The sequence below is a fragment of the Bartonella sp. TT29SHDZB genome (genome assembly GCF_042193395.1).
Classification (GTDB): domain Bacteria; phylum Pseudomonadota; class Alphaproteobacteria; order Rhizobiales; family Rhizobiaceae; genus Bartonella.
The window spans coordinates 107,270-152,405 of record NZ_JBHILQ010000004.1 but is presented as its reverse complement, the minus strand read 5'-3'; the positions used below and the strand labels follow the sequence as shown (position 1 = coordinate 152,405).

Sequence of the window (45,136 nt, the reverse complement as noted above, 5' to 3'; positions counted from 1 at the left end):
ACAAATTCGGAGAGAGGCATATCTATAGCGCCACGAATGATGAGCCAACCATAGATGATGAAAGCGATTGTGAGACCTATTGAAACAAAGGGTGTAATTGTAGCTATTGTTTTTGAGGAAAGATCCGTGACATATGTTTTTGTTATCTGATCAATTTTATTGAAAAGTTGCGTGAACACTGTAAAGTCCATGGAATTCCTCTTTAACGAATTTTCAACTTTTTATATGATTTTTAAGCATTTTTCGTTGATTTTTTTAGGATGGAATTAAATTTCGTAGACCTTTTCAGTTTATGAGAGATAACTGAATATTGTGCATTAACTTTTGCTTTTTACGAGCATACAAGAAAAATAATACAACGAAATATTGTTACAAAAAGCTTTATCTAATAAATCTTATGGTAGGCATTTTCGTGTTTTTACTATTTAAAATTTTTATGTTATGTTTGTCCTTCTGCTGTTTGATAAGTGCATGTTCAGCGTTGCGTAAATGTGCGACCATTTGTAGTTTTGCTGTTTCATTTTGTAGCTTAGCGAGCATTCCAATTATATATGCTTGTAACTCAGCAATACTTTTTAGATCTTTTGTTGTCTTGATTTCGTTTAATAGTTCTTCAATTTGCTGAAAACGATTGTTTGCTTCTTCGAAAGTCTTTAAACTTACGGCTTTATCAGTGACGGCTGCATATTGGCTACGCTTGTTGATAAAACTGCTAGATTCATGGACAGAGATAGGAATTTCTTCTTCTTTTAAAATATTTTCAAGTGATGTAGATAGAGCAGAAGTTTTATTTCTATTGTAGAGATTCTCTGGATTTTTGAGAAAAAAACTGCTGTGATCTGTTTGTGCACTTTTAAGGTTTTTAGTATCGAATTTTGGGCTTCCCGTTATAGATTCGCGTATCTTTTTTGTTTCCTCAAGTTGTTTTTTTAGTGTATCGAGAAATTGGGCATCAGATAGAGCTTTCTTTTGTTGTGGAGTTTTTTTAGTCTTTGATGTATTTGAAGATGAACCTCCAAAAAAATTGGGCCACGTCGTTGGAATTGATGCCGACAAATCCGCTGCTCCAGCGCCCCAAACCCAAGCCATTGCTGGGTTTGGAATCCCTAAAGTTACTACAACTACTATTGAAATGACCTTTTTTTTCATGTTTCCCTCCTGTCATTTTTTGCGTGCTGTAAGAAAATTGGTAACCATATTGCTGGATCATCACCAACTTCCGCGATAATACTTTCGGCTAACTCTGCATTATCAGGTGTACCTGATAACACCAAGAGCTCGTCACTAAAGTCGTGTTCGATGGTTCTTCCATCGCGAGTCAGATGGAATTTACCAAGATTCAGTTCTGCAAGCGCAGATTGATCACCCTGCTTAATGAGGAATTGGCGACTAAACTCACCAAGTCCTTTAACGAGTTCAAATTCGGTATCTGTTAGTTTAAAGCCTTTTGTATAATCTTCATAGTTTGCTTTGGGGTTGGCTAGAAAAATGTAAGTTGCACACTGTTGAATGAGTGTTTTAGCAATATTACTTTCCAAGGCATCGCTAGGCTCTTGTGTTGCATAAACAAAAATACCATTTTGTTTACGGATCGTCTTTTGTTTATTTTTCGCTAAATCCTCAAAGTACGGATCTTGCAAAGGTTTCCAAAACTCATCAAAGATATACATAAATCGCTGTCCGCTAATCATGCCTTCTGTGCGGTAAAGCAAATACATCATCACTGGAGTGCGAGTTTCAACATTATCTAAAAATTCTGTGATATCAAAGCCGTAAACTTGATGTGTTGAGAGATCAAGAGCATCATGAGGATTATCAAATAACCATCCATAATCACCACCTTCACACCATTTTAGTAAGCGAGCATGAACAGATGGATGAGCATTATAGTCACTTAAACGTGGATTTGGTAAAAATTGTATCAGAAAGGACAAACGACGAAGTGATTGGTCAATGTTACTGCTCATAACAGACATAACAGCTTTATTAATTTCTTCCTCGTCGTGATGCGTAACCTCACCACCAGCTTCTGCCAATTTTTTAACAAATTGTTTCAGAAAAATCAGATTTTCTTGTGTAGGTGGGAGTTGGAAAGGATTGAAACCACTTTTCCTGCCTGGCTTGAATGTTAAATATTTTCCACCCATCGCTCGAATGGCAATTTCCATGCCACGATCTTTATCAAAAACAACAGTTGTCGGCTTAAATTTTTGTGCTTGTGCTAACAAAAATCCGAGTAACACGGTTTTACCGGAACCAGATTGTCCGATAAGTGCGGTATTACCAAGTAAACGTTTATCTGTCGAGTCCTCTTCAAGTTTGGAGGCATGAAAATTGAAATAAAGTGGTGTTTTACTGGTTGTTTTAAGAATTGTGACAGCTGGTCCCCATGGGTTGCCAGTGGGTTTTCCTGACATGAAATTATGAAAAGATGAAAATGATAAAAAGTTCAATGATGTAATTGGAGCAGGACGTGGTCTCCATTTCCAATTGCCAGGAAGTTGTGCCCAATAGCCAGCCTCTATCGCCAAGTCTACAGGTTTGGGTAGTACCGCAACGTCTAGTAATGCTGCACTCGCTTTGGCCATATGGTCGCGAACTTGTTGAATTGTATCACCATAGATAGTCAATGTGCAGTGATGTTCTCCCATGACAAAATGCCCACTGATAAGCTGGTTTAGTGCTTCGTCAATTTGTTCAATTTGGCTCGTTGCCACATCTCTTGCATCAATAAGATTACGCTGATGCCGTTGTAAATAGTCTTTAGCAGCATGTCGGGAGAGCACCGAAAAGCTCTGCGTCAATACGAACTCGAAGTCACTTTCCAACAAAACATTTAATTGTCCTGGTTTGGTTGTTGCATCATATTCTTTAATTTCCAGCATTCCAAATCGACGCATTCCACTGGTTGTTCGCAGTTCACCAAGAGCACCCCATTTTGAGAAAAAAGGTCGATTGATAGACATGTAGTCAGAAAAACGGTCATGGCAAATTGGCATGGGGTGATATTCACCATTGACAAGCATTCCAAGGAACTCAAGTGCAGAAGAATAAACATGCCCATTTTTTTCATAAGCACCAAGAAGTTCTGCACCGTAACGGTTTAAAGACTGGCCTAAAGTACGATTGATGTCATTGAGTTCTTTTATACATGTATCTTGTCGCATCTTTTTTTGATCAAGCGTTTCACGTTCATGTTTAGAAAAGAACGACATAATTTTATCCGCTATCGGTTGAAAAATGACAGTCAGATATAAATCATTGACCATCAAATTATAACCAGTAAAGCTTTGCCTATATTTTTCATCAAGTTGATAGCAAAACATTTGATCAAATGTTGAATCAGGATATTCATAAACACGGCGGCGCACAATATGCGTCCAAAATGATAAATTGGCCGATGCAAGACCCCGTAGAGTATTGTTAAGCTCTTTTATCCATTGAAAAATATCTTCTTCTGAAGCGCTTTGATGCGAACGCCCGTCAATTTTCCAAATTGACAAATATTCCGCATTTTTAGTAGAAATAATCGTATCTGTAATATGATGTGAATAAGGCAGAAACAGGTTTACAGGTGTCTCTGATGCAAGGCGTTTGCTGCTTTCAACAGCTGTCATGTTTATCTCCTTTTACTATAATCAGAGGGACTATAACTTGATGCGCCCCAAAAACCTTTGTTGCGATTGCGAAACTTAGTATCGATCCATAACCACCAGATACGAAACGCCTTGTCATCGTTTTTAGTAATTTGCACCATAATGAACCATAATGGAGGTGCCATAATCCACAAAAAGATACTTACTGTCATAGCAATAACAGCGACCCCCATAACCATAACGATAAATGGCATCATGGGGACACCCCATATCGTTGGAACACGTGTTGCTCCCTTGAATAGGGGGAATTCTTTTTTTTCTTGCGATTTCATGGAATGTTCTCATCACTGGAGGTGAAATAATATGTGGCTAATATAGAAAGCTGCACCAGCAATAATGACACTGAATGCCCATCGCATAAATGTAGCTCTTGCGATGATGCGAAATATATAAATAAGCAAAAGTAATAAAAGAAGGATAACAGCAACGATAGGAATAATTATACTTAATCCATATTGCATCCCTATGAAAACATCTAAACTCTTTGTTTCCGTCTGAGCGTATGCAGATTGAGTTATTAATAACATAACTGAAGTGATAACAATAGCACTAATCTTACATATTTTTGATTGAAGCGTATTTAATTGTTTCATATCTTTTATCCCCTTTTAATTAAAGTTGCTATAAATAATATTCCTTTTTTCGTAGTATAAACGACATTATTACTGGTAAAAATCTATAATTGACGAATATTAAAAACATTACGTGTTATACTAATTTATGGATTACCTGTAAACAACAGTGTAGCAAGTTGGGTTGCTGATCCAGCGATGACAACGCCGATCGCCCACCGTACAAACGTATCCTTTCCTATGTAGCGTCCTGCGTAACCAATTGCTAAGCACAAAAGTATTACGGCAGCGGCGATAGGGATAATCGTTTTTAAATCTGTTTGAAGCAGGTCTAAAGCTTTTTTTGCAGGTTCTAATTTTACATTTGCATATACAGGATTCGTTATAAAAAAGGCATTTAGAGCTGCAGAAATTACGATAATTTTGTTATTATTTTTTATGAGATTAATTAATTTTTTCATATTTTACTCTTATCAATACTTTGTATATTCTTAATATAAACGAAATATCACATAATATGTTTAAATTTATCAAACATAAATTCTTACATTAGAAACATTATGTATTATACCAGCTCATTATTTACCTGTAAACAACAATGTAGCAAGTTGGGTTGCTGAACCAGCGATGACAACACCGATTGCCCACCGTACAAATGTGTCTTTTCCAATGTATCGCCCTGCATAGCCAATTGCTAAGCACAACAATATAACGGCAGCAGCAACAGGAATAATGTTATCAATAAGATCTGTTTTGAGTCCTTCTAAAGCTTTTTTTGCAGTATCTAAACCTTTTGCTTGGGCCCATACGGGATGTATCATAAAAAATACAGTTACAGCTGCAGAAAGTGTGATGATTTTGTTATTGTTCTTTGATTGGAAGCTAATTAGTTTTCGCATATTTCTCTCACTAAGATTATAAATAACATTTTGTATTATAGTTGTCATTTTTAAATTTGAACTAACTGTACCTTTAAACTGTACCTTTAAATAACAGGCTCGCAAGTTGGGTTGCTGAACCAGCGATGACAACACCGATTGCCCATCGTATAAATGTATCCCTTTCAATGTAGCGTCCTGCGTAACCAATTGCTAAACACAAAAGTATAACAGCAGCAGCAACAGGAATAATATGAGTAGTAAGATCTGTTTGTAAAGCTGTTAAAGCTTTTCCAGCATGCTCTATTTTTGCATATGCGGGATGCGTTATAAAAAACACAGTTATAGTTGCAGAAATTGCAATAATTCTGTTGTTATTTTTTGATTGGAGGTTAATTAATTTTTGCATATTTTACTCTTATTAAGTTCTTATGAGTGCTTTGTATTTCTATCATAAACGGGATAGAATTCTGTCATGTTAATAATTATTAGATGCATTTTTATATTAAAAACATTTTGTATTATACCAGCTTATTAATTACCTGTAAACAACAGTGTAGCAAGTTGGGTCGCTGAACCAGCGATAACGACCCCGATTGCCCACCGTACGAATGTATCTTTTCCGATGTAGCGCCCTGCATAAGCAATTGCTAAGCACAAAAGTATAACAGCAGCAGCAACAGGGATAAGCAGCTTTAAGTCATCACGGAGTTTATCTAAAGCATCTTTTGCAGTTGTTAATTTTTGAGCATACACAGGATTGGTCATAAAAAATACGGTTAAAGCTGCAGAAAATGCAGCAGTTTTATTACGAGCTGTTGTGTGAAGAATATTTAATTGTTTCATGTTCTTTATCCTGATTAAGATTAAAACTCCCACAAATGACCCCTCGTTCATGAAGAAACTTAAAAAGATATTTTGGATCAGCCCAAGTTCTTAGTTTTCCTCTTTGTGTAAGTAACGTATATTTATTTGGCTTTCCGGTGATTGGATCATCGGAAATAAACGTGAAATACCATTCCCTTTCTGAAAGCATCACGACTGTAATTTCACGCGCTGCTTTTTGACTAAATGCTATATCAACGCTGTTTTGTTCTATCATTTTCATTATCTTTGCCCTCAATTAGAAGAGATTTTGTTCAATCTTACTAATTAGAGCTTTAACATTTTCTTATCTACCTTTCATTATAATATCCTATCAAAATTCTGGGGTTTCGTGAAAATATCAGTCGTCACTCTAGCGATCTTCTCGATGAAGAAAAATCTTCAGCTGAAAAAGCATCGCGGGCGCTACTTTCTTTATGTGTAAATGCATCTTCTTCTCCTTTTGAAGAAAGAGGAAGAGAATCTACTTTAGTTGTCTGTTCTGGTTCTTCTTTTTTAAGCTTTACAGGCTCCTGCAAGTCTTCATTTCCTCGTACAGCAGCATTTACTCCAATATATGAAGTAACTTTTTGCATACGGGTGTGGTTTGAGTTTTCTGTATTGTAAAAATTCAGCACAGACTGCAAAGTCGCTTTTTCAAAGATGCACTTTGATGTTGTTTGTTCATAGCAGTAAGTTAAAGCACTTTGTACAGCTGTAAGATTTCTGCAAAAATCAAATGCATCAAAAAGAGAAAACAATTTCACATTTCCAACATCGATTTGCCCTAAAATTATGTTAAAATTATGTTCACTCTGTTCAGCTGTTGCAATTGTTTCCTTAAGCTGAGATGATTGATAGAAGAAGTTATCTTTATCATCTGTTACATAAACATTGTCCCGCGCTTCTTGTTCGGCAGTAACTGAAAATGTTATGGGGGGCGTATTGGATATGTATGCAGCAGCAAAAAATGTAAAATCTGGAACAATCATTAGCAATACACCTTATTATGAAGAATTTTATTAATACAAATGCTAATGCTTTGTGGTGCTTTTTCTCGTTGTCTTTTGATTTTATAAATTTGCAGAATGAGATTGTTTAGCTTAGAATATTCCTTGTGATTATTGCTTTGTTCTCTTTTAAGAATATTTCTAATATATGCGAATATCCAACCAACACGATAAAAGTGTGGAATAAAATAGAGCACATTACGCCAACCAATATTATTGGAATCACGAAAAAAGACGCTGCTTTTTAAAAATAATAATCTTTGATACTGTGTTGAAGCTGCTTGTTTTATATAATTCTCTCGTTGCAAAAATCTTTTCAAAAAAAATTTATACGAAGTAAAAAGCCGTTGTGTATGAGGGGAGATTTTATTGTCATAATGAACTACACTATCATTATACAGAGAGGGCTTGTTCTTTGTTGCGTATTGCCATAACTTATAGAGTGACGATTTATATTTACTTTTGACTACTGATTCATGAGAGTCAGAGAGGTGTGATGGTGTTTGAGCACTGCATTTAGTAGTTCCTGCAATTGAACTGAAAAAAGATGCAGTGGTGGTAATTGATATACCAATAAACAGTTCTTTGTGGCTCAAAGCACATCTCCGTCAAAGTGATATATGTATCGTAATTTTAATTTCGATAATAAATGGACAAAAATTGTCTATAATTGTGTTTAAAATATGGCAAAAAGAAATTCTTTTTTGCAAGGGGAGTAATTAAGGTGAATGATCTCAAGAATATGAATTTTGATGAGCTACAAGAGATGCGTACACAAATCGATGTGGAATTAAAAAAACGGCAAGCAAAGGAAAAGCAAAATGCGCGACGAAAAATTCTTGAAATTGCTAATGCCCATGGAATTGATATCGCTGATCTTGTGAGCAAAGAGCGCCATTATAGAAATCCCAATAACCAATGGGAATTATGGAATGGGCGTGGACGTAGACCTAAGTGGATTAAAGAGTGGTTGGAGAATGGGTATACACTTGATGAACTCGAAGTAACGTAACACGTGTGCGATATTTACAAGATAAGGGAATACTAAGGAATGTAAATGCAAGAAGTATGCTCTTTTGGGTAATTTGATTGTATAAACATACTGAACAAATATATTAAAGTATTGAATTACCAAATACAACAATAGGGAGCGTGAACAAATTTATTTAAATGCAAAAGGTCTTATTATTATAATCTGTAAGCATAATGATGATGCCAGATTGGAATATTGTAATTGCTTTTGGCATTTGAGAGAGGGGGGGTATTTTACTTCTTTTTATCGTTTCATTAACGTTGCTCTTTTTAGTCTATGTAAATAAAGAGTTTTATTGATTATTTACAAAAATGGTCGAAATGAGAATAATTTATTGCATAGGGATTTTAACTCAATATGTAAAATGATAATTTTATCAATTAATATGTTAATAAATTAGCATACTTATATTTTTGAAATACTGTTCTGTAGAACAAGCCTGATGTTATAGATTTTGTTTGGTCTTTTTTCTGTAAGATTATATATGAGGCATTTGCTTTATTTATCGTTCATTGGGATGAGTGAGTGTGTAGAAAAATGGAAAATTTCTATGGCTGTCATGGGTTTTAAATTTATGACATATTTCTGAGCGTTTGTGATTAAAATTCATTATATGAGCGTTTATGAATAATGAATAAAGAGTGTATTTGAAAATAAAAGGATTGGATCATTTCTATTGCGGTTTATCTTCTTTTATGGTGTGAAATAGGGGGGGTATGCAGGTTTACAATTGTGTGTGATGGTATAGAGTGCGGAACACTTTGTTATATATCGGAATATTTTTTCTAAAATTGTGTGGTATTCCACAATAAATTAAAGGGTTTGTCTGAGAAACAGAATGCCCCAAACGGAATGCATTTGTGTTTCCAATTTACGCGCTTTTTTAAAAGAAAAATTTTTCAATGCAACTAAGCTTATTTTATGGCGCTTCTCGTGAATAGTATAACGTAAAAGCCCCTATGATCATATAAAATTCATTGTACACCACCATTTTTACTTCAATAAAAAGTATAAGCCGGCGTCCTTATACACTTTACTCGCCTCCAATATTGCTAAAGTCCTTAGTTCTTGAGAGAGGGAGGCTTTTGTCGCTTTGTTTAATTGTTTTTATTTATACGACACTTTCGCTTGTGATGTGCAAGCGAATGATTTTGATTGCTTCAACATGTAGAGAGATTTGAAATAAGGGTATTTTATGATCTTTAGATTTCTCACTCAGTATGAGAACAAGGAATTTATTATTTATAAAGAAAAGTGTTGTGTGCTAAAATGTCTTGTTTATTTTATTATGCTGTGAAATGGCTCCTTTAAAGGTGTGGTGATATAAGGCAACCTCTTTGAGACATTAAATGTTTTTTTCAGTGTATGGTGAGTATTCTTAAAATGTAGCTTGCTTGTCGAGTCTTATGTGGAGTGAAATGTGAGGGGAGGAAGGCAAGAGAAAATTACTCGACAGGAATCCGGTTTGCAAACAGATTAGATGAGATAGGAATTTTTTGTTCTTTGAAGGAGGGAGGCAAAGGTTATAAAATAGTATGAATTTTTGTTTAAAGTGGGAAGCCGTGTAGAAGACGTGGGGCATTTGGAGTGAGTCCGGCAGCTTCTTGAATGAAGTATTTTTTTATTTTTGGTGCTTGATTAATGATTCCAAGGCCGGTATCGCGGAGCATCCTTAAAAGAAGGTTATCATTAGAAAAGAGTTTATTAAGCCAATCATTGCTTAAAGCCATACGGACAATTTCAAAACGTCTCCAGCTTTGATAGCGCTCTAAAGCTATGAGGGAGCCAATATCAAGACCTAGTCGTGCTGTTTCAATAATCACTTCAGCCAGCGCAGCGCTATCGCGTAATCCTAAATTGAGTCCTTGTCCTGCAATGGGGTGGATGGTATGGGCGGCATCGCCAACAAGAGCAAAACGTGGTTTAATGCATTGACGTGTTAAAGAAAGGCTCAAAGGAAAAGCTTGACGTTCGCCATCCCAAGAGAGTTTACCTAATCGATGGCCAATGCGTCTTTCGAGTTCTGTTTCAAAAATAAGTGCATCAGCTTTGAGATAATATTGCGCAGTTCTATGATCTTCATTCCACACAATAGCGGATCGGTTGCCTTTGAGAGGGAGAAGAGCAAAAGGACCAGCAGGTAAAAAATGTTGAATTGCTTGACCATTATGGGGTTTTTCATGTTCAACTGTGCAGATGATTGCTGTTTGTTTATAGGGATGAGAAAAGTTTTTAAGACCTGCTTTTTGGCGTAATTTCGAATGGGCTCCGTCAGCTGCAATCAGCAATTTTGTTTGCCAAACCTCTTCATTATTTAAAGTGACGGTTGTATGTTGGTCTTCTTGATGAAAATCAATGACACGCGTGTTTGCAATAACAGGGATATTGAGATCTTTGACACGTTTTTTTAAAGTGTTGATGAGTTCTCTATGCTCTACCATAGCAGCAAAGGGTTCACCCGGGTTAATGTCGCCTTCAAAGGTTAAAAGAGTGGGTTTGACAGGATCACTTGTGTTTGTATCTGTGATGATCATTGAATGAATGGGTTGCGCATAGGGTTTTATAGGTTCCCAACATTGTAATTGTTTTAACATACGAATAGAAGCAGCAGCAAGGGCAATGGTTCGTATGTTAGAAGCAGGGGGATCTCCTTGTGGAGCAGCATCAACGATTTTTATTTTCAGATTAGGAGCTGTTTGCTTGAGTGCTATCGCTAAGGTTAAACCGACAGCTGCCCCTCCGGCAATGAGCAGATCACATTGTTTAGTTTTATGAGATTTAATTTTTTTATTGGGTTGTACGTCTTTATTGCGATTAGAACACACAATACTTCTTCCATTGTTTACAGTTTGCTTTCTTTTAAAAAGAATATCTTTTTACATTGCCTAAAATAACTTAACTTTTACTTTTCTCTCTCTCTTTTTATAAAAATGAGGTTCCTTTTTAGTGCCAATCTTATGGTAGATTAATTTTTCAGAGTTTTTCTGCTTAATCATTTATGTGATTCATTTTACAGATTTATCGGATAAGCTTTTTTTTGAATATCATCTTCAATTCTTTTTACACTTGGTTGATAAAAAAGAAAACTAAAAATAAACAAAGATGTCGTGTATTTTTTAAGTTGTGTGAGTTACTTCAGTATACCTGTCCTGAAGGGGGACATTTCGTTAGTATGGTAGATAAAAATAGATAAAAAATTGTGGTCATTCGTGATGGTTAAAACAGTATTCATATTTTGCTGTTATCATGATGTAGCATAAAAAAACATCATCTGTTTAGGAAGGTGCCTATAGGACCCATGTGACATTTTAATACATGAGGTATTTTTTGGTTGATCGTGTGATAAATATTCAGGGAGAGCTTTTTGTGCGCCTTATGAAGGATTTTTTCTTAGGGTGATGGTATATGAATGATATGAAGTGGTTAGAAGGTAGAACGCGCTAGATAAGAAGTCGGATTGTTTACAGGCTATTTGTTTACAAATCGGCACAGAGTTTAAGCCTTATCCTTTTTTAAGAGAGAGAGGGAGTTATAACTCTTTAAAATATGAAAGTTTTGTATTTGGAATTGATAGATGCACCGAAGTTCTTCTCCTTATGATTCATTAGAAGTGCGAAATTCTCAAGGTTCGCGTCTTATTGAGATGTTTTTACGTCAGATAGGGGTATTTATTGGGCTCGGGCTTTTGGGCTTTATTATTTTTTGTGTGTTTGCTTTGGCGACGTGGAATGTTGCGGACCCATCTTTAACCCATGCAAGTACAAATGAGGTTACAAACCTTATGGGGTGGATGGGGGCAGTTTTTTCAGATTTTATTATGCAGTTTTTTGGCTTGGCAAGTCTTTCTGTTTTGTTGCCACCGTTATTTTGGTCTTTTCTCTTGTTGGCGCAAAAGAATATCTACAATTTGACTTTGCGCTTTTTTTTATGGGTGCTATCAACGATTTGGTTTTTAATTGCTTTTGCCCTTATGTCTCCTGTTGCTTCTTTTACTTATTGGCCATTGCCAATGGGATTGGGAGGGGTTTTAGGAGATAAAGTTTTAAGTGTTGTTTCTTCAGTCTTTCCTCTTTTTCTTTCTCCTCCTTACACGGTGTTTTTCAGTGTTGTTTTTATTCTTTTAGGTTTTTTCACCGCTGCTTTTGCTGGCAATGTGATATGGCGGCGTCGAACAAAGAAAAGAAAAGAAAAAAGCATTCCAAAAGACGAAATCATTAATCCAGTCTTTGAGTTGGAAGAAGATACGGAATATGCCGCAGAGGAGGATCGTAAAAATCATGGTTTTTTTGCGACAACTTGTGGCGCTCTTTTGCATCTTTTTTATTTTTTACAAGCGCGTTTTTTTCGTTTATTCAGTTTCAAAAGGCGTTTTCAGAGTAAAGGGCAAGGAAAGCCATTTGATCGGATTGAGCCAACTTTTTTGGGTGAAAAAGTAAAGTATAAGGAAAATCAAAATCAAAATAAAACCTATGTTTCTCCTAGTAAAAATCGAAAGTCTTTAACAGCTTCTTCAAAGGGTGGTTTTGTTCTTCCTCTTGTAGATTATCTTTCGGTTCCACCACCGTCTGTTAGGGATGCAAAACTTTCTCCTGCTGTTTTAAGAGCAAATTCTCAGGAACTTGAAGGGGTTTTGTTAGATTTTGGGGTCAAAGGAAAAATTATAGATGCTTGTCCTGGACCGGTAGTAACTTTGTATGAATTTGAACCGGCTGCAGGCATTAAGTCTTCCCGTATCATTGGTTTGGCAGATGATATTGCACGCTCGATGCGTGCTATTTCAGCGCGTGTTGCGGTGGTTCCAGGACGTAATGTTATTGGAATAGAATTGCCTAATGCAAATCGTGAGATGGTTTATTTACGAGAAATGTTGCAGGCGCAAGAATTTATTGACAGTAAAGCCAAGCTAGGACTTGCTTTGGGTAAGACAATCGGGGGGGAAGCTGTTGTTGCAGATTTAGCAAAAATGCCCCATCTTTTGGTTGCTGGTACAACAGGATCGGGAAAGTCTGTTGCTATCAATACAATGATTTTATCATTGCTTTATCGTATGACACCTGAACAATGTCGTCTCATTATGGTGGACCCGAAAATGCTTGAGCTTTCGGTTTATGATGGCATTCCCCATTTACTAACACCCGTGGTGACAGATCCTAAAAAAGCCGTGATTGCTTTAAAGTGGGCTGTTCGTGAAATGGAAGAGCGCTATAGTAAAATGTCAAAACTAGGCGTTCGTAATATTGATGGGTTTAATGCACGTCTTAGGGAAGCTGCAAGTCAGGGAGAGACAATGGTGCGGACAATTCAAGTTGGATTTGATCATGAGACTGGTGAGCCTCTTTATGAAACGGAAACACTTGATTTTAGTCCTATGCCATATATTGTTGTTATTATTGATGAAATGGCTGATTTGATGATGGTTGCTGGTAAAGATATTGAAGGTGCGGTTCAACGTTTAGCACAAATGGCACGTGCTGCCGGTATCCATGTAATTATGGCGACACAGCGTCCTTCCGTCGATGTTATTACTGGGACGATTAAAGCCAATTTTCCTACACGTATTTCTTTTTCTGTGAGTTCAAAAATCGATAGTCGAACAATTTTAGGCGAACAGGGGGCCGAGCAATTATTGGGACAAGGAGATATGCTCTTTATGATGGGAGGAGGACGTATTCAGCGTGTGCATGGGCCTTTTGTTGCGGATGATGAAGTGGAGCAGGTTGTTGCGCATCTCAAAGCGCAAGCACGACCTGATTATTTAGAAACAATTACGCAAGAAGTTGAAGAGGATGGTGCTGATGTTTCTTTATCTTCTCCTTCAGAAGATGATCCCTATAGTCAAGCTGTTGCTATTGTGCTTCGTGATCGTAAGGCCTCGACCTCTTATATTCAACGCCGTTTAGGCATTGGTTATAACCGTGCTGCGACATTGATTGAGAGGATGGAAGAAGAAGGTATCATTAGTCCAGCAAATCACGCAGGGAAACGAGAAATTTTAGTGCCGGCTGAAGAAGAACGCTTTTGAAAATCTTGATAGTTGTTTTTTATAATACCTTGTAAAACAAGTGTTTATCCTATTGTATCGTAGAAAGTCTGCATTTTCATATACCAGCTCTCAATTTGCGATAGCTCTTTGGTACTTGAGACTTCTTGTAAGGGATTCTTTATCTTATATAACTTTTATCCATACACCAACCTTGCTTGTAACGTGCAAGCAAATGATTTGAATTGATTCAATATGAGAGAGTATGTGATGAGAGAATCTTATTGTATTTGGCGTTATGATTTAAGTTAAAAAGATAAATTATTATAAATCAATATCTTGGTATAAAATAATGTCATTGCGAGTGTAGAGGGGGGTAAAAGCATGTAAGGTTTGGTATTTAAGTGTCTTTTTAAGTGCGCTCTCAATATTTAGGGCAAGGCTGATCTGTCGATTCTTAATATAAATGAATTATATTGGGTGGGAAGTTAAGTGAAATTTGCTAAACTCCAAACTGTTTACAGAGCGGTTCTGGTGAAAATTTTTATTCTTTTGGGTGAGAAGGAAGTCAAAAAAGTATTTTTGATACTTAAAAGAGCTTTCAGGTTTGCGAGTAATATGTTTAGTCCTTAATCCATTATGTCTTGACTATAATTTATGTTGCTTCATAGATTAGGGGTGGAAAAGAATATATTATGCGTTTAGAAAAGCAGGAAATTTGGATGCTTTCGGAAACTTAAACGCAGACTGATTATTTGGAAACGATACCGCAAGAAATAAAGAGGGATGTTTCTTTAGCAGATGATCTCTATTGTCAAGCTGTTGCTATTGTGCTTCGTGATCGTAAGGCTTCAACTTCTTATATTCAATGTCGTTTAGGCATTGGTTATAACCGTGCCGCAACATTGATTGAAAGGATGGAAGAAGAAGGCATCATTAGTCCAGCAAATGATATGGGTAAGTGAAAAGTTTTGGAGACTGTCGAAGAAGAATACTCTTAAAAATCTTTTGATAGTTTTTTCAAACAATATCTTTATCTTATAAAGAAAGGTATTTATTCATCGTTGATTACTTAAGTTATGAATTATAAAGTCAATTAAGTATTGCTTGGGAGCATTTTTTATGAAAACGTCTTTTTTACTGCAAAGAAGAGTCTTTGGGTTGGTGGGAATTATTATCTTTTGGTGTTTTACTTTTCCTGTTTTTTCGCAAGCATCTAATAAAGTGATAAAGGCGCAAAATGTTGTGAATCACTTTGCGGCAATCAAAACAATGACAGGTGATTTTATTCAGTTTAGTCCAAAGGGAAAAATGTCTCAGGGGACATTTTATTTAGAGCGCCCAGGGAAAATTCGTTTCATTTACAAAAAAATACCTTTACAAATTATTGCAGATGGCCAATTTGTGGGTATTAACAATCGGGCTTTGAATACTTGGAACTTTTCACAACTTTCGCAAACGCCAATGAAGTTTTTGTTGGATGATAAAATTGATGTATCTTCTGGGCGCTTGTTGGCATTTCGTGAAGATCCAGGGGCTGTAACGATTGTTCTGCGTGATAAAACGATTGGGGCAGGGCAAATAAGGATGGTTTTTGATTCTAAAGGCTCTGCTTTGCGGCAGTGGACAATTGTTGACCAACAAAATTTGGAAACTACTGTGCAGGTTATGAATGTTCGGACAGACGTCCGGTTCGCTAATGGGATGTTCACGCTTCCTTCGAAAAAATGAAGAAAGAGTGTTACGTTATTTGGATTAAAACAAATGTTCTTTCGTATTGCGACTTGGAATATTAATTCTATTCGTTTGCGTCTTGCACAAGTTTTTCAGTATTTGGAACTCTTTTCCGCAGATATTTTGTGTCTACAGGAAACAAAATGTCCAGATGCTTTATTTCCAGTGGAGGCTTTTGAAGCAGCGGGTTATAAGCATATCGCATTGAGTGGACAAAAATCTTATAACGGGGTGGCTATTGTTTCTCGTTTGCCTTTTAAAAAGGTAGAAAAGCGTTTTTTTTGCCAAAATCAAGATTGCCGTTATATCTCAGTTATTGTGGAAGCCCATGGGAGAAGTTTGCGGATTCATAATTTTTATGTTCCTGCTGGGGGAGATATTCCTGATGCTGATGTGAATGAAAAATTTCGTCATAAGCTTGATTTTTTAGAAGAAATGTCCTCCATTCGTGCGGATCAAGGCGATGGTCTTTCTTCTCTTTTGGTGGGAGATTTAAATATTGCTCCTTTGGCAGAGGATGTTTGGTCTCATCAGCAATTGTTGAAGGTTGTAAGCCATACTCCCATTGAAACCGAGCGTTTACAGGATTTGTGTTGTCAAGGTGGATGGGTTGATCTGATGCGGTTGCATATTCCTGTTCCTACCAAGCTTTATACATGGTGGAGTTATCGTGCTCGCGATTGGGCCTTTACCGATTATGGGCGGCGGCTTGATCATGTTTGGTCTTCTCAAGATTTAGCCCCTTTTGTTGTAGATCTTTCGATTTTTCGTGATGCGCGCGGATGGGACCGTCCTTCAGATCATATTCCTGTGCAAACTGTATTTGATTTTTCACGTCAAGTTTGAAATAAGAGGTAAATAAAGTATTAATATTAAATAATGATTCTGAAAGAATGCGGAAGACTGGATGTATATCAGAAATCTTAAATGGGGCGCTTCTCGTGGATTATTTTCTAGTGTCTTGTTGTGTTTGCTTTTGTCAGGATGTATGGTTGGTCCTAATTACCAGAAAACATCTTTTCGTGTTCCAGCAGTTTGGGGAGAAAAATCTGCACAGACTGCAGGGCAGCCGGTTGCGCTTGCCGGTTGGTGGCGGCGTTTGAATGATCCTGTTCTAGATGCATTAATGGATTACGCGATTTCTGGAAATAATAATGTCGCTGTTGCCAAAGCTCGGGTACGTGAGGCGCGTGCGGGGTTAGGGCAGGTTGTGGGAACTCTTTTACCAAATGTATCCAATTCAATTTCAGGAACCCGTAGTCGTTCTGGACAGTCTGATGCATTGTTAAACCAGTATAGTAGTGGTTTTGATGCAAGCTGGGAGCTGGATTTTTTTGGTGGGCATAAACGTGCGGTTGAAGCAGCGCGTTATGGCCTTGATGCGGCTGTGGAAGATATGCGCGCTACCATGGTGACATTACTTGGAGATGTGGCAACAAATTATGTGCAAATGCGTGGTTGGCAACAAAAGTTGTTGATTGTGCGGCAAATTGCTGTATCACAACGTAAAACTTATGAACTGATGCGCACTAGATTAAAAGCTGGTGATGTTTCAGAGCTTGATGTTTCAAATGCGCAAGCACAAATGGCAAATACAGAAGCAGATATATCACAGATGGAAGCAAATTTAGCAATGAGCGTTCATCGCCTTTCTGTCTTAACTGGTCGTGTGCCTACGGCATTGAAAGATCTTTTACAAAAAAATGCTAAGCATGCAAAGATTCCACAACCACACTGGCCGATACCAGCAGGAATTCCAGCCGATATTTTGTTAACACGTCCGGATTTACGACGGGCAGAGCGTCAATATGCGCAAGCGACAGCACGGATTGGTCAACGTGAAGCAGATCGTTATCCATCACTTACTTTAACAGGTAATATTTCGACAGCAGCAACGGCAATTGATCAATTATGGAAAAATTCAACGATTGGCTGGTCTTTTGGACCTGGTCTTCGTTTTCCTCTTTTTAATGGAGGTCAGGTCGAGGCTTCTATTGCGGTAGCGCGCGCGCAGCGTGATCAAGCTTTTATTACTTATCGAGCTGCTGTGTTGGAGGCTTTAGAAGATGTAGAAAATGCGCTTGTAAGATTAACGAAGGAACATCAACGCTTAGAAAAGCTAATCGTTGCGAATAAAGCTTCTCTTCATTCCTTAAAACTTTCACGGAGTCTTTTTGAGAATGGAAATACTAGTTTTCTTGAATTGTTAAATGCTGATCGCTCTTATTATTCTGCACAAATGGCGCTTAAAGATAGCCGTGTTTCTTTGGTTACGCAATATATCACGTTGATGAAAGCATTGGGGGGAGGCTGGGATGGCGTTGTTGATGTATCGCGTCCAGAAGTTGTTGATAATGCACCTCGTTCGCGTGCAAAGGTAGGGAAATGAAAAAAAACTTACTCAAAAATTTCATTACAAAACACAAAAAACTTTCCTTCTTTTTAACTGTTATATTTCTCATTTTCTCGTTGTTATGGTTACGTTCTGTTTTTTTTGGAACATCTACTCCAACTTATATAACAGCGGTGGTGAAGCGTGGGGATATTGAGGAAAGTGTTTTAGCTTCAGGTCTTGTACGTCCTTACCGGTTGGTGGCTGTTGGTGCGCGTGCAACAGGGCGTGTGGTGTCAATGCGTGTTTCCCCTGGGAGTGTGGTGAAAGAAGGCGATCTTTTGGCAGAAATTGATCCTACAGATCAGGAAAATGATTTAAAAAGAAAAAAAGCAGCATTATCACATTATTATGCGAGTTTGGTAGAACAAGAAGCCTATTTTTCTCTTGCTCAGAAAAATTTAGAACGTCAGAAAAAAATGATCGAAACACGTGCGGTTTCACGGGCGAATTTCGATGAAGTTGCGACACAGGTGAAAATACGTGAGGCGCAAATTGAACAACTTCGTCAGCAGATTGTGCAAGCACAAATTGATGTGGAGAGTGCAGAGGTTAATTTAGGTTATACACGCATCACTGCCCCTTTAGCGGGAACAGTTTTGGCAACAGTTGTGGAAGAAGGGCAGAATGTGAATGCGGTTCAGTCGGCGCCAACAATTGTTATTTTGGGTGATTTATCAAAGATGACGATCAAGGCGCAAATCTCAGAAGCTGATGTTCTTAAAGTCCGAGCTGGACAACCACTTTATTTTACAGTTTTAGGTAATTCACAGCGTCGTTATGAAGGCGTTTTAGAAAAAGTAGAGCCGGCTCCTGAAGAAATTCGTGCTGATGTGAGTATTAATCCTGGTATGGTGGGTGGTTCTAGTGCTTTAATATCATCGGCTATCTATTACAATGGAATTTTACATGTTGATAATGCGGACAATTTTTTGCGAACCTATATGACTGCTCAAGTTCATATTATCTTAGGGCGCGCGCAGAATGTCTTGTTGGTTCCAAGTGATGCTTTACGCGATGAGACAAGAGAGCGTAAAGCATGGGTTTCTGTTTTGGTGGGGGAAAATAAAGTGGTTACTAAACAGGTGAGCGTTGGGTTGAATAATAAGGTTATGGCAGAGATTATTTCAGGACTTAACGAGGGTGATGTCGTCATCACCAATTCATCTGATGGAGTGATGCCAGAGTCTTCTAACATGCATAGCGAAGACGAGAGTTAAAGTATGAACACAAATCAAGAAGATGCTGTCTTCGTCTTGGAAAATATTGTGCGAAAATTTCCTGCGGGAGAAACGTTTGTTACCGTTTTGCACAACATTAATCTTACCATTAAACGTGGTGAAATGGTAGCAATTGTAGGTTCTTCCGGTTCAGGTAAATCTACTTTGATGAATATTTTAGGCTGTCTTGATCGTCCAACTTCTGGCCGTTATTGGATCTCTGGTAAAGAAACAGCTTCTCTTTCTGCGGATGAGTTGTCCGCTTTGCGACGTAATCATTTTGGCTTTATTTTTCAGCGCTACCATTTGTTGAATGAATTAACAGCTCTTGGTAATGTTGAAATTCCGGCTATTTATGCGGGATGTGCCGTGGAAGCAAGAAAAAAGCGTGCACAGGATCTTTTAACGCGTTTGGGCATGGGTGATCGGATAAATCATCGTCCAAATCAGCTTTCCGGTGGTCAGCAACAACGTGTTTCTATTGCTCGGGCGCTCATGAATAATGCGGAGGTCATTCTTGCAGATGAACCAACTGGTGCATTGGACAAAAAGAGTGGGCAAGAAGTATTGCATATTTTGGATGAACTTCATCAAGAAGGGCGTACTATTATCATTGTAACCCATGATATGCAGGTGGCTGAAAGAGCAGAGCGTATTATCGAAATCAGTGATGGGGAAATTATTGCCGATAAGCGGTCAAGGGTTGCAAAAACAAAAGTTGGTAAAAAATCTCTTCAGGAACAACAAAATCTAAAAGGCCAACAAAAACTGGGCTTTTTTCGTTCTTTTGTTGAGCGATTCCGTGAGGCGTTTGTGATGGCTCTGTTGGCAATGAATGCACATCGCATGCGGACTTTTCTAACAATGCTTGGAGTGATTATCGGTATTGGGGCGATTATTGCTATGGTAGCTTTAGGGAATGGTACACGAGAGAAAATTCTGGAAAATTTTAAAAGTTTGGGCTCTAATACCTTGACAATCTTTCCTGGGAAAAGTTTTTCTGATCCACAAGCAGAAAAAATAACCAGTTTGGTTGAAGCTGATGCAGAAGCCTTGTCTGGATTACCTTATGTTTCTGGTGTAACACCACAGATTTCAGCAAGCTCGAAAGTGCGTTTTGGTGCAGTTGAAGTCAATGCCGTCATTGCGGGGGTGGGAGAACAATTTTTTCAGACACAGGGGCTCAAAGTTTTCAAAGGACAGTTTTTTGATCAAAAAAGTGTACGTGATCGGGCGGTTGATCTCGTGATCGAGAAAGAAGCATTGTCTGTTCTTTTCCCCCATAGCCATGAAAGCCCCCTTGGAAAGGTGGTACATGTGGGGAATGTTCCTGCGCGTATTATTGGTGTTGTTGATTCGCAAAATAATGCAAGTGGAGATATATCAAATACCTTACAGCTTTATTTGCCCTATACAACAGTGCAGACACGTTTTCTTGGCACAACAGAAGTTCGTGCAATTATTGTTAGGATTGCTGATGATATTGATTCACATTTAGCGGAGACCATGGTAAAACGTTTCCTCATTATGCGGCATGGCGGGGAGGATTTTTTTATTAGAAATTCTGAATTTTTCCGTGAACGTGTTATGGAGAGTACAAATATTTTAACACTTTTAATTTCTTCAATTGCAGCTATTTCCCTGATTGTGGGGGGGATTGGGGTGATGAATATTATGTTGGTCACTGTTTCTGAGCGGATCAATGAAATCGGCGTGCGTATGGCAGTGGGTGCACGGCAAAGTGATATTTTACAGCAATTTCTTATTGAAGCGATTTTGGTTTGTGTGATTGGTGGTGGTTTGGGGATCTTGCTTGGGCTTTCTATCGGTGGCTTATTTCTTCTGTTTAAGGCACCTATCCATTTGGTTTATACACTTGAATCGATCATTATGTCTCTTACTTTTTCAACCCTCATTGGGATATGTTTTGGCTTTTCTCCAGCTCGGCAAGCTTCACGGCTTGACCCTGTTGTCGCTCTTTCACGCGATTAGACGTTATCAATTGGGTCATGTTTGTTCGTGATGCTTTCCACTTGGATGAAGCGTTTATAAGCGAAACATGGATGAGAAAAGTTTAGCATTATTGGCTGCTCTATTTTAGAAAACGTTTTGTTTGTTAAGTGGAGCGTACCACTAGAGGTGAGCGTTTTATAGCGCACCACATCATGTGAGATATGGTAGGCATATAAGCCTTCTTGAGGCATTAAATGTTTTGAGAATGCATGATGAATATTTTAAATCTTTCTGTTCGAGTCTTGTGGAAGTAAATCCTATTAAGGAGAAATTAAATAGAACCTGTTAGAATGAGATTGCTTGCAGACTGAATTTTGTTAAAAATTCTCGTCTTTTGAGATGTGAAGAGGAGGACAAATGAAATATACTGCGCGACGATTTTTAAGATTTAACCTAAAAAGAGGCGGGGGAAGTGAATAGTATATCTGCTAATAAACAAAAGAACAAAAAAGAAGGTTGATGCCAAAAACAGCTTAAACCTCCATTCTTCCAAAAAAAATGAACTGGTATCGAGATAGCTGAGCAGTTTAAGAGGTTTCGTTTAGTCTTTTTAAGATTTTTGGAAAAGAGGTTATGAGGATTTCTCACTTTTAGTTTTGCAGAGGGTGGTGCAAATTATAGGTGTTTAGGTTTATGCAAATAAATAATGATCATGCTCAGGTTTTAAAATGTGACCTAAGATACAGCCGTTTTCTGTTCCTTTATGCGAGTAACTTAGCTTTCTTTAGAATATTTTGTTTAAGGCATTGCTTTTTTCTGCCTTATTTCATGATTTTGGAGCTGAAGGATAAACAAGCCATTTGAGTTTCTAGGGTAAGGATGCCGTCAGATACTCGGTAGGGGGGGCGCGATCTTAAGAATTAATTCCGTGAGATGCGGGTTTGATTTCATGAGTTTGGTGAGGACAACAAAAAGTTTGAGAGGCGGATAGCTTCTTATTTTGAATGATGTATGAATGAAGAGGGCTTTTATTTATTGAAAAAGAATAAGCTCATATTCAGCAGGTGTGAGATGAAGTAAGAGCATCGTAATACCAAGCTGCAGTTATGCTGCTAAAGAACATAATGGCGCTAGTGATGAGCAATGGTATGTCTAGTTGTATGGTGTTCTCCCTTCTGCTACAAGTTCGATACAGAGCGCCATTGTGTTGCACATTGACACTCTTGTTTTAAAGAAACCTTTCTCAAGGTATCCAAGCCTATTTTGCGACGCTGTTCATGGTAAATCTATTGAGCACCTCCATCTTTACGCTTATGAAGTAATAAGCCGGACACCATCATTATATTTGCCAGCTCGTGGGTGTTGCGATAGACCTTGCATTAAGACGGTTCATAAGAGCCATTTTTAGTCATTTCTTGTACAGTTTTTCTCCACACACTCATCCCGCTTGTGATGTGCAAGCGGGTGGTTTTGATTGATTCAAGATAAACAGATTTGAAATGAGAAAATCTTACGTTATTCAGAGTTCTAATTTAATATGAATGACGCTATATTATCATTATAATCAATATATTGTACATATAAAAAAGAATTCTAAAACCACCCGCTATAAAGTATAAGAAGCGAATAATTAGTCTACGGAAGAACAAAAGACAAAGAAATATTTCAAAAATCAAAAATTTGAATATCACGACTAATATTTTGCGTATTATAGTAAAATTATATGCATTATCGCTTGTAAAATGCGCTGTTTTGTGTGTGAAGTTTCTTCCTTGGTGTCTTGTGTGTTCGCAGGTGTCGTATCCATTTTCCCCCTCTCATTCTTAAGCTAAATCTTAAAATTATTGCGCACTTTATTTTGTATTCTTAACAAAAGGCAAAAAATATTTTCAAAATCATCTCGCCTTACCGTTTATTTCCATAGGGATATAGACATCAATAAATGCATCATATGATTTGGGGGATACTCAAAAGGATCAACAGATTCTCTCTTGTTGATTTAATTAAGCATAGAAGAAATGTCTTAAAATCAAGCAATTTTAAGCTTTTTTTAAGTTTTTTGGGTAGAACAAGAGGCATTAATGAATAGGTCTAGATTCGATAATTGAAGATGTTTTTAATAGGGAGAAAAGCATGACGACGCTACAATCGCTTTTACAGACCTATCGTGATAAAGCGCGTACTGAACGAGACAAAGGTACGTATTTTGAGCGTTTTGCTCTTGCTTATCTGACACATGATCCTCTTCAGTTTGATCAGTATGAAAGGGTTCAAACCTTTAAAGATTGGGCTCGTGAAAATGCTTGGGATGGTCGGGATACCGGTATTGATCTTGTGGCAAAGCTTCGTGATGAAGAGGGATTTGCAGCAATCCAATGTAAATTTTATGATGCAGCCTATCGGATTAGAAAAGCAGATATTGATAGTTTTATTTCGGCATCAGGGAAAGCTCCGTTCAAGCGGCGTGTGATTATAGATAGTACTGAAAGTGCTTGGAGTGATAACGCTGAAACAATGATACGGGGGCAGGATATTCCTGTTATACGGATTAATCTTTCCGATATACAACAAAGTCCGATCCGTTGGGAAACTTTTGCAGCTAAAGGCAAAGTTGTTTTGGAGGATAAAAAGAAGCTGCGTCCACATCAATTGGAAGCATTGCGTGATGTGCGTGCTGGGCTTGCTCAAGCAGATCGGGGGAAGCTTATTATGGCTTGTGGTACTGGTAAGACATTTACCAGTCTTAAAATTGCTGAGGATTTGGCGGGTGAAGGCAAGTTTGTTTTGTTTCTTGTTCCTTCTTTGGCGCTGATGTCACAGACGGTGCGTGAATGGACAACGGATGCAGGGATCGGATTGAGATCTTTTGCTGTTTGTTCCGATACACAAGTGGGAAAGCGTCGTAAAAATAGTGATGATGTTGCTGAAATTGATGTGTTTGATCTTGCTTTTCCGGCGACAACTAATGCTGCTAAACTTGCAGAACAGGTGGCGAAGAGTGTTGCAGATAAGATGACCGTAGTGTTTGCAACCTATCAATCTATTCAGGTGGTTGCGGAAGCTCAGAAAAACTATGGTTTGCCAACATTTGATCTTATCATTTGTGATGAAGCGCACCGTACAACAGGGGCAACGCTGGTGGGCGAGGATGAATCCAATTTTGTTAAGGTGCATTCCAATGATGTTATTTGTGCCAAGAAGCGCCTTTATATGACAGCGACACCACGTATTTTTGGTGATAACGCAAAAAGTCGCGCGAATGAAGCCAATGCCGTTCTTGCTTCGATGGATGATGAAAAGCTTTTTGGTAAAACACTTTTTTATCGGGGGTTTTCATGGGCAGTACAAAATGATCTTTTAACAGATTATAAGGTTATTGTCTTAGCAATGGACGAAAAATTGGTCAGTTCCGCTGTTCAGAAGCGCCTTAGTGATAGCGATTCTGAGCTTGTTCTTGATGATGCAACGAAGATTATTGGCTGTTATAAGGCGTTGACAAAACAAAATATGAAGGCTGATGTTGGTACGGATTTATATCCTATGCATCGTGCTTTAGCGTTTTGTAAAACTATTCAAAGTTCTAAATTGGTGTGTAATGAATTTTCTGCGGTTGTTAGAGAATATCTTGATTATACGAAAGAGGATACAGAAAATGAGCATTTTCTGAAGTGTGAAATTGAGCATGTTGATGGCACTTTCAATGCGAAGGATCGTGGTGCATTACTTGACTGGCTGAAAGCTGATAGTGGTGAGGATGTTTGTCGTATTTTGACCAATGCTCGGTGTTTGTCTGAGGGGGTGGATGTTCCGGCTCTTGATGCGATCATGTTTTTAAATCCACGCAAAAGCCAGATTGATGTTGTGCAAGCGGTTGGGCGGGTGATGCGTCGCTCTGAGGGCAAAAAGATGGGATATGTCATTTTGCCAATTGGTATTCCCTCTGGGATTCCAGTGGAACAGGCTTTGAACAATAATGATAAATATCGGGTTATCTGGCAAATTTTAAATGCTTTGCGTGCGCATGATGATCGTTTTGATGCGACGATTAATAAGGCATCTCTCGGGCAAGATATTAGCAATGTGATTGAGATTATTGGTGTCACACAGAGCACTGAGTTAAAGGCTGTTACTGCTGTTGTAGACAATTTTCCGGTTCGCTCACAACCCGCACGATTGGGCATTGGAAGTCTGGAGCATGATTGCTTTCTTACAGAGCAGGTAAACGAGGAGCTTTCTTTCCCAGTGGATGAACTTTCTCGTGCGATTTTGGCAAAGATCGTCAAGAAATGTGGGACACGTGATTATTGGGAAGATTGGGCGCGCAATATTGCTGAGATTGCTAAGAATCATATCATGCGCTTAACAGGTATTCTGGCAGAGCCAAATACTGAGGCACGTCAAGCCTTTGACAGGTTTGTGGCAGAACTGCGTGATGATTTAAATGATGCGATTACAGAGGCTGATGCGATTGAGATGTTGGCACAGCATATTATCACGCGTCCTGTCTTTCAGGTGTTGTTTGAAGGCTATCAGTTCACACGTGAGAACCCTGTCTCGCGTGCTATGCAGCGTATGCTTGATGTACTTGATGAGGCAAATCTTGATAAGGAATCCAAAGATCTCGAGAAATTTTATGCAAGTGTAAAATTACGAGCCAGTGGCATTACGGATCCAAAAGCAAAACAGAGGTTGATTGTAGAGCTTTATGATAAGTTTTTTCGTTATGCTTTTCCACGCACTGTAGAAAAACTAGGCATTGTTTATACCCCCGTCGAGGTTGTGGATTTTATTTTGCACTCTGTCAATGATGTCTTAGAGCAAGAATTTGGGCAAACGCTTGGTTCATCTGGTGTGCACATCATGGATCCCTTTACAGGAACGGGGACTTTTATCACACGGCTTTTACAATCGGGTTTGATAAAGCCAGAAGAAGTGAAGCACAAATTTTCTCGTGAAATTCATGCCAATGAAATTATGCTTTTAGCCTATTATATTGCAGCCATTAATATTGAGATGACCTATCATGGTCTGATGGGGGGCGATTATGTTCCGTTCGAGGGAATTTGTTTAACCGATACATTTCAGCTTTATGAGCAAGAAAAAGACCTGATCAGTGATTTGCTGGTGGATAACAGCACTCGTCGTTCACGCCAAAAGGAATTGGATATTCGTGTTATTGTTGGTAATCCCCCTTATTCTTCTGGGCAAAAAAGTGAAAACGACAATGCACAAAATATTGCCTATCCTAAATTGGATTGTCGCATTCGTGAAACCTATGCCGCTCAATCTAAAGCAAGCAATGTTAATGGACTTTATGACAGTTATATTCGTGCCATTCGCTGGGCAAGTGATCGCATCAAAGACTGTGGTGTTATTGGCTTTGTAACAAATGCAGGTTTTATCAATGGATGTTCTATGAGTGGTTTACGAAAAGAGTTGTGTGAGGAATTTTCCAGCATTTATATTTTCAATTTACGGGGAGATATTCGCAAAAATATGATGAGCAGAGGAGCTGCTCAAGAAGGACAAAATGTTTTCGGCAGTGGAAGCATGACAGGAATCGCTGTGACACTATTTGTTAAAAATCCAAATGTTACGGAACATTGTAAAATTCACTATTACGATATTGGTGATAATCTCACGACAAAAGAGAAACTATGTGCACTTCAGCGGTTGGGTAGTGTTGGCGGCATTAAGCGTGAACATGGCTGGCAGATAATTACACCAGATGAGCATGGTGATTGGCTGGATCAGCGCAACAATGATTTTGAAAAATTTCTAGCCTTAGGTGATAAGAAGGGCAGTGATAAAAGGCTTTTTGAAAATTTTTCTCGTGGTATACAAACTGGTCGTGATGCTTGGACATATAATTTCAGTTGTGAAGCTCTAGCCAATAATATGAATAATATGATTACTTTTTATAACAGTGAAGTAGAGCGTTTTAATAATGCCTACACTCACGCTGATCGCAAGGCGCGTGCGAATGCTGTGAACGGTTTTGTTAACACGGATGCCAAAAAGATTAGTTGGAGCCGTGCACTTAAACAACAATTAGCTAAAGGAAAGGTTTTTGAACTTAAAGAGACGTGCCTTATTCAGAGTTCATACCGTCCTTTTGCACGACAGTGGCTCTATTATAATCGTGCTTTTAATGAAATGATTTACCAAATGTCGCGTATTTTTCCTTTAGAAAAAACATTTGAAAACAAGGTGATGCAAATTACAGGGATAGGAGTAAGTGATTTTTCTATCCTAATGACTAAAGACATACCTGATCTTAATGTAATGACTGCTAGTCAATGTTTTCCAAGGTATGTTTATGAAGATATTGTATCCTTGAAAAATAAGGAGGGGGATCAGGTTCATTTGTTTGCAAATTTTGCAGAGGAAAGCAAAGAAACTGGTTTAGAGCGGCGTGATGCACTCACGGATGAAGGGTTGGCTTATTTTAAGGCAGCTTATCCTGGCGAAATGATAACAAAGGATGATTTGTTTTATTATGTTTATGGGATTTTGCATTCTGAAGATTATCGTGCGCGTTATGCGCATAATCTGTCTAAAGAATTGCCACGTATCCCAACAGTTAAAAAGGTAGAGGATTTTTGGGCTTTTGTTACAGCGGGGCGAAAGCTTGGTGATTTGCATATGAATTATGAAGAGGTTGAACCCTATCCCGTTACCTATAAACAGGGAGATCCAAGAACTTGGGTGATTTCTGATGAGAAGAGTTTTTATCGTGTTGAAGCAATGAAATTTGCTGGTAAGCGTGGTGCTATTGACAAAAGCACCGTGGTTTATAATGCGCATATCACGATGCAGAATATTCCTCTTGAGGCTTATGAGTATGTGGTGAGTGGCAGGTCTGCTCTTGAATGGGTTATGGAACGGCAGGTTGTCAAAACGGATAAAGCGAGCGGACTTGTTAATGATGCCAATCGCTATGCTGTTGAAACGGTGGGTAATCCAGCTTATCCATTGGAATTGTTTCAGCGGGTTATTACTGTAAGCTTGGAAACAATGAAAATTGTGCGCAACCTGCCAAAATTGGAAGTGAGAGAAACTGAAAAGGTTAAGTTATCCATTGTGCGGTAAAAAAGTGTTGAGTCGTCACAAATTGGCATTATCACACACCTTGCCAGCTCGTGGGTATTGTGACAGCCCTTGGCACTTGAAACGGTTCATAAGAGGCATGTCTTTCTTGTACAGTTTTACGCTGCGCAGGCTCTCTTCCTTTGTGATGTGCAAGTCCTATGTGATGTGCAAGAAAATGGTTTTGATTGATTCAATAGAGAACAGATTTGAAATGAGAGAGTCTGATGATATTGAGAGCTCTCATTCAAGTTGTAGCGTAATAAATTTCATTATAAATCAATATATTGTATGTGATAAAGCACCTTAGGCAGTGAGGTCGCTAAAATTATGACGCATGAGCTTTAGCGGCAGTGATGAATATTCTCAGGCAGGGTTTTCTTATCGAGCTTTATGTGAGTAAACCATATAAATGGGGAAGCTGAGAGGAACATGTCCAGAGAAAGTGGATTGTTTACAAATCGTTGCTAATAAGAATCGTCGCCTTTTGAGATGTTGAGAGGAAATCACAATTCTTATGAAATCTGTCTTTTGAGGTGTTCTGATATTGAAGTGAGCAGGGAGAACGCGTTAGACAAGAAGCTGAGTTATTATTGTTTACAGATCAATAGAGTTTAAAAATTTTCGTTCTTTTTTGGGGAGGAAACCAGACAAAAAGTGATCTTAGAGAGCGAAATGATTTCAAAAAAGATTGCGATAAAAAACGTGGGGTATTTGTAGCGGTGTGCGTTTTGAGCTTATTCCTGTCTGTGATCTAAAATGCTCTTAAGAAGATGCTTTTTAGAATAAGAGATTGTTACTAATATATTGACTTATAATGATAGCTTAACATTCTCTCTGTTGAATGAGAAATCTAAGTATTATAAATTTTCTTATTTTAAATCTATTAAAATTATTTTTTTGCATGTCATACGAGGTTGGTATGTTCGTGTTTAAGAAAGGCGTAATGCATGCCTCTTACCAATCATCCCAAGAGGTTTAAGAGCTATCGTAATACTTGGGGGGTGGCAAAATATAGGGTGAGGCGGTTTGCATTTTTTATGAAGGGTAAAGAGGGTGGTATCAATAAATTTTTATGACAAGTCTGGAGATCTTATGGCTGTCTGGGCACTCTATTTACAAGAGCTTATATATTGGGATGGCATGTACAGATCCGCGCTGTGAGATATGTTTGGGATGTAAGAGATGTTTTGGGTGAACGTGCAAATACAGTGACACGTGCATTGGGATGTTCTGCGTTGTATGAGGGTAAGCTCTGTCGAGATTTTATAGAGGCAACTCGTGTGGAAGGGTATGAAGCGGTTCGTGGGTGGCAAGGTTTTTAAAAAGTCAGAAGGATAAAGATTAGAATGCGGTTCTGATATAGACTTGGAGCGTTTTAATATATTGGAATATAAGAATGCGGATTTGATTGATCTGTTGTATTGCGCTTTCAGCATTGTTCTTTTTAACAGGATAGGCAATGAAATGGATATCAGGCATTAAATATTTAAGTTCTCGCATCGAGCGCCACACATGGTAATCATGGGTGACGATATAAAGGGTTTTATAATGGTGTTTTTTGATCCAATCGGCGCTTTCTTTAGCATTTCCTCTGGTGTTAGTCGCTTGATGCCCGATGTCAATACAACAGGAGATAAGCCGTGGGGTAATATGCATGTTATGCATAAAGCCCTTCAGATTGGTTGTGGTGTTTACACCACTGATGAGGAGACGTGAACCAAGCCCCTTTTGTAAGAGATAAAGTCCTGCCTCTATTCGGTTTTCTCCGCCTGTAAGCACAATGATTGCATCGGCTTTGGGAAGAGGGGTTGGGGGATAGAGACGTTCGGTTTTTTCAGAAAAAACAATGAAACCACCCCAGAAAATGAAAACAGTGATTGCAAGAGTAAGGGTTGTCGGTGGAAAATAACGAAATAAGAAGTGCATAGACCAACGATAGTGTGCCCGTTTTGGAAGAGGGCGTTCTAAATTGTTTTGCGTCAATGAGTTGAAAGTGTTGTGAGTCATAAAATTAAAATAAACCGTTTTCACATTGATCGATTTTTTTCAGTTGCGCTAAAATAGTCATGCGGTTGGTAAGGGTGGTGAGAAAAGAAACGAAAATAATAAGGAGAATGATTTTTCCATAAGGGATAGAACTGATGGAAAGATGTCCAAACAAAGCTGTTACTTGGCTAGCTTCCACTCTTCCCAAGTTATAATTCGTCCAGAAGCAAAAGGCTGAAAACAGAAATATGCTTGTAAGACCACCATATAAAGCACCACGCAGCGCAGTTTTAAAAAAATGCCAGTCAAATTGGCGCGCAATGAAAAGAGTTTCAGTACCAAGGAAATATAAGACATTGATAATATGTGCATTTTCTGCCAATGCATTGCGGGTGGCAAAAATGATGGTAAGAATAAGAGAGCCTAGAACCAATGCTAAAATTGAAAAACCAATGAAAACAGTGGTGTGTGCCATGGTTGCAAAACGATGAACCCAAACACGATGATCATCAAATTGACCTCCTGGAATTTGGGTTTTAATGGCGTGATTAATAGCTGCAAAATTGATTTCTGTATCCTCTTTTAGAGTGACAATGATAAGGCGGGGAAGAGGTAGTTCATTGATATTAAAACCTGTTCCAAGCCATGGTTCCAGTAACTTTTCTGTGGCTTTTTGGTCAACAATTTTTGCATCTTGTACACCAGAAAATGTTTTAACCAATTGTACGGCATCACGGAGTGCTTTGTTGATATCAACATTGTCAATGGGGCGTATTTGTATTGTTGCTTCATAGCTAATTTGACTGCTCCAATTTTTGGCCGTACGGTGGACTAAATCAACACCGATTAAGGTGAGACTTGAGAGAAATGTCATAATAGCAATCACGGCAACGAGTGCTTTTCCAGAAATATTACCACTGGGAATAATCGCTGTTGTGTTTTTTTTATTGCTTATAAAAATGGGGAAAGATTTATTCATGAATCGTCATCCGTCCGTTATGGAGAAGCATACGCCGTGCTGCAACTTGTTCCATTAAGGCTATATCATGGGTGGCAATGATAACAGCTGTTCCAAAACGATTTAATTCAATAAACAAACGGAGGAGGCGTTTTGCCAAGGGCGGATCGACATTCCCTGTTGGTTCATCCGCAAGGAGGATTTCGGGTTGATCAATGAGTGCGCGTGCTATGGCTACCCTTTGTTTTTCTCCACCGGAAAGAACCGGTGGTAAAACATGAATATGATCTCCAAGACCTACCCAACAGAGAAGATCTTCCACTTCACTGCGATAGGTTGCTTCTTCTTGTCCTTTAATGCGTAAAGGTAAGGAGACATTTTCATAAGTGGTCATGTGGTCGAGTAAACGAAAATCTTGAAAAACCACACCGATACGTTGTCGCAGCGCAGGGAGCTCTTGTCGTTTGAGTAATGCTGTGTCTGTTCCAAAGAGATCAATATGACCGCGGGTGGGTTTGAGTGCCAAAAACATAAGACGCATCAGCGACGTTTTCCCTGCTCCAGAGGCACCTGTGAGAAATTGAAATGATCCAGGAGGAATATGAAAGCTAATATCACGAAGGACCTCAGGGCCCATTCCATAGCGTAGGCCGACATTTTCAAAATGAATCACTTTTTATTATTACTCCTGATTTTATATGGCATCATTTATTCTAAAAACTCTTACTTTCATTGCTTTAGATTTTTGTTGTAAGCTTGTTTATTTTAGATTTCATGGTTTTCAATATTTTTTATACACCCTCGTTATAGATAAATATTTTTGCTCAAGAATATTATCACTTATACTTTCTTTTTTTAGCTTTATTTATGATTTTAGCAGGAATTTCAAAGGGATTCTAGCATAAACATCAGAACTATTTTTCCTTCTTACTCAGAGGCTTTTTTTGCATTGAGTGGATATTGGGTGATTTTAAAAAGCTATGTTGCTCTTTTTATCTTACTTTCTTATTCTTGTTCGCATCCCAATCCTGAGGTTTTTGCTTAAATTATTTCTTACCTGTCATGAAGAAAAGCGTTTGTTGTTAGAATGATTGAGCTTTTCATGAATTGTTTTGTTTTTTATTCTCCTCGGTGGTTTTCGTAATAATGCTGAGATAATTTTAGCAGAAAAACAAAAACCACCGTATGTTGTATTGCGTCGTGTTTTTTAGTTTTGTCGGTTGGCAATCAGATCTTCAACAACTTGTGGTTCGGCAAGAGTTGAAATATCTCCAAGAGTATCAAAATCGTTTTCAGCGATTTTTCGTAAAATACGTCTCATAATTTTCCCTGATCGCGTTTTGGGAAGCTGTGGAGCAAACTGAATTTTATCCAATATGGCAATAGAGCCTATTTCTTGTCTCACATGCTTGATAAGGTCTTTTTTTAATTCTTCACTTGGCTCTGTTCCTTCCATAAGGGTGACAAAACTATAAATTCCTTGTCCTTTAATGGGATGCGGGTAACCCACAATAGCTGCTTCTGATACAGCGGGATGAGAAACAAGAGCTGATTCAATTTCAGCGGTTCCTAACCTGTGTCCCGAGACATTGAGAATGTCATCAACTCGTCCTGTGATCCAATAATAACCGTCACTATCGCGCCTACAGCTATCGCCTGAAAAATATTTTCCTTTATAGGAGGAAAAATAAGTTTGAATAAAGCGTTCATGATCCTTATAAAGTGTGCGCATTTGTCCGGGCCATGAATCACTGATACAAAGATTGCCTTCTGCTTCACCTTCTAAAACATTGCCTTGGGCATCAACAATTTGGGGTTGAACACCAAAAAAAGGACGTGTGGCCGATCCTGCTTTGAGGGGTGTTGCACCGGGCAAGGGCGTGATCATATGCCCTCCTGTTTCCGTTTGCCACCATGTATCGAGAATCGGACAACGGCCATTTCCAACTGTATGATAAAACCATTCCCATGCTTCTGGATTAATCGGTTCTCCTACCGTGCCTAAGAGACGCAACGATGTTCTGTTTGAGTGTTCAACAAACGCATTTCCTGCTCCCATTAAGGCGCGGATAGCTGTTGGTGCTGTATAGAGCGTATTGACTTGGTGTTTGTCGACAATTTCCCAAAATCTGCCTTTGTCAGGAAAGGTTGGTGTGCCTTCAAACATTAAAGTGGTCGCACCATTGCATAAAGGTCCATAAACCAAGTAAGAATGACCGGTAATCCACCCAATATCAGCTGTGCACCAGTAAACTTCATCGGGGTGGTAATCAAAAACATATTGGTGAGTCATCGAGGCAAAAACAAGATAGCCTGCTGTGGTATGCAAAACACCTTTAGGTTTGCCGGTGGAGCCTGAAGTATAAAGAATAAAAAGTGGATCTTCAGCATTCATTGGTTCTGGTGGACAAGCTGTTTTGGCATGAGCTATCTCTTCGTGGTACCAAAAATCACGCCCCTCTACCCATTGAATGGGTCCACAAGTTCGCTGTATAACCATGACTTGGTCCACATGCACGTTTTGGCGCGCGGCTATCTCAATGGCATGATCAACATTGTCTTTTAAGTTAATCCGTTTGCCGCCACGCAAGCCGTGATCAGCAGTAATCATAAAGGTTGATTCACAGTCAACAAGGCGTCCTGCTATTGCTTCAGGAGAAAAGCCTGCAAAAATAACCGAATGAATGGCTCCAATGCGAGCACAAGCAAGCATGGCATAGGCTGCTTCGGGAATCATGGGGAGATAAATGGTTACTTTATCGCCTTTCTTAATGCCGTGGCTTTTTAAAAGATTGGCAAAACGACAAACATGTTCATAAAGCTCGTTATAGGTTATTTTTTTATCATGGTAAGGATTATCTCCTTCCCAAATGAGTGCGATTTTGTCTCCATGGGTTTTCAGGTGGCGATCAATGCAATTATAGGTAACATTTGTTATCCCATCTTCGTACCATTGAATGGAGACATCTCCGTTAAAAGAAGTGTTTTTTACTTTTGTAAAAGGTTTAAACCATTCAATGCGTTGACCATGTTTGGCCCAGAAGCTTTCTGGATCATCGATGCTTTCTCGATACCACTGTTGATAAGTTTCCTCATCGAGTAAAGTATTTTTTTTGATCTCTTCTGATACTGGATAGATTTTTTCAGTCATGCTTCCCTCTTTTAATTTATTGTTTGGAAAAATCTGCCTCTGTATTTTTGTATGGTTATATTTGTGGCAGAGTTTTCCCAAAAGCTTTTCATTGTGAGGTTAGACTAAATGACAAAGATTAGAATAGTCAATTTTTAAATCTGATACGTTTTTCTTAAAAAGGTATTTTATGCTTTTAGGATATTCAAATATGGCAAAGACTATTGCGGTATAGAGCTTTTTATAAACGCACAAAGGCACTAAAAAATATCATATAAAAAGGGAGATGAAGGTGCTTTATTGATTATCGCTTTAAATGTTTTTTATTTTGTATTCCCTTATTCAAATAAGAATAAGTTCATTAATAATTAATTAAACCAAAATATCAAAAATAATGAAAAGAATTACTGTATATAAAGTTTATTTTATAGTTACTTTCCAAATGTAACTACCATTTTTAAAAACCAATAGCATATATAGGGATAAAGACAATGAGAATACAAAACATTCTTACAATTTCATAACAAATATTCATTATAAAAAAATCCTGATTATAAGATGTGATCCACAATAGATATCTCTGAAAATTATTTTATGCACAGATGTAGGTATTTAATTTTGGTATATTCTTACAAATATAATTACAAAATTATTTATCTTCAGAGATATCTTTGTCGCCATATGACCGAATGTGCTGCATGAACCAAAAATATTAATTCTCCTTAATTATCTACATTAAAAGTAGTATCATAATGATACATTTCAAATGGCTATCATGTATTTTTAGAAAAAATGTCAAAGATAAACTTTAAAAATAACAATAAAAACACTGTATAAATGATATCTATACTATGTATACATGAAATATTCTTCTTAAGAAGATAATAATATTATTTGCAATATTTTAAAGTATAAGAAATATCCCCTGTTTTTCCTTAATTAAAGTTTAAAATCAGAAAAATTGCGCATATGAAAAGTTGAAGTTTTTCTCTTTGTTTACGAGATCGACAAAGGAATATCGTTATTGAAATCTGCTTTGTTGCTATTGTTTTGTGTGTATGTGTTATGCCTACATGCACGGGATTCGTTCTTTTATTTCTCAAGCGGATATTGACTGTATTTTACGCTTTGTAGAGCATAGAAAGGCTCTATACTATCGTTGACCTTATAGATTGCTATCATGTTGTTTAGCGCGGTTCTTGGTGCTCTATTGAGCATTTAAGATGTTTATTTTGCTCAAGTGACTTACATGAAAGAGTTTTGTTACTGTATTATGTAACCATAAGCCTCTTTTTGTCTGCTTTATGCCATTGGCATGTGGGGAAATTGTTTACGCGTGTTGGAGAAGTTAAGAGAATTCATGATTTTCAATGGAAATCATTGCGATAATCGTATTGAGTATTCTTTTGTAATTATTTATTTCGCGACAGTTTTTTCATTCATGCGCAACGCCCCTCTTATCATTTTGCCTTTATATAAGGATTTATTTTTTATATTGCTTTTGCTGGAGAGGCGGTCAGAGGGGAGTAAAGTAGAGCCAATGTGCGAGAATATGAGAGCCAAATTGCAATGCTATCTTGAAGCTATTGTATGTGTTGTGGATGTGCCGGTGAGAAATTTGAGAAGACTAGCTTTTTTGCTAATTTTGCTAACAGGATGAAAGAGGGGCTAGAATCTTTTTTGCTAGAATTGCTCTTTTATTGATATTGAAGGAAATATTTTTTCTCATTTCTGCTGTTTTGGGCTTGTTCGTAGAATCTTCAATGGGAATTTATATGAAGGGGGGAATGAATTTATATGAGGGGAAATTGCTTTACACAGGGCGTTTTCCAAATAAAGCAGAGCCAATGCGAAGGACGTTAGAGCCAAACTGTAGAGCGGTTTTGAAGTCATTGGACATGCCCATGGAAAGCTTTGGAAGACCTGCTTGTTTTGCTAATTTTGCTAAGAGCGCGAAATAGGGACCGGGGTTTTCGTCGACAGGGGGGATGCCCATAAGACCGATGATATCAAGTCCATAGTTGTTTTTGCATTGGTTGACAAAAGATGTAGCTTCTTGTGGTGCGATACCACTTTTTTGCGGTTCTAAGCCAATGTTAACCTGAACATAGCAAGGAAGATGCCTTTTTTGTTTTTCCATTTCTTCAGCTAAGCTTTTGGCTATTTTTTCACGATCAACCGTTTGAATGACATCAAAAATCTTTACAGCTTCAGCGGCTTTATTTGATTGTAGGGGACCGATGAGATGGAGTTTAATATTTTCAAATTGTTGACGTAACCCGAGCCATTTTTGTGCCGCTTCTTGTACGCGGTTTTCTGCAAAAAGACGTTGCCCTGCTTGTAAAATGGGGCGTATATCAACAGCAGAAACAGTTTTTGAAACAGCGATAAGTTCAATTTCTTCTACAGGGCGTTGTAACTCTTGACATGTTTCAGCAATGTCTTTTTGAAGGTTTTGCCATGCTTCAATGGAAGGGGTATCAAAGGGTGTTTGTGTATTCATGTTTTTGTGCTTTACCGTTTTTGTTCAAGAGTTGGTCGTTTTTTTAAAAGTTTTATAAAATACTTAGGGAAATATTTCACGAAAATGTTGACGATGAGGTTAATCCATGGTCAAGCATAATAAAACAAGTTTTTTGGTTCAGTTTTATTAAAAGAGTATAATGGGAATGACGATTGAGCATTATAAGATAGGCGAACGCTATAATCCACGGGCGAGAGAAAAAAAATGGCAAGAAATTTGGGATGAAAAGAAAATTTTTCAGACTGTCCAAGAAGATGCTCGTGAAAAATATTATGTTTTAGAAATGTTTCCTTATCCTTCTGGCCGTATTCACATGGGGCATGTGCGCAATTATGCCATGGGGGATGTGGTTGCACGCTATAAACGCGCCAAGGGGTTTAATGTGCTTCATCCCATGGGGTGGGACGCTTTTGGGATGCCGGCTGAAAATGCTGCTATGCAAAATAAAGTGCACCCTAAAACTTGGACTTATCAAAATATTGCAGTGATGCGGGGGCAATTAAAACAATTAGGGCTCTCGATAGATTGGACTCGGGAATTTGCGACTTGTGATGTGGAATATTACCACCGCCAGCAAATGCTGTTTCTTGATTTTTATCAAAAGGGGTTGGTTGCGCGTAAAGTGGCTAAGGTGAATTGGGACCCCGTTGATCATACTGTTTTGGCCAATGAACAGGTGGTTGATGGACGGGGATGGCGTTCTGGTGCGTTGGTTGAACAGCGGGAATTAACCCAGTGGTTTTTCAAAATTAGCGACTTTAGTGAAGAGCTCTTGACTGGGCTTGAAGAGCTTGAACAGTGGCCTGAAAAAGTTCGCACCATGCAAAAAAATTGGATTGGAAAATCACAAGGTTTGCTGATTCGTTGGGCTTTAAAGTCGACAGGTGATACTGATGATGTTTGTGAGAAATTTGATGAGGTTGTTTGTTATTCAACGCGCCCTGATACACTTTTTGGTGCCTCCTTTTTGGCTCTGTCTGTTGATCATCCTATTGCACAAGCTTTGGCAAAAAAAGACAAAGCGTTGAGTGCTTTTATCGAAAATTGTCGGTGTGGTGGAACGACAACAGCAGCACTTGAAACGGCTGAAAAACAAGGGTTTCTCACTCCTCTTTTAGCGGTGCATCCTTTTGATTCAACGATGCATATTCCCGTTTATATCGCTAATTTTGTGCTTATGGACTATGGAACAGGGGTTGTGTTTGGTTGTCCGGCCCATGATCAGAGAGATTTTGATTTTGCACGTAAATATGACCTTCCAATAAAACCAGTGGTTTTGCCTTTAGGAGTTGAGAAAGAAGATTTTGTCACACCTGAAACCCCTTATGTTGGTGATGGGGTGATGATTAATTCTAGATTTTTGGATGGTTTAACACCCCAACAAGCCTTTGAAGAGGCAGCGAAAAGGCTTGAAAAACAAATGCTCAATGGGCAACCGCAAGGGAAAAAAACAGTGCAATTTCGTTTGCGTGATTGGGGGATTTCGCGGCAACGTTATTGGGGGTGCCCCATTCCCATGATCCATTGTACAACTTGTGGGGTTGTCCCTGTTCCACGTGCTGATTTGCCGGTTGTATTACCTGAGGATATTACTTTTGATCAACCGGGCAACCCTCTTGCACGGCATGAAACATGGCAGAATGTTGCTTGCCCGATCTGTGGTCAACCTGCCAAACGTGAAACCGATACCATGGATACATTTGTTGACTCTTCTTGGTATTATGCACGCTTTACGGCTCCTTTTGCGCAGGAACCGGTTGACAAACAAGCAACAGCTGAATGGTTGCCGGTGCAACAATATATTGGTGGAATTGAGCATGCCATTTTGCATCTTCTTTATGCGCGCTTTTTTATGCGTGCCATGAAATTGCTAGGTTATGTGACGGTCGATGAGCCTTTTAAGGGGCTTTTTACCCAAGGGATGGTGGTGCATGAAACCTATCGGGATGAACAGGGTTGGGTTTCTCCAGCAGAAATTTCGATTGTTGAAAAAGATGGAAAGCGTCAAGCTTATAAATTAACCGATCAAAGTGAAGTGACGATTGGTTTGATTGAAAAAATGTCTAAATCAAAAAAGAATGTTGTTGATCCTGACGATATTATTGCATCTTATGGTGCTGATACTGTGCGCTGGTTTGTGTTGTCAGATTCTCCTCCTGAGAGGGATGTTATCTGGACAGAATCTGGTGTTGAAGGGGCTCATCGCTTTGTCCAGCGTGTTTGGCGCCATGTGGCTTTGAGTGCTTCTGTTTTAAAGGATATATCCCCTTGTGCAGGGCATCAGGGAGCGGCTTTGGAACTCTCAAAAGCAGCTCATCGTACGCTCCACGCTGTAGAAGATGATTTGGAAAAATTTGCTTTTAATCGGGCTATTGCACGGCTTTATGAATTCTTGAATATTATGGCACCGTTGTTAAACAGGATAGCAAGTGTTGACGATGAAATGAAAGCTTCTTTACGTCAAGCCATGGATTTTTTTCTTGCCATGATTGCACCAATGATGCCTCATTTAGCAGAAGAATGTCATGCTGTTTTAGGGGAAGAAACTTTAATGTCTACGCTTGCTTGGCCTGTTTATGATCCCGCATTAATTGTTGAAGAATGTTACACTTTGCCGGTGCAAATTAATGGTAAAAAACGTGGTGAAGTGACTGTTGCAGCAACAGCGAGTGAGACGATGATTAAAGAAGCGGTTTTGGCTTTAGACTTTGTAAAGGCGCAGCTGATTGAAAAGCCTATGAAAAAAATCATTGTTGTTCCAAAAAGGATTGTGAATGTCGTTCTTTAAAAGTTTTATTCTTTTCGTTTTAGCTGGTGTATTCACACTGTTGTGTGGATGCAAAGTTGAGCCGCTTTACCGTCAAGAATTGCAGAGTTCAATGGCGATGGATGCTGCTTCTTATGGGAATTCTTCTTCTACACACCCTTCTGGACAAGCTTCTTTGGGGCTTGCGCAAAAGCTTGCCTCTATTGTTGTGGAAGAACCTTCGGATCGTTTTGGTCAAATGGTGCGCAATCATTTACTGTTTCTTTTGTATGGGAATGGGGGTAAATCTTCTCTACCGGCTTATCGATTGGCATTGCAGACGTCCGTATTTACAAGAGAATCGATGCAGATAGAGGTTGATTATGATAAAAAGAGAGAGGGACGATCTTCTGTTGGAACTATTATGAGCAGAGCTTCTTATACTTTGCAGGATATGAAAAATACTCTTATTGTAAAAGGAACTGCAACACTGAACGCCTCTTTTGAACGCCTTCGTCAAGAATATGCAACGATGCAAGCAGAAGAAGATGCAAAAAAACGTGTTGCGGAAGAGTTGGCGGAACAGATTTTTTTGTTACTTTCAAAAGATCTTTCCAATACAACTTCTAGATATTAAACAATATTTTGTCCTGTTTTTTTCCAGTCGTCGAGAAATATTTGCAACCCCTTATCAGTGAGAGGATGTTTGACTAGGGCTTTTAAGACTGTTGGTGGAACTGTTGCAACGTCAGCACCGCTTAGTGCTGCTTCTTTGACATGATTAACGGTACGGATTGAAGCAGCTAAGATTTGTGTTTCAAAGTTATAGTTATCATAAATTGTGCGTATTTCATGAAGCAGTTCACTGCCATTATTTCCGCAATCATCAAGTCTTCCGATAAAAGGTGAAACGAATGTCGCACCTGCTTTGGCGGCAAGTAAGGCTTGATTGGCAGAAAAACAAAGGGTGAGATTTGTTTTTAATCCTTCTTTTGTGAGGGCTTTACAGGCTTTTAATCCATCAAGTGTTAAAGGAAGCTTGATGCAAATATTGTCGGCAACCTTTGCTAAAACAGCCGCTTCTTTCATCATGTCTTCAAATTGAGTTGCGGCAACTTCAGCAGAAACAGGTCCGCGAACAAGGGCGCAAATTTCTTTTGTAACATCAAGAATATTGCGTCCTGATTTTAGGATAAGAGAGGGATTGGTGGTAACACCATCAACAAGACTTAAATTCTGTAACTCTTGGATTTCTTCAATATTGGCGCTATCCACAAAAAACTTCATCTCTAACCTCTTCTTTTTAGCTTTTACCCTATTTTTTGTTATGCGCTATTGTTGACGGCAAAAGCAAGAGCAAGAATTAATATAAAGAACAAAAATGCCAGGGTATTAATTATGTATCTACTTTTTGTAAAGAAAGCTCTCTTATTGTTTTCACGTCCATTTCATGGTGTTGCTCGTAATAAGGCGTAGGATTCATTTCGCACTACCATCTTTGTATCTTAGCATCTTTGCTTGATGATATCTTTATGCTTATGGCAATAAGCCAGTATTATCATACACTGTGCTCATTTCCCATTGGTGATTGCTCTTGATATTTGAGAATTTTTATAAGACGTTTCCTTTTTTCACGAGGTTTACATTTAGTTTTTCTTGTTGCGTGTCAGTGAATGGATTTTTGTGTCGCAAAACACCGTTGATGAAAATATGCGTTTTATGCATGAAGTTTTTCTGTGCTCAAAGAATTTGTTTATAACGAAAAAAATTCTCGTATTGAAGGTTTTTGTTACAATATGTAAAATGATGATTATATCTTTATAAATCAGTTTGTTGAAGATAAATTGAGATATGAGGCAGTAAAAAAATAAAAGTGTGCATTGGGAAGAAGTCACACTATGGGATCGCTTTGTTGAAGGACGCACTTACGATATCATGTTGAATGCGTGATGAGCTTTATTTGCACAGAAGGATGGCGCTGTTTTTTTGCTATAGAAGAAGAGATTGGTTCTTTATATTGGCACTTTGGTGATGGAATGCGTGTTAAAAAGAATTTTTGTTAGAAAAGTGTTGTGATCGGGGGGATTGAATCCTGCAATGAATTTTATAAGAGTGTTTAAAGATAAGCTGTAGATCTGTTGGTGCTCAATAGGTCGTAGATTGGTTAAAAAGATGAATTCAAACATGATAGAGGAAAAGATTGTATCCGTATTGGTTCCTCTTCCTGTTGCTCACCCTTATAGTTATAAAGTTCCGTCTTCTATGGAAGTGAATATTGGTTCTTTTGTTCGAGTTCCGGTGATGGGGCGTGAACTTTGCGGTTTTGTTGTGGATGTTGGAGAAAAAATAGCGGATGGGAAAGGGGCTGCTCATGTGGCACGTGAAAAATTACGCTTTCTTCTTCATGTTTTTGATTGTCCCCCATTAAAGTCAGAAATGATCACATTTTTGCGTTTTGTTAGTCGCTATACAATGGCACCTTTTGGTCTTGTTGCACGATTGGTTTTGTCTGTACCGGCTGCTTTAGAGCCGGAAGCGCAGATGCTGGGTTTGCGATATTGTGGTGGCAATGTAGAACGTCTCACACCAGCACGATCACGGATTTTGGAATTGGTACGTGATGAGAAAATATGGACACGTTCTGGTCTGGCACATGCGGCTGGAACTTCGGTTTCTGTTGTTGAAGGTTTAAAAGCTCTAGGGGTTTTCGAAGATGTTATGGTTCCTGCTCCTGATCTTGTGGAAATGCCTGATCCTGATTTTTGTCCTCCTCAGTTGCAGGGAGCACAAAATGAAGCAGCAACAGTATTGCGGGAAGGTGTTTTATCTTCTCAGTTTCAAGTTTTTTTGCTTGATGGTGTGACTGGGTCTGGAAAGACAGAAGTTTATTTTGAAGCGGTTGCTCAAGCCTTCAAAGGGGACAAGCAGGTTTTAATTTTGTTGCCGGAAATTGCTTTAACTCAGCAGTTTTTAGATCGTTTTTATGCACGCTTTGGCGCTGCGGCAGCAGAATGGCATTCCGATTTAACACCGCGTCGTAGAGAACGCGTCTGGCGGCAAGTCGCAGAAGGGCGGGTGCGTGTCGTTGCGGGGGCTCGTTCGGCACTTTTTCTTCCCTTTCCTAAGCTTGGCTTGATTGTTGTCGATGAAGAACATGATAGCGCTTATAAACAAGAAGAGCGCATTTTTTATCATGCTCGTGATATGGCTGTTGCACGGGGCTCTTTTGAGCATTTTCCTGTTATTTTATCTTCAGCAACACCGTCGATTGAAAGCCAAGCCAATGTTTTAAAAGGGCGTTATCAAAAGGTGCATTTACCTTCCCGTTTTAAAGAAGTTGCACTTCCACAGTTGCGGGTGGTTGATATGCGCCAAGGAGGAGTGCAAAAGGGGCGCTTTATTTCCTTTTCTCTTGAAAGGGCTTTAAAACAAACGCTTGATAAGGGCGAACAAGCTCTTCTTTTTCTTAATCGTCGTGGTTATGCACCTTTGACTTTATGCCGAATTTGCGGACATCGTTTTCATTGTACCGATTGTTCAAGTTGGCTGGTAGAACATCGTGCGCAAGGGCAACTGAAATGTCATCATTGTGGATATCATGAACCACTTCCTCAAGCCTGTCCTGAATGCGGGACATTAGATCATCTTGTGGCTTGCGGACCGGGTGTGGAAAGAATTGCCGAAGAAACACAAATGCTTTTTCCTCAGGCGCGATCATTGATCCTTTCAACAGATCTCAAAGGAGGGATTGGACAGTTGCGCAGCGAATTGCAAGCCATTGCCAATGGCGATGTGGACATTATTATTGGAACACAGTTGGTCGCTAAAGGACATCATTTTCCCAAGCTCTCTCTGGTTGGCGTTATTGATGCTGATCTTGGTCTTGCCAATGGCGATTTACGCGCAAGTGAACGTACCTTCCAGCTGCTTTCTCAAGTTACCGGAAGAGCAGGGCGTGTGGGATTGAAGAGTTTAGGATTATTGCAAACCTATCAACCAGATCATCCGGTCATCAAAGCCTTACTTTCATGTCAACCAGAAGATTTTTACACACGTGAGATTGCGGCACGGCAGCATTATCATTTGCCTCCCTATGGGCGGCTTGCCTCTTTGATCGTATCTGCACAACAGCGTCAAGAAGCAGAATATTATGCGCGCGCATTGCGTCAAGCAGCGCCACGGGAAAAAAATATCTCGGTTATGGGACCAGCAGAAGCGCCTTTGGCTTTAGTTCGGGGGCGTTATCGTTTTCGGCTTTTGCTGCAAGGACAGCGCTCTTTTGATATACAAGGGTTTATACGTGCCATGCTTAGCGGGACACCCAAAATGCCCAGTTCCGTTCGGGTTCAAATTGATATTGATCCGCAAAGCTTTTTCTAAAACCCGTGCAATATTACAATGAAGGGGTGTGGGTTTAATGAAGGTCGTGGTTTTGATGTTGTTTGACGTTCAAACCTCATACAGCAGCATGTAATAGAAAATAAAATGTTTTTGTGCTGTATGAGTCGTTTTGATGTTATGCCAAATTAGAGTGAACATATTATATCTGTTTTGTTTATCTTTGATGAGAACATAGATTCATTTTGGAGCGTAAAGGTAAAAACAAGTGTTTACCGTTATCATCTTTTTTATTTGATTTTTTTGTTTTTAAAAGCGTTCATAGCAATATTTTTTAATTATGGAGCTGCCCTAGCTCTTCAAGCTTTTGTTACTCTTGTTCTTTAATGGGGCTGCGTTTTTCATGCAAAGCAGAGCAGCCAAAACAGAATATCATTGTATTGTTACATTATATATGCTTGTTTAAGTGAATATTTCTCAGCACGCTCGAATTCATTTTATGATGTTACCCGTGTGAATAATATCATTGAGTAATATAATGTACAAGGTTTTATGAATACAGAAGCCGTTAGGGAGTACCATCTTTATTTTATAAAGATACCGGTTGGCACCATTATATTATTTTCGCTCTGAGTGTTACGAAAGCTCTTGGTCCTTGAGAGCGTTTATAAGAGATGTTTTGTCTTTAATCATTTTATCCCTCTTCCTTACTTGTAATGGAGCAAAGGAATGATTTTGATCAAAGAACTTGAAATGAGAGAATGATGTTGGGAGGACTTCAGTATGAAGAAAGATATGTTATCATTATAAATCAATGTGTTGTATATTTAAGTTGTATATTTTAAAAGTGTTTTTAAAAGGAAATATATTTGGTGAAATGTTTTCAAAAGCGTGGGTATTTGAAGAAAAAAGATCAAATTTTTCTTAATATTAAGGGGGATATCCGTTATTTTTTCTTGCTTATGAGTTTGAAATAATACATTTTTTCAGTCGCAGTCGCAGTCGCAGTCGCAGTCGCAGTCGCAGTCGCAGTCGCAGTCGCAGTCGCAGTCGCAGTCGCAGTCGCAGTC

The 45,136-nt window shown here is 38.6% G+C and carries 30 protein-coding genes and 2 pseudogenes; 13 read left to right on the top strand and 19 right to left on the bottom strand.

The window, feature by feature from the left end:
* The 12 genes and pseudogenes from ACFIJJ_RS03795 to ACFIJJ_RS03740 all read right to left on the bottom strand — a co-directional run.
* Positions 1–191: pseudogene (locus ACFIJJ_RS03795) on the bottom strand (trwi protein); the annotation flags it as partial.
* A gap of 190 nt (positions 192–381) precedes the next feature.
* Positions 382–1,149, bottom strand: coding sequence for a type IV secretion system protein (locus tag ACFIJJ_RS03790; RefSeq protein WP_375645958.1), 768 nt, complete (start codon positions 1,147–1,149; stop codon positions 382–384).
* Positions 1,146–3,617 (bottom strand): VirB4 family type IV secretion/conjugal transfer ATPase, encoded by a 2,472-nt coding sequence (locus tag ACFIJJ_RS03785; RefSeq protein WP_375645957.1) that lies wholly within the window; start codon positions 3,615–3,617, stop codon positions 1,146–1,148. Before ACFIJJ_RS03785 ends, ACFIJJ_RS03790 begins: the two co-directional genes overlap by 4 nt.
* A gap of 2 nt (positions 3,618–3,619) precedes the next feature.
* Positions 3,620–3,928, bottom strand: coding sequence for a type IV secretion system protein VirB3 (locus ACFIJJ_RS03780; protein WP_175869113.1), 309 nt, complete (start codon positions 3,926–3,928; stop codon positions 3,620–3,622).
* Between the two features lie 12 nt (positions 3,929–3,940).
* The gene (locus ACFIJJ_RS03775; RefSeq protein WP_375645956.1) at positions 3,941–4,249 is read right to left on the bottom strand and encodes a conjugal transfer protein; all 309 of its coding nucleotides are present in this window, start codon (positions 4,247–4,249) and stop codon (positions 3,941–3,943) included.
* Positions 4,250–4,374: 125 nt separating this feature from the next.
* Positions 4,375–4,689, bottom strand: a complete 315-nt coding sequence (gene trwL, locus ACFIJJ_RS03770; protein WP_375645954.1) for a VirB2 family type IV secretion system major pilin TrwL — start codon at positions 4,687–4,689, stop codon at positions 4,375–4,377.
* Positions 4,690–4,806: 117 nt separating this feature from the next.
* On the bottom strand, positions 4,807–5,127 hold the full coding sequence (gene trwL / locus ACFIJJ_RS03765; protein WP_375645953.1) for a VirB2 family type IV secretion system major pilin TrwL: 321 nt from the start codon (positions 5,125–5,127) through the stop codon (positions 4,807–4,809).
* Between the two features lie 73 nt (positions 5,128–5,200).
* A complete protein-coding gene (gene trwL / locus ACFIJJ_RS03760; protein ID WP_375645952.1) occupies positions 5,201–5,515 on the bottom strand; it encodes a VirB2 family type IV secretion system major pilin TrwL in 315 nt (104 codons plus the stop codon).
* Between the two features lie 125 nt (positions 5,516–5,640).
* The gene (trwL, locus tag ACFIJJ_RS03755; RefSeq protein WP_375645951.1) at positions 5,641–5,952 is read right to left on the bottom strand and encodes a VirB2 family type IV secretion system major pilin TrwL; all 312 of its coding nucleotides are present in this window, start codon (positions 5,950–5,952) and stop codon (positions 5,641–5,643) included.
* Positions 5,915–6,214 (bottom strand): KorA family transcriptional regulator, encoded by a 300-nt coding sequence (korA, locus tag ACFIJJ_RS03750; RefSeq protein WP_015857010.1) that lies wholly within the window; start codon positions 6,212–6,214, stop codon positions 5,915–5,917. Before korA ends, trwL (ACFIJJ_RS03755) begins: the two co-directional genes overlap by 38 nt.
* Before the next feature lie 124 nt (positions 6,215–6,338).
* A complete protein-coding gene (locus ACFIJJ_RS03745) occupies positions 6,339–6,962 on the bottom strand; it encodes a TrwN protein (protein ID WP_375645950.1) in 624 nt (207 codons plus the stop codon).
* Entirely contained in the window at positions 6,962–7,576 is a 615-nt protein-coding gene (locus ACFIJJ_RS03740) for a hypothetical protein (protein ID WP_375622494.1), read from the bottom strand. Before ACFIJJ_RS03740 ends, ACFIJJ_RS03745 begins: the two co-directional genes overlap by 1 nt.
* 128 nt (positions 7,577–7,704) lie before the next feature.
* On the opposite strand from ACFIJJ_RS03740, the gene ACFIJJ_RS03735 reads away from it, so the two are divergent.
* The gene (locus tag ACFIJJ_RS03735; protein WP_015857007.1) at positions 7,705–7,992 is read left to right on the top strand and encodes an H-NS family nucleoid-associated regulatory protein; all 288 of its coding nucleotides are present in this window, start codon (positions 7,705–7,707) and stop codon (positions 7,990–7,992) included.
* Between the two features lie 1,568 nt (positions 7,993–9,560).
* Here the strand turns inward: ACFIJJ_RS03735 and ACFIJJ_RS03730 are convergent.
* Entirely contained in the window at positions 9,561–10,838 is a 1,278-nt protein-coding gene (locus tag ACFIJJ_RS03730; protein ID WP_375622496.1) for a ubiquinone biosynthesis hydroxylase, read from the bottom strand.
* A gap of 749 nt (positions 10,839–11,587) precedes the next feature.
* Between ACFIJJ_RS03730 and ACFIJJ_RS03725 the strand changes: the two genes are divergently transcribed.
* The 9 genes and pseudogenes from ACFIJJ_RS03725 (at position 11,588) to ACFIJJ_RS03685 (ending at position 29,706) form a co-directional block, all read left to right on the top strand.
* Complete coding sequence (locus ACFIJJ_RS03725; RefSeq protein WP_375622498.1) at positions 11,588–14,035, top strand: DNA translocase FtsK 4TM domain-containing protein; 2,448 nt, start codon at positions 11,588–11,590, stop codon at positions 14,033–14,035.
* Between the two features lie 707 nt (positions 14,036–14,742).
* Positions 14,743–14,958, top strand: a pseudogene (locus tag ACFIJJ_RS03720) (DNA translocase FtsK); the annotation flags it as partial.
* Positions 14,959–15,115: 157 nt separating this feature from the next.
* On the top strand, positions 15,116–15,724 hold the full coding sequence (locus tag ACFIJJ_RS03715) for an outer membrane lipoprotein carrier protein LolA (RefSeq protein WP_375622500.1): 609 nt from the start codon (positions 15,116–15,118) through the stop codon (positions 15,722–15,724).
* Between the two features lie 33 nt (positions 15,725–15,757).
* Complete coding sequence (locus ACFIJJ_RS03710) at positions 15,758–16,573, top strand: exodeoxyribonuclease III (RefSeq protein WP_375622502.1); 816 nt, start codon at positions 15,758–15,760, stop codon at positions 16,571–16,573.
* Between the two features lie 61 nt (positions 16,574–16,634).
* Positions 16,635–18,116, top strand: coding sequence for an efflux transporter outer membrane subunit (locus ACFIJJ_RS03705; protein ID WP_375622504.1), 1,482 nt, complete (start codon positions 16,635–16,637; stop codon positions 18,114–18,116).
* Positions 18,113–19,339 (top strand): efflux RND transporter periplasmic adaptor subunit, encoded by a 1,227-nt coding sequence (locus ACFIJJ_RS03700; protein WP_375622506.1) that lies wholly within the window; start codon positions 18,113–18,115, stop codon positions 19,337–19,339. The genes ACFIJJ_RS03705 and ACFIJJ_RS03700 overlap by 4 nt, the downstream gene beginning before the upstream one ends.
* Before the next feature lie 3 nt (positions 19,340–19,342).
* Positions 19,343–21,331, top strand: coding sequence for a MacB family efflux pump subunit (locus tag ACFIJJ_RS03695; RefSeq protein WP_375622508.1), 1,989 nt, complete (start codon positions 19,343–19,345; stop codon positions 21,329–21,331).
* Between the two features lie 2,094 nt (positions 21,332–23,425).
* Positions 23,426–28,384 carry a DEAD/DEAH box helicase gene (locus ACFIJJ_RS03690; RefSeq protein ID WP_375645949.1) on the top strand — a complete coding sequence of 1,653 codons (4,959 nt, stop codon included), beginning with the start codon at positions 23,426–23,428 and terminating at the stop codon, positions 28,382–28,384.
* Between the two features lie 1,157 nt (positions 28,385–29,541).
* The gene (locus tag ACFIJJ_RS03685) at positions 29,542–29,706 is read left to right on the top strand and encodes a hypothetical protein (RefSeq protein WP_375645948.1); all 165 of its coding nucleotides are present in this window, start codon (positions 29,542–29,544) and stop codon (positions 29,704–29,706) included.
* Positions 29,707–29,725: 19 nt separating this feature from the next.
* Here ACFIJJ_RS03685 and ACFIJJ_RS03680 read toward each other — a convergent pair whose 3' ends face one another.
* The 5 genes from ACFIJJ_RS03680 to ACFIJJ_RS03660 all read right to left on the bottom strand — a co-directional run bounded on the left by ACFIJJ_RS03680 (position 29,726) and on the right by ACFIJJ_RS03660 (position 36,961).
* On the bottom strand, positions 29,726–30,391 hold the full coding sequence (locus tag ACFIJJ_RS03680) for a YdcF family protein (RefSeq protein WP_375622514.1): 666 nt from the start codon (positions 30,389–30,391) through the stop codon (positions 29,726–29,728).
* A 4-nt stretch (positions 30,392–30,395) separates the two neighbouring features.
* Positions 30,396–31,349, bottom strand: a complete 954-nt coding sequence (locus ACFIJJ_RS03675) for a cell division protein FtsX (RefSeq protein ID WP_375645947.1) — start codon at positions 31,347–31,349, stop codon at positions 30,396–30,398.
* Positions 31,342–32,001 (bottom strand): cell division ATP-binding protein FtsE, encoded by a 660-nt coding sequence (gene ftsE / locus ACFIJJ_RS03670; protein ID WP_273723097.1) that lies wholly within the window; start codon positions 31,999–32,001, stop codon positions 31,342–31,344. Before ftsE ends, ACFIJJ_RS03675 begins: the two co-directional genes overlap by 8 nt.
* 534 nt (positions 32,002–32,535) lie before the next feature.
* Complete coding sequence (gene acs, locus ACFIJJ_RS03665; protein ID WP_375645945.1) at positions 32,536–34,479, bottom strand: acetate--CoA ligase; 1,944 nt, start codon at positions 34,477–34,479, stop codon at positions 32,536–32,538.
* Between the two features lie 1,792 nt (positions 34,480–36,271).
* Positions 36,272–36,961 carry a YggS family pyridoxal phosphate-dependent enzyme gene (locus ACFIJJ_RS03660; protein ID WP_375645944.1) on the bottom strand — a complete coding sequence of 230 codons (690 nt, stop codon included), beginning with the start codon at positions 36,959–36,961 and terminating at the stop codon, positions 36,272–36,274.
* A gap of 166 nt (positions 36,962–37,127) precedes the next feature.
* Between ACFIJJ_RS03660 and leuS the strand changes: the two genes are divergently transcribed.
* Together leuS and lptE are read left to right on the top strand one after the other, a co-directional pair.
* A complete protein-coding gene (gene leuS, locus ACFIJJ_RS03655) occupies positions 37,128–39,770 on the top strand; it encodes a leucine--tRNA ligase (protein WP_375645965.1) in 2,643 nt (880 codons plus the stop codon).
* Positions 39,757–40,365, top strand: a complete 609-nt coding sequence (lptE, locus tag ACFIJJ_RS03650) for an LPS assembly lipoprotein LptE (protein WP_375645943.1) — start codon at positions 39,757–39,759, stop codon at positions 40,363–40,365. Before leuS ends, lptE begins: the two co-directional genes overlap by 14 nt.
* On the opposite strand, the gene fsa is transcribed toward lptE, so the two are convergent.
* Positions 40,362–41,015 (bottom strand): fructose-6-phosphate aldolase, encoded by a 654-nt coding sequence (gene fsa, locus ACFIJJ_RS03645; protein ID WP_375622527.1) that lies wholly within the window; start codon positions 41,013–41,015, stop codon positions 40,362–40,364. The genes lptE and fsa overlap by 4 nt on opposite strands.
* An 885-nt stretch (positions 41,016–41,900) precedes the next feature.
* Here fsa and ACFIJJ_RS03640 point away from each other — a divergent pair.
* Entirely contained in the window at positions 41,901–44,108 is a 2,208-nt protein-coding gene (locus ACFIJJ_RS03640; RefSeq protein ID WP_375645942.1) for a primosomal protein N', read from the top strand.
* The last annotated feature ends 1,028 nt before the right edge of the window (positions 44,109–45,136 follow it).

What these genes read in the sequence shown, in the direction of transcription:
- ACFIJJ_RS03790 (WP_375645958.1), bottom strand. Translation starts at nt 1,149, where the DNA reads ATGAAAAAAAAGGTCATTTCAATAGTAGTTGTAGTAACTTTAGGGATT.
- ACFIJJ_RS03785 (WP_375645957.1), bottom strand. Translation starts at nt 3,617, where the DNA reads ATGACAGCTGTTGAAAGCAGCAAACGCCTTGCATCAGAGACACCTGTA.
- ACFIJJ_RS03780 (WP_175869113.1), bottom strand. Translation starts at nt 3,928, where the DNA reads ATGAAATCGCAAGAAAAAAAAGAATTCCCCCTATTCAAGGGAGCAACA.
- ACFIJJ_RS03775 (WP_375645956.1), bottom strand. Translation starts at nt 4,249, where the DNA reads ATGAAACAATTAAATACGCTTCAATCAAAAATATGTAAGATTAGTGCT.
- trwL (WP_375645954.1), bottom strand. Translation starts at nt 4,689, where the DNA reads ATGAAAAAATTAATTAATCTCATAAAAAATAATAACAAAATTATCGTA.
- trwL (WP_375645953.1), bottom strand. Translation starts at nt 5,127, where the DNA reads ATGCGAAAACTAATTAGCTTCCAATCAAAGAACAATAACAAAATCATC.
- trwL (WP_375645952.1), bottom strand. Translation starts at nt 5,515, where the DNA reads ATGCAAAAATTAATTAACCTCCAATCAAAAAATAACAACAGAATTATT.
- trwL (WP_375645951.1), bottom strand. Translation starts at nt 5,952, where the DNA reads ATGAAACAATTAAATATTCTTCACACAACAGCTCGTAATAAAACTGCT.
- korA (WP_015857010.1), bottom strand. Translation starts at nt 6,214, where the DNA reads ATGAAAATGATAGAACAAAACAGCGTTGATATAGCATTTAGTCAAAAA.
- ACFIJJ_RS03745 (WP_375645950.1), bottom strand. Translation starts at nt 6,962, where the DNA reads ATGATTGTTCCAGATTTTACATTTTTTGCTGCTGCATACATATCCAAT.
- ACFIJJ_RS03725 (WP_375622498.1), top strand. Translation starts at nt 11,588, where the DNA reads ATGCACCGAAGTTCTTCTCCTTATGATTCATTAGAAGTGCGAAATTCT.
- ACFIJJ_RS03715 (WP_375622500.1), top strand. Translation starts at nt 15,116, where the DNA reads ATGAAAACGTCTTTTTTACTGCAAAGAAGAGTCTTTGGGTTGGTGGGA.
- ACFIJJ_RS03710 (WP_375622502.1), top strand. Translation starts at nt 15,758, where the DNA reads ATGTTCTTTCGTATTGCGACTTGGAATATTAATTCTATTCGTTTGCGT.
- ACFIJJ_RS03705 (WP_375622504.1), top strand. Translation starts at nt 16,635, where the DNA reads ATGTATATCAGAAATCTTAAATGGGGCGCTTCTCGTGGATTATTTTCT.
- ACFIJJ_RS03700 (WP_375622506.1), top strand. Translation starts at nt 18,113, where the DNA reads ATGAAAAAAAACTTACTCAAAAATTTCATTACAAAACACAAAAAACTT.
- ACFIJJ_RS03695 (WP_375622508.1), top strand. Translation starts at nt 19,343, where the DNA reads ATGAACACAAATCAAGAAGATGCTGTCTTCGTCTTGGAAAATATTGTG.
- ACFIJJ_RS03690 (WP_375645949.1), top strand. Translation starts at nt 23,426, where the DNA reads ATGACGACGCTACAATCGCTTTTACAGACCTATCGTGATAAAGCGCGT.
- ACFIJJ_RS03680 (WP_375622514.1), bottom strand. Translation starts at nt 30,391, where the DNA reads ATGACTCACAACACTTTCAACTCATTGACGCAAAACAATTTAGAACGC.
- ACFIJJ_RS03675 (WP_375645947.1), bottom strand. Translation starts at nt 31,349, where the DNA reads ATGAATAAATCTTTCCCCATTTTTATAAGCAATAAAAAAAACACAACA.
- acs (WP_375645945.1), bottom strand. Translation starts at nt 34,479, where the DNA reads ATGACTGAAAAAATCTATCCAGTATCAGAAGAGATCAAAAAAAATACT.
- ACFIJJ_RS03660 (WP_375645944.1), bottom strand. Translation starts at nt 36,961, where the DNA reads ATGAATACACAAACACCCTTTGATACCCCTTCCATTGAAGCATGGCAA.
- leuS (WP_375645965.1), top strand. Translation starts at nt 37,128, where the DNA reads ATGACGATTGAGCATTATAAGATAGGCGAACGCTATAATCCACGGGCG.
- lptE (WP_375645943.1), top strand. Translation starts at nt 39,757, where the DNA reads ATGTCGTTCTTTAAAAGTTTTATTCTTTTCGTTTTAGCTGGTGTATTC.
- fsa (WP_375622527.1), bottom strand. Translation starts at nt 41,015, where the DNA reads ATGAAGTTTTTTGTGGATAGCGCCAATATTGAAGAAATCCAAGAGTTA.
- ACFIJJ_RS03640 (WP_375645942.1), top strand. Translation starts at nt 41,901, where the DNA reads ATGAATTCAAACATGATAGAGGAAAAGATTGTATCCGTATTGGTTCCT.